The sequence below is a fragment of the Prosthecobacter sp. genome, from assembly GCF_044378005.1.
Classification (GTDB): domain Bacteria; phylum Verrucomicrobiota; class Verrucomicrobiia; order Verrucomicrobiales; family Verrucomicrobiaceae; genus Prosthecobacter.
In genome coordinates, this window is sequence record NZ_JBILYB010000047.1 from 1 (window position 1) to 41,885 (window position 41,885).

Below are 41,885 nucleotides of genomic sequence, written 5' to 3' on the forward strand. Positions count from 1 at the left end.
GCGGTCAAGCACCGCCTCGTCGAGAACGCCGCCGACTACCCCTGGTGCTCCGCCTCCTGGTTTGAAACCCACACCAGCCCCGCGCTCGTCCGCGCCATCACCCGCTTCAAGACCGACCAGCTCAAAGTCCCCGACGATTACGACCCCTCCCCCGACTGGTGAACTCGCGCTAGCGTCTTGGAGTGCGGTGGCCGTGACACCGCTTTCGAAAGCCCCCTCGTCTGCGTCTCTCCACCGCCACGACGAAAGCGGCGTGGCGCTTCGCTTCCCACCGCACTCCAAAACGCTTCGCGCCTCACGGAACCCCATTGAGTTGGAGTAAGCGTGACACTGATTTTGAGGTTCCCCAAACTCATGCAGCATTCGCCGACTGTCGGTGAGTGCTTATGAAGCCTCCCTCACCTCAGCCGAACTTTTGTTTCCCCATGCCGGAGCTTCTTTTCACACTCACCGACAGTTGGTGAGTTCCCATAGAGCCTCCTCGGCCTTTAAAAAGGTCTCTTCCCAACCCACAGCAGACTCCACTTCTGCTCGCCGACGATCGGCGAGTGCCAATCAAACCTCCCTCATCCTCGCAGGACTTCTGTTTTCACCCTCCCGAGATTCCCTTCCCTCATCCGGATTCCTTTATCAGCTCTTCTGACTCTCCATGAGGACTCACCGACCCTCGGTGATTGCCTCTTGAAAAGGTTTTCCCGTAAAAGTAATCTTCGTTCGTCCGTCTCCACCTGCCCCTGGGCCGCACGTGGAGACGAGAGCTGCCGGGGGAGACTCCCGCAGCTTCGCCAGAGTCTCGTGGCCCCCTTCCCCATCTAGCCATGGCTGCGAACCCGACTCCCACGAACGACCAGGAGCTCCTGGCCCGCTTCAGCGACCTCATTCCCGGCTGCCTCCAGATGGAGGTGGAGCTCGGCCTGAAGCAAAACACCGCCACCGTGATGCAGGCCGCCCTGGACCATGCCACACAGAGCTTGCTGGAGGCGGGTCAGGCCAAAGCCAACCTCAGCGCGCGCCGAAAGGAGTTCAGGCAGATCGACCGTGAGGGCGAACTCACCCTCGGCCGCTGTCGGCTCCGGCTCGCGGCCTTGTTTGGCCCCCGGTTCAGCACCCAGTGGGAGGCCGCCGGCTTCCCTGGATGCTCCACCCAGGTGCCCGAGGCTCTGGCCTCACGTCTCGCGCTGCTCAGCCGCCTCGATGGCTACTTCACCCACGATCCCACGAAGGAAAGCACCGACATGGGGGCCACCGCCGCCCTCTGCGCCGCCGCCCATGATCAGGTCCGCACCGCGCACCGAGCCGTCACCACCGCCAAGGCCGAAGTCACCCGCACCGCCAAAGCCAAGCGCGCCGCCCTGGCCCGCGTGAGGATGCGGATGCGCAGCCTCATCCGTGAGCTGAACCTCCTCATGCCGCCCGAAGATCCCCGCTGGCAGCTCTTCGGCCTGCACATCCCCGCCACCCCCGCCCAGCCACAGTCCGTGGACGAACTCACCGCCACCTCGCTCGGCGACGGAGAGGTCCACTTCACGTGGCCCCGCGCCCCGCATGCCACCCGCTACCGCCTCCAACTCCGCCTGCCCGGCAGCGATGATTTCGTCTCCGTGAAAACCGTCCGTAACCGCGAAACCACCCTCACCGGCCTCCAGCCCGGCCTCGTAATCGAAGCCCGCCTCATCGCCGCCAACTCGCGTGGTGAGACGAGCCCTAGCCCGGTCGTGCAGGTGGAGGTGGCGTGAGCAGAATAGGCGCGAAGAAGTCGCGCCAGCGTCCTGGAGTGCGGTGGCAAAACCCTGAAAGGGTGCCGACACCGCTTTCGACGGCACCCACGACGAACGAAAACCAGCAGACTCCCAAAAGCGGCGTCACAGCCGCACGCACTCCAAAACGCTCCGCGCCCTCCCAAGACTGGCGGCGTCGCGGTAGCGTCTTGGAGTGCGGTGGCAAAACCCTGAAAGGGTGCCGACACCGCTTTCGACGGCACCCACGACGAACGAGAACCAGCAGACTCCGAAAGCGGCGTCACAGCCACCACAGTCCATGTCCACCACGCGACTCCGGGCAGAGAAGGAACAAACCACTGAACACCAAAAATCCCCTCGCCACGCCATCGCACCGTCGCTAGTCTGCGGACGTGAGTTACCAGGTTTTCGCCCGCAAGTATCGCCCCAAGACATTCGCCGATGTGCTCGGCCAGGAGCACGTCGTCCGCACCCTTCGCAATGCCATCGCGCAGGACCGGCTGGCCCATGCTTATCTTTTCGTCGGTCCCCGTGGCACGGGGAAGACTTCCACGGCCCGCATCTTTGCCAAGGCGCTGAACTGCCCGAACGGACCCAGCATCGACTTCGATCCCGAGGACCCGCTCTGCAAAGAGATCGCCGAAGGCAACTGCCTGGACGTGATGGAAATCGACGGTGCCAGCAACAACGGCGTGGATCAGGTGCGCGACCTCCGCGAGAGCGTGAAGTATGCCCCCTCCCGCTGCCGGTATAAAATTTACTACATCGATGAGGTCCACATGCTCTCCACGGCGGCGTTTAACGCGCTGCTGAAGACCCTGGAAGAGCCGCCGCCGCATGTGAAGTTCATCTTTGCCACCACGGAGGCGAACAAGATCCTACCCACGATCATCAGCCGCTGCCAGCGCTTCGATCTGCGCCGCATCCCGCTAACGATCATCGCCAATCACCTGCTGCACATCGCGAAGGAAGAAGGCGTGGATCTTGATGAGAAGGCGGCCTATGCCATCGGCAAAGGCGCGGATGGCGGCATGCGCGATGCGCAGTCGATGATGGATCAGCTCGTGGCCTTCTGCGGCAATCACATCCGCGAACAAGATGTGCTGGAGATCTTTGGCTTCACCTCCGTGCAGACGGTGGCGCAGCTCGTGCAGAACATCTTGGAAAGCGATACCGTGGGTGCCCTGCAACTCGTTCATGACACCAGCGAGGCGGGCAAAGACCTCGGCAAGCTGCTGAGCGACCTCATTCAACATCTGCGCACGGTGCTCGTGAGTCAGGCCGACCCGGAAGCGGGGGCTGAGGACCTGGAGCCGGACATCGCCCAGATGGTGACGAATCAATGCCAGATGGCCTCGACGGAGCAACTCCTGCGTGTCGTCGATGGACTGGCCGAAGTGGATGCGCGGATGCGCTGGGCCACGAACAAGCGCCTGCATCTGGAGCTTGGAGTGATCCAGGCCGTGCAGCACTTCAATGAAGTCAGCCTAAGCGACGTCATCGAGGCGCTGGACAGCGGCAGCACGGAAGGTCTGCCGAAACCTGCGCCGCGTCCGGTCGTCACCGCCCGCGCCGCTGCGCCTGTGAAGGCTGCACCTTCGGTCGTGGCTGAGCCTGCGCCTGTTTACAATCGCGCCCCGGAACCCAAGGCCGAGCCTGCCCCCTGGGCCGAGGCTGAACCAACTCCCGAACCGCAACCAGCCCCTGCGCCTGTCGCTGCATCCGAGCCCAAACCAGAGCCAGCTCCCGTGGCAGCGCCTGCACCTGCGCCCGTTGCCGCCCCTGTCGCTGTCGCTCAGGCTAAACCAGAGCCTGCTGCCACGCCGGCTCCGGCTGCCGCCCCGTCGAACATCGACAAGGAACAGTTCTGGACCGACTTCACGGCCATCGTGCAGGAGCGCCGGGCGCTCGTGGTGAGCTGGGTGAAGCTCGGCACCGTCCTTTCCATCGCACGCGGCACGATCAAGGTCGGCTTCCCAACCACGGAAGAGCACGCGAAGGACAGCCTGAATCGCGACAACCAGAAGAAGTTCCTCGAAGGCATCGCCGAAGAAATCCTCGGCTCGCCGGTGAAGTTCGACTTCGTCATTGACGCCTCCCTGGCTCCGCCTCTGGCCAGCGAGATCGGCTTTGGCCTCTTCGATGAACCCGCTCCGAAGCCCACGCCTAGTCCCGAGCCCAAGCCGGAGCCCGCGAAGGCTGATAGCAAGCCTGCCGAAGCTGCTGCCGGTGGCGATGATTCGCCCTCTGATCTTCCTGTCGAAGTGCAGGCCGATCCGCTGATCATGGCCGCTGTGGAGAAGTTCCGGCTGAAGCTGGCTGCCCGGGGCTGAGGCCTGCGGTTGGTTTCAGCCGAGTTGAAGCCGGTGCGCTGAGGGTGAGACCGCCCGGCTTCGTTCCGCACTCAGAGTTCAGACCAAGTGCAGGCGGGTGAGATCCTGAGTGTCCACGAGACCGACCGGGCGGCGCTGATCGTCGAGGACGACGAGGTCGTCGATGCGCGCTTTTTCGAGGGTGGAGAGAACTTCGGCGGCGAGTTTGTCGGCCTGGATGCTGATCGGGTTCCGGGTCATGAAGTCAGACACGGGCAGGTCGGAGATGGCGTGGTTCTTTTGAAAGGCGCGGACGAAGTCGCCATGAGTGAACACTCCGGCGAGGGTGCCGTCCGGATTCACCACCACCGTGGCACCGGCGCGAGCCTGAGTCATGGCCTGGAGGGCAGCGCTGATCGTGCTTTCGGGCTGCACGCGGGCGAGTTGATCCCCGGAGCGCATGACATCGGAGACGCGGGTGAGCAGGGCGCGGCCCAGAGAGCCGCCGGGGTGCAGTTTGGCAAAGTCTTCAGGCTGGAAGCCTCGGGCCTCCAGCAGCACCATGGCCAGCGCATCCCCCATCACCAGCATGGCGGTGGTGCTGGAGGTGGGTGCCAGATTCAGGGGGCAAGCCTCCTGGTTCACCTGCACGTCCAACACGCAGTCCGCATGCCGGGCCAGGGTGGAGGTCAGGCCACCAGTGATGGCGATGATGGGCAGGCTGAGGCGCTTCAGATGAGGGAGGAGATCGATCAGTTCAGCGGTCTCCCCGCTGTAGCTCAGCAGGATGGCGATGTCTCCCGGATCAATCACCCCGAGATCCCCGTGCAGGGCGTCTCCCACGTCCAGGCAGACGGTGGTGGCCCCCGTGCTGTTCAGGGTGGCGGCCAGCTTCCGACCGATGTTGCCACTTTTCCCCACGCCGCAGACGATGATCTTCCCGCGTTTCTCGATGACCCCGAGCAGAGTCTCGATGGCGGTGGAGAAAGAATCCCCGATGCGCGTGTTCAATCGCTCCAGTTCTTCGATCTCCAGGCGGATGATGCGGCGGGCTTGGTCAGGGTAATTCATTCGGTCGGGCTCAAGGTAGGCACAAAGCCCCCGTGCGCAAAACTCAAAGAGCAGGCAAATGCGCGGGTCTGGGAAATTGAGGCAGGGCGGCTGCAATTCAGATGCGGCTGCCCCAGGCATCGAGACTTCAGGATCGTCGTGGCAGGCTTGTTGTGAAAAAAGTTTGAGGTGGGGTGTAACGTCGGGGGAAAAACCGGGACAGAAGGGGCAGCGCTCTCTCGTCATGACTCCTCGACTCCTCATTTTTGCCCTGCTGTGCCTGATGGCGGGCGGTTCGGTACAGGCCTTCCCACCGGCTCCTTATTACACGCTCTACGGCACCGTGCGGGATCAGGTGGGGCAGACGCTCACGGTGGAGGGGGCGGTCATTGTTCTGCTCAAAGGCGGCGTCGAGGTGGGGCGCACGCCAGTGAACTCGGTGCTGAGCCTGGACCAGAACTATGAGCTGAGTGTACGCATAGACCAGAACCGCAGCGGCACGACGCTCTACACCACGAACGCGGTGGCGGCGCAGGGGTTGTTCAGCCTGGTGGTGGAGATGAATGGCAGCCGCTTTTATCCCATCGAGGTTTCAGGGAACCTCACGGCGGGCAAAGGCGGCGAGCGCGTGCGGTTGGATCTGAATTTGGGCGAGGATCTGGATGGCGATGGCCTGCCAGATGTGTGGGAGCAGTGGATGCTTTATCAGGCGGGTTACTTCCCGGATGAAAACGGCCACTGGCCGATCAACCTGCTCGACCGGAATGGGGATTTTGATCGCGATGGTCTGAGCAACTGGGACGAGTATGTGGCGGGCACGTTTGCCGGCGATGCCACCAAGCGCTTCGAGCTTCAGATCAAAGAGAAGGCGGCGGCGAGCGTGCGCTTCGAGTTCTACGCCATCACCGGGAAGACCTACACCATCGAGCGCAGCACGGATGTGAAGACCTGGACGCGAGTTCCCTTCGCCATCGGCGCTCCGGCCGCAGGGGCGGAAGCCTACACGGCGGCGGAGCCATCGCCCAGGGCACTTATAAAAGCCTCACCGACACCGTCACACTCACCGTCCTGAACCCCCTGCCTGACAACTTCGGCACCTACGCCGCTTCAACGACCGCACCTACACCGTGCAGACCAGCCTCACGCTAATCACGCCTAGCTGGCTCCCTCTCACCACCTTCACCACCTTCACCACCAGCGACGCAGCCACCGTCCGTACCGTCACAGACACGAGCGCTACTGGGGCGAGGAAGTTTTACCGCGTGGACATCACGCGACCCTAATCGCAATGAGCTTCCATTAGGCGAGGATGTCTTTGATCACCTTCGCGCCTTCCACGCCGCTGAGCTTGGCATCGAGTCCCTGGAACTTGAAGCTGAAGGCGTCGTGCTGGATGCCGAGTTGGTGCAGCATCGTCGCGTGAATGTCGTGAACCGTGGTGATCTTCTCCACGGCGGCATAGCCGAGATCATCGGTCGCTCCGTGAACGATGCCTCCTTGGATGCCTGCGCCAGCCATCCACACAGACATGGCCTTGTTATGATGATCGCGTCCGCTGCCGCCTTGCGACATTGGCGTGCGGCCAAATTCGCCGGCCCAAACAATGAGCGTTTCCTCCAACATGCCGCGCTGTTTCAAATCGACGATCAACGCTTTGCAGGCGCGGTCGATCTCTTTGGCTTTCAGCGCCACCCCTTCCTTCACGCCGCCGTGATGGTCCCAGTCCTTGTGATAGAGCTGAATGAAGCGCGTGCCGCGTTCGGCGAGACGACGCGCGAGCAGGCAGTTCGAGGCAAAGGAGCCATCGCCAGGCTGGCAGCCGTAGAGTTCGAGTGTCTTCGCTCCTTCGGCGCTCACATCCATCAAGTCGGGCACACTGGCCTGCATCTGAAAGGCCATCTCATACTGCGCGATGCGCGTGGCGATTTCAGGATCATCGACGAGTGCATCGTGCTGTTTGTTGATCGCATTGATGGCCGCCACATCGGCTCCCTGTCGATCTCGTGTGACGCCGATGGGGTTCGTCAGATACAACACAGGATCACCCTTGGCACGAAGCTGCACGCCTTGATACTTCGAGGGCAAAAAGCCGCTGCTCCACTGCCGCGCGGCGATGGGCTGGTTCTGTCCACCCTGGCCCAGCGAGGTCAGAACGACGAAGCCGGGCAAGTCTCCGGCTTCGGTTCCAAGACCATACGTGATCCATGACCCCATGCTCGGGCGTCCGGCGATCTGTGAGCCGGTGTTCATGAACATGTGGGCGGGGTCGTGATTGATCGCATCTGTGGTCATGCTGCGGATCAGGCAGATGTCTTCGATCACGCTGCCGATCTCAGGGAAGAGCGAGCAGATCTCGACCTGGTTCTTGCCGAACTTGGTGAAGGTGTGCTGAGGTCCGAAGCAGGTGAGCGGCTTGCCCTGAAGCTGCGCGAGCTGCTGGCCTTTCGTGAAGGACTCCGGCATCGGCTTGCCATGCATCTCGGCGAGCTTTGGCTTGGGATCGAAGGTCTCCAGATGCGATGGGCCGCCGGCCATGGTGAGCCAGATCACACGCTTGGCCTTCTGCTTCAGAGGCAGAGCGCCGAGAATGCCCTGCATCGGTGCGGACGAGGCGGGTTTGAGCAGAGATGCAAGCGCCAGCGCTCCGAGTCCTTGAGAGGTTCTGCCAAGGAAGGCCCGGCGCTGGAGGGAATGAAAAGGGTGCATGATCGAAAGCGAAAGTGGGTGTCTGCCAAGACAACGAAAACGAGCGCGAGTTCCTGTCCGCCGGTCATGCAAAATGATGTTCCGCTGTCCGAGGTTGAGAATCTGCCACAGCCGCGCTAGTGGCAGGTTATATGGAAAGCGCAGCGACCCCGCCTTGGGAGGCAAAGAAGAAGACGGCTCCTCGTGCCGTATTGCGGAAGCTGCTGATCTGGAGTTTGGGGATCGGGCTGCTTGTGCTCGCAGGCTATGGTTTGAAGCCCAAACCGATTCCTGTGGAGACGGCGGAGGTGACTCGTGGTCCGCTGACGGTGCATGTGGTGGAGGAAGGCAAGACGCGCATCCGCAATCGCTACATCGTGGCTGCACCAGTGGCGGGAAACATGCGGCGGGTGACTTTGAAAGCCGGGGATGAAGTGAAGGCGGGCGAGACGCTGCTGACGGTCATCGAGCCAGGACTGGCGCCGCTGCTGGATGCCCGCACGCAGGCGCAGACAGAGGCACGAGTTCAGGGAGCCGAAGCGGCGCGCAGTCGCGCGGATGAATCGCTGCAAATGGCACGCACGGCGGCACAATTTGCCCAGGCGAATTGGGACCGCGTGAAGAAGAATATCGGCGAGGGCAGTATCTCGGTGACGGATCGTGATAATATCGAACTGGAGGCTCAGATGCGTGAGCGCGAGGTGCGGGCGAGCGAGTTCGCACTAAAGATCGCGGACTATGAACTGGCGCAGGCAAAGGCGGCGCTGCTGTCTTTGACCACGGCGGGCAGCGGCGCGGTGGTGGAGATCAAGGCCCCGGTGAGCGGGCGTGTTTTAAAAGTGCAGCAGGAGAGTGCGATGATGGTCACGCCGGGCACACCGATCCTGGAGATCGGTGATCCGGCGGATCTGGAGATCGAAGCGGAGATCCTCTCCCGCGATGCCGTGAGCATGAATCCGGGCGCTGAAGTGCTGGTGGATCAATGGGGCGGCGATGTACCGCTGAAAGCGCGTGTGCGGCGAGTGGAGCCTGCGGCCTTTACGAAAGTGTCAGCGCTCGGCGTGGAGGAGCAGCGCGTGATCGTGCTGAGTGATCTCGATCCCCTGCCCGCTTCAGCCAAGGTGCTCGGAGATCGCTATCGCGTGGAGGTGCGCGTGGCCGTGTGGCACGACAACGATGTTCTGCTGGCACCCAGCGGCAGCCTTTTCCGCGAAGGTGCTGAGTGGAAGTCCTTTGTGATGAAGGAGAACAAAGCCGTGAAAGTGACCGTGCAAATCGGCCACACGGACGGCAAAATGGCCGAGGTGCTGAGCGGCCTGGAAGTCGGAATGCCGCTGCTCATGCATCCACCAGATTCCGTGGTGGATGGCTCCGAGGTCGTGCGCCGCGTGGTGGAGTGATCAGAGGCCCTTCCTCACCATCTCCACGCCAGCGACCATGTTGGCTAGCTTCTGTTTCGCAGCCCAGCGGGCGGTTTGACTCAAACCACAGTCGGGGGCGAAGACGAGACGATTCGCCGGAGCATGATTGAGGCAGGCGCGCACCGCATCGGCGATGTTCTGCGGAGTCTCGATGTAGTAGCTCTTCACATCAATGATGCCCACGGCGACATCTGTTCGCCGGGCGATCTGGCCGATGATCTCAAGTTCGGCATACTCACGGTTCGCCATCTCGACGTGCACTTCATCGCAATGCAGATCGAAGAAGGCGGGGAATAGCGGCGCGTATTTGCGGTAGCCGACGGGGTGGCCTTTGAAATTGCCAAAGCACAGGTGCGTGCAGATGCGGGCCTTGCCGTAACCACTTTCGACGGTGCGGTTGAAGATGTCCACGAAGCGGCGTGTGTCCTCGCGGAAGCCGTAGCAGCTCATGCTCGGCTCATCGACGCATATCTCTTCCGCACCTGCGGCGACGAGATCGGCGATCTCCTTCCGCACGATGGGCAGCAGCGCCTCGGTGATGGCGTAGCGGTCCTTGTATTGTGCATTCGGCGCGAGGCGTCCGCTCAGCGTGTAGGGGCCGGGGACGCTGACTTTCAAACGCTTGCCTGTGTGCCCTGCGAGACGCTTCAGGCGCAGGTATTCCTCCACCGCACCCAAGCCACGAGGTGCACGCAGTTCCCCCACGATCTCGTGTTTGCCGCGCTGATCATGCGCTGGGGGACCAAAGCGACGCGGGCTGGCGGGCTCCAGGGCGATGCCTTCGATGAAGCCGTAGAAGGAGAGATTGAAATCGAAACGCGTCTGTTCCCCATCGGTGATGACATCGAGACCGGCGGCGATCTGATCCTGGATGGCGACCATGGCCGCGTCGTCCTGCATCTCGCTCAGATCTGCGCCGCCGAACTGATCAAGATGTCGTGCGGCAAACTCCAGCCAGCCAGGGAAAGGGTAACTGCCGATGACAGAGGTGCGGAGAGGTTGGGCGTCCATGAAGTCACGCTAACGGCTTTATGGAGCCAGCGTCAAACCCATGCCGCAAAGTGCAATTCTTGCGCGGGGATCGTCTAGCGCAGGCGAGTCAGCGCCGCTTCGGTGATCTCGTCCGGCGTGCCTTCGATGGATACTTGGATCAAATCGGGAGTCTCTTCCAGGATGGCGAACTGGCTATCGAGCAGACTGACTGGCATGTAATGGCCTTCGCGTGTCGACATGCGGCTGAAAATGAGTTCGTGAGTGCCATGCAAATGGACGAAGACCAGCGTGCTGGCGTCATCCCCGGCGCGGAGTTTTTCGCGATACACCGCTTTCAGTGCCGAGCAGGCCAGGACATACACGGGCGTCTTGCTACGCATCTCCTCGATCCGCGCCCGCAGCGTAGCATACCAAGGCCAGCGGTCTTCATCCGTGAGCGGGATACCTTGGTTCATTTTCGTCTTATTCGCCACCGAGTGAAAGTGGTCTGCGTCCTCAAACACTCCGCCAAGACGCTCTGCAATCTGCGTGCCGATCAGCGTTTTCCCACAACCACAGACTCCCATGACGATGATGGTTCGGGGAGGGAGAGAATAGGAAGGCGGCTGGGACATTCGTCTGACGCTACGCACAGCCGCGAGCTCGGCAAGGCGGCCCTGATGAACTCGGTTCATGAAAATGAACAGCCCCGGGAATGCGTGGGCTCATGGGAAGCTTTTCAATCCAAGTAAATCACATGGTCCGCAGATTCGATCCTTTGGAGTCATAGATAAGTTCGCCATCGGGACTCAGACTGATGTACTGACTGGCCCCTGCGAGCAAGTAGGGGCTCATGGCAGGAACTTTGATGATACGTCCGGCAAGCGGCCCTCGGCTGACGGTGACACCATCAGACAAACGTTTTAAGATCTCACTGACATCGGAAGCACCGGAGGTGATGGCGACACCAGCTGCATTGGCTGCCATGGCCAGGGAGCAGATCGTCTGAGCATTCCTTTGATGGGTGACCTCCTCGGTCGCTTGGGTGCTGCTGAAGGCAGGCAGTGCGAGGGTGACCAAGATGCCCAGAATGGAAATCACGATCAGCATCTCGAAGAGGCTGAAGCCCGTTCTGCGGCACTTGTGCATTTGAGTTTTAGTGTTCATGGCTTCAGAGTCGTTATTGATGCTCAATTATGACAATTATTATAATATTCGCAAGAGTATTTCTATAAATTTGATAACAACGCCAGCCAACATGGTTCACTTTTGAGAATGTTGTCCACCTTGACCATCAAATCCACGAATCACCTCGGCCCGCCATTTGCTGCCAAGCGCTTCGGTGTTGCTGCAAGGATCTGCTGTCATACCAAGCCCTGGGTTGCCCCTTCAGAGCCAGCATGATAATCTCGCCAGAATTTCTGAATTGCAGCGCATGTCGGTCCTCTCCCCCACAGTCCAGCGCGCCATCATTGCCGTGGCGCTGGGAGTCATGCCCCTCGGCGAGTTCCTGCTTCGCGCCCAGGAGGCACCTTTACCCTGGGCAGAACGGGAGACCCGGCTGGCGAATGAGTATCTCTCCCTCCTCGTGTCACAGCCGGAGTATGGACGGGTGGTCGATCTCGTCTGGGCGCTTTACGAAAGGCACGAGGCTACGGCCCTGCTGATCGAAAGCGTGACGGCGCAAGTCCAGCAGCAGCGGCATCCCTCCTTGGTGCTTGTTCTGGGGCATCTGCACCGGAAGTCGGGTGATTTAAAGAAGGCCGCGGGGACTTATGAGCAGGTCCTGGGAGCAGTAGCTCAGAAGCCCACAGCTCTGCAAGGGCTGGCCGACGTGGCTCAGGAACTCGGCGACTCGGCGAAGGCGTACCAATGGATGAGCCAGCTCAACGACCTGCTTCCCGACACCGATGCCCGCAAAGTCGATGTCCTGCTCAAGCTCGGCACACTGGCGCTCTCCGCGCAGAAAAATGAAGACGCCGTTCGTTCCTGGGAGCAGGCCGGGAAACTGCGCTCGGGTGACTTCGCCCATGTCCGGCAGGTCGCCGAACTCATCCTCCGTGCATGCTTCCCTGAGCGTGCAGCAGCCTTTTACATCCAGCTCGCCGATCAGAGCGATCCCCAGAAGCGGCTCGATGCCCTCTACGATCTCGCGCGCATCCACGAGCACGCGGACCAGTTTGAGAAAGCCGAGGCCGCGCTGAAAAAAGGCCAGGCATTGCTCGACTTCCGCGACTCGCGCTACACCGACTTCTTCCGCCGCCGCGTGCGCCTGAACGAACGCTTCGGCACGCTAGAGGACCTCCGCCAGCAGCTCACCAAAGCCGCTGACGCCAAGCCTGTGACCGAGCAGGCCTTGCGCGACCTCGCCCGTTTTCAGGAGATCACTGCCGACTCCGACGCGCATGTGGAGACGATGCGCCTGCTCGTCAAAACCGCGCCGCAGGTGGACGACTACCGCTGGGAGCTTGTGCGACTCCTGCTCGATCATGATGGCAATGCCGAGGCCGCAAAACTGCTCGACGAGCGTCTCAAGGGAGATGGCTCAGACCTCCCCGCCATCGTCTTCCTGCGCTGTGAGGCAGATCTTCGCAGTGGTCGGCAAAGTGAGGCCATTGCGCGGCTGCGAAAGCTTCTGGAGATTCAGAAAAACAGCGTCGAAGTGGAAAAGCAGGCGCTCGCCTTTGCCCAGCAGCGCACCTTGGATGAAGTCATCGAGTTCATCCTCAAGCAGCGCGTCGAGCGTGATCCAACGCGCGCTGAATCTGTGTTTGAGCTGGCGGCATTTCATCGTGCTCGCAAAGACATGGCGGCTGCAGACGCCCTGCTGCGCCGCTTCACCCAGTCAGCGCCGAACGACGAAGAACGCCAGCGCCGACTCAACGATGCGGCTTCTTTCATGGCTTCCGGCAGTGATCTCGACAGCGCCATCATCCTGGCCCGCGAGGCCGTGGGCAAAGCCAATGCCGGTCATGACGAATACCTCCGGCTCGCCGATCTCCTCACCGAGCATGGCGATACCGAAGAAGCGCTGACCTGGCTGGAGAAAGCCTGGGATTCGAGCAAGACGGAAGAGCAAGGCATCGACGTGGACGAGCGTCTTTACTCTCTGCTTCTCGGCGAAAAGAAAAAGGAAGCCGCCAAGCAGCGCGGCAGTGGTGGGGATTTCCAACTGCCCGAAGTCTTCACGGGGAAAGGCTTTGCCAGCAGTGCCGGCGTGACGACTGAAAAGCTGCCAGTATCTGAAGAGGTCAGTGCGATGGTTGAGCGCTTGATGGCAGCGAAGAAAGTCGATGCCGCGAATTCCATACTCCATCTCTTCCGCGCCGCATGGTGGGCCGTGAGGGCGGAGATGTTTGAGGAAGCCTACGCCGCCTTCCGCCTTTTGCAGATCGATCCCGCCACGAGCAAACCGCGGGAGCTTTCCATCGAGGCGGAGAAGCTTCTGCTGGAACTCACCCTGACGGATAAAAACTCCGCCTTGGCCATGCGAGTACTGCGTCGTCTCATCGGGCGCGACCATGGAAACAAAATCCGCTACACGCTGCGCCTCAGTGAACTGCTGCTGGAGGACGAGCAGACTGCATCCAGCGCCGTCAATGTCGGTCTCGCCGCAGAGCGCACGGGCTGGCGTCTCGCGGCAGATCCGCCAGCTCCTGGCCGTGCCGCCACGGTCTTGCTGGAGCGTGCGTATCGTGAGGCACCGGACTCGGAGCAACTGCTCAGCGCCCTGACTCAATGCTACACGCTGCAACGCCGGCCCGACGATGCTTTGAAGCTCTGGCAGCAGGCCATCGACCGCGCCACAGGTGGTGCTGCTGTGGCACTCATGCAGCGCTACGCGGAGATGCTGCTCCAGCGTGGCAAGCTTCCCGAGCATGTGCAGATCCAGCTCCGCATCGTCGAGCAGGAGACAGATGTGAAACGCCGCCGCGAGGCTTTTAAACGCTTCCTCGACCGTCTGCTCTGGGCCGGTGAATCAGGTGGCGAACTGCCAGCCGATCTTCTCAAAGACCGCCTCAAATTGTTGAAGGAAGCTCTGCTCACCTTGGTGAAAAAGCACCCCTTCGATGGCTTCTACCACGAGGCGCTTGCCAGCGTCTATGATCGCGAAGGCGATGCTCCGAAGGCCTTTGCGGCGATGAAGCAGGCCTACTACACCGCGCCGGACACACCCTTCTCCCTCGATCAACTTCGCGAGGCAGCGCTGCGCGTCTCGGATCTGAAGTCAGCGATCTATTTCCAAAAGCAGATCGCCGCCAGCGCCGGGCCTGGTGAAGCAGCGGCGGAGTCGCGTCGTCTCGTCGAAATGCTGGAGCAGACCTTCCAAATCGCCGAGGCAGACCGTGTCCGCCGTCGTTTGGAAAGCCGCTTCTCGCAGGATGCAGCGGCGCTGGATGGCCTCGCCGAGCACTATCGTGCCACCGGTCAGGATGAAGCTGAGCGTCGTGTCTATGAGCAGATCGCCCGCGTGCGCTCCTGGGATGCACGATCCCATCTTCGGCTCGCTTTGAAATGCCTGCGTCTGGCGGATGATGCCGCTGCGGAGAAGTATCTGCGCGAGATCCTCACCCGCACGGCAAGCCAGGCTTTCACACCACCAACGAGCGTTCCCCCCGAGCGCCTGCCCTTGCCATTGGCCGATCAAAGGAAGTCCGGGACGCCCGGTCCAGTGACGGAAATCCTCGCCGGACTGGACACGGTGCCCGCGCTGAAGAGCTCCGAGGTCACCGCGCTACGCACCTACCTGAGCCTTCCTCGGCCTGAATTCCTCGACCTTCCGAATGACGTGCCGTTGGTTCGGCTGCGGACCATCGAGGAACTCGCCAGAATGCAGCGAGGCGAAGGTTCGGCGCAGGCCTGGCTGAAGGAAGCCTCTGCTTTCAAATCACCCGTCGAGAAACTCTGGGCTCTCCACTACGCCGGGGAGGGGAAAGCATTCCGTGAGCAGCTCACCTCAGTGATGAAAGGCCGCTCCACACTCGAAGCCAGCTTCTGCCATCTCTGGCTCACCCTGCGTTCTGGCGGCATGAGCGAGGCCATGCGCTGGGCTACACAGACCGGTGCGGACACAGAGATCCTCGATCTTCGACAGCGCATGCTCCTCGGCGTCTCCGCCATCCTCGCGGACATCGACAGCTTCCGCTTTGCCAAAGGCGAACTCGCGCAGCTCGGTACCGTGCACAGCGTCTCCGTGCTCGATGTCATGCGCCGTCTTCAGGATCAGCAGCGCTACATCGAGGCCCTGGAACTCGGGGAGAGCGTCAGCCTTCACAACCCCGCTCTCGGCAGCGCCTTTGTCTTCTCCCTGGCCCGCATCGCCGAGGCGGCGGAGCGGTGGGATCTGGCGCGTGATTATCTCGGTCGTGTCGTGCGCGGCCCGGTGCAGCCGGAGGCGTATCGCGGCACCTATGACCCCTACCTCTTCAGCCTCAGCGCGGCGAATCGTCTCGCCATCAGCGCCGGAGAGCGCGAACAAAATGTGCGCTCCGCCTGGAATCATCTCCAGAGCACACCGAGTTCAGGCATGACCAGCCTGCGGAAGTCCGCCGTGGCGGGTCTCGCCGGGGCCCCGGACAAAGCGGCGGCGGAGATGGAGAACTTCATAACCGGCGATTTCCTCCCAGCACGGAATATGGGCGAGATACGCGGGATGCTCATGCCACAGGGCTCGCCGCGTTATGAAGAACCCATGCATCTGCGCAGCATGTGGGAGGAGACACGGGAGATTCAGGCGCGCTTCACCAATGAAGGCATGGGCCAGATGGTGCGGCAGGTGAATGACAAGCTCGCCGAGCGCTGGGGCGGTGTGGCGCTCAGTTCGCGCTCCGGACTTGAGTTTGGCGAGTGGCGTCTTGGTCATCTCATCCAAAAGATGCGTGAGGTCGATTACCCCACACGGCTGCGTTTGCTGCGTGAGCATCTGGCCAGCGTGGACATGCGCCAGGAGGTGTCTGTGGACACGCTGAGTGAACTCGGCGGCCGTCTGGAAGCTGCGGGCATGTCGCGTGAGGCCATCGAAGTCTATGCCACGCTTCCCGGCCGTGCTCCCGCGAATCCCGAGTATGCGCAGTGGCTCATCCGCGTGGCGGAGGCAGCGCTGGATACGAAGATCGGGCTGAAGTTCACCCTCCAGCTCCTCGAAGCCGACCCGCCCTACAAGCCGCCGCAGCCTGGCGATGAAGTGCTGCGTGAGAAGCACTCCCATTTCCTCGCCCTCGAGTATGACGTGGCCGAGCTGCATCGCCGTGGCTACCTGCCGACCGTGACCACCGTTCGTCAGGGCCGCATCCCTGAAGAAGTGCCCTACCTTCGCGAGCTGGCGCTGCTTTATGAAAAACTCGGCCAGGATACTCTCGCGCTCGCTGCGTGGAATCGGCTGCACGAAGCCTTCGTCGCAAACACGGAGAGCGGCATCATCCCCGATGCCGAGAGCTGCGTGCATCGGGCCCAGCTTTTGGTGAAGCAAAAGAAACCCACCGCTGCTCTCGAAGCATTGCGTCAGGTATCACTCGTGGAGAAGTCTGGCTCGCAGGGCCGGGAAGCACTGAAGCTGCGGGCTCAACTCGTCGCCGAAGCCGGTGGCTGGGAGGAGTTTCGCGAATTGATGACCATCGCCGTCGATCTCAAAGCCATTGATGCCATCACGCATCTCGCCGGACTTTGCCGCACGCATTCACGCAGCACCGAGGGACTGAACTTCCTCACCCAGGCCGAGCGCAGCGTGAAGGACGATGCCGAGCGCTTCCGCCTGCGGTTGGAGTTGCTACGCCTGCTCGCCGCAGATCCCACATGGTCGCCCGAGCGAGGCCGCGCGCAGGTCGCCGCTCTCTTCCGCGTGCGCAATCGCAGCCGCGAGGCCCTCCAGCAGCTCGCCGACTGGATGAGTATTGAAGCTGACGGCAAACATCGCGATGCTTGGCTGCCGATTCTGCGCGCTGAGACACGCGCTGGCACGGATCGTCCGCTTGCCGCACTCGCGCTCAGTGCCTTTGCCACTGGGACACCAGCTTCGTTTGCCGATGATCTCGCTCTCGGCTGGCAGAACGTCATCGACAGCGACCGTGTGTGCATCGAGCTCGCCGCGGAGATGCTATTAAAGAAGGAACGTCCGGGTCTCGCCTGGCAGGCCTGTCTCGTCATGCAGGATCTCCCCTCCATGCGGCTGGAGAGCCGAAAGCAGCCGCTCATGCTGCGCGTGGCCCATGCGCTGAAGGACCGAGTCATCGTGCAGGAGCTCTTCGCTGAGATCGTGCGGATGCCCGTGCCCGGCGGATCACAGACCGTCGTTTGGGCGGAGGTGCTGGAGGAATGCGGCGAGTCCGAGATGGCCCGCGAGCTGTATCAGACCGCGCTCGACCGGATTCAGTCCACGAACTCGATGCAGCCTGATCTCACCGCCGCCTGGGTCCGCTTCCTCCTTCAACGCCGCGAGTTCGAGGCTGCTGAGACCTGCCTGCTGCGCGATGTCTGGACGATGCCCAATGAAGCCGCCGCCGTACTCTTTGATCTCTACGCCGCCTGGGGTCGCCTCGCTGACATCCAGCAGGAGCTGCGCAAATTCCACCTCACCGGCGGTATCGAAAAAGAAGTCATCGTCCGCGCCGCACGCTCACTCGGACTCCCGGCACCGATCACATCGGTGCCGTAGACGAGAGGAGCGCCCGGCGCGGATAGTGAGGACTTCACGCGATGCGCGCCATGATCTTCTCGGTTCGGGTGACGACGCGCTGAGGATCATCGAGCAGGCCGGCGCTGAGCAGGGCGTTGTCGAGGATTTGCTCGCTGAGCAGGGTGGCGAGATCAGCATCGCTGCTGCGGAGGTTGTTCAGCTTCTTCACGAGGCCGTGACGGGGATTGATCTCCAGGATGACCTTCGGTGCGGTGACTTCGTCGGGCTTCATGGCCTTCATCATCTGGCGCATCTGCGGGGTCATCTCACCTTCCGGCGTGATGGCCAGAGCCGGTGCATTGACGAGGCGTTTGCTGGCGCGGACTTCCTCCACGCCTTCGGCCAGAGCTTCGTTCAGCCAGCCGGTGAAGGCGGTGGTTTCCTCTTCGCTGAGGGATTCACCTTCCTGCGCCACATCACCCAGATCGACATCTGGGCTGTTCACGGCCTGGAGCTTCTTGCCTTCAAACTCGGGCAGGCTGGAGATGACGTATTCGTCGATGGGTTCGTAGAGGAAGAGGACCTCGTAACCCTTCGACTTGAAGGCTTCGAGATACGGGCCGCCTTCGATGGCGCTGCGGCTCGGAGCGGTCTGGTAATAGATGGCCGTCTGCTCCTCCTTCATGCGCTTCACATAGTCGCCCAGGCCTACCTGCTCGCCCTTTTCAGTTAGGCTGGATTCATAACGCAGCAGCTTGGCGATGGTGTCGCGGTTCGCGTGATCGGTGGCGACGCCTTCTTTGATGAAGCGGCTGAACTTCGCGTAGAACTCCTGGAACTTCTTCGGGTCGTCCTGCGCTTCTTTGTCGAGGAACTTGAGCAGGCGCTTGCTGACGACTTCGCCGAGTTTGCGGACGAGGGCGCTGTCCTGCATGGACTCGCGGGAGATGTTCAGCGGCAGGTCTTCGCTATCGATCACGCCGCGCACGAAGCGCATCCAGTCTGGCAGGAGCTTCGGCGGATGCGGGTCGATGAGGACCTTTTTGCAGTAGAGGCCGACGCCGGGCTCCATCTGGCCCATGCCAAACATTTCCATGTTTTGTTCGGGCAGGAAAAGCAGCGCGTTGATGACGAGCGGGGCATCGGCCTGGAAGTGGAGGCGGTAGCTCGGCTTGTCGAAAGCCTTGGCGGTGAATTTGTAGAAGGCTTCGTATTCCTCCTCGGTGACGCTGTCTTTGCTCTTCAGCCAGATGGCCTCGACCGTGTTCACTCGCTCGCCATTCAGGGTGATGGGGAAGCCGACGAAGTTCGAGTATTTGCCGAGCACGCTCTTCACGGTCCACTCCTTGGCGAACTCCTTCGCGTCTTCCTTCAGCTTGATGACGATGCGGCAGCCGCGTGCCTGATCGGGGGCTTCATCGATGGTGTAGGTGCCTGCGCCGGTGCTAGTCCAGCAGAGGTGCTCGCCCTCGCCGCGCCAGGAGTGGGTATAGACCTGCACTTCATCCGCCACCATGAAGGCGGAGTAGAAGCCGACGCCAAACTGGCCGATGAGGGAGGCATCGCCGCCCTTGCCCGCGTTCTTCAAAGCAGCCGCGAAAGCCTTCGAGCCGGAGTGGGCGATGGTGCCGAGGTTCTCCACGAGTTCCTCGCGCGTCATGCCGATGCCGGTGTCCGAGATGGTGATGGTGCCGGCGGTTTCGTCGGAGCTGATGGTGATCTCCAGGGGCGCTTCGGACTGGAAGACTTCCTTCTCAGTCAGTTGCGTCAGGCGCATCTTTTCCAGGGAGTCGGCGGCGTTCGACACGAGCTCGCGGATGAAGATCTCGCGGTCAGTGTAGAGGCTGTGGATGACGATGTCCAAGACCTGCTTCACCTCGGCCTGGAACTCATGGGTGGTCGGTGTGCTCATAGTGTGTTTTTTTGGGTGGGGGGAAACGGGCGCGGAGAGTAGATGGATGCGCTCTGGGGTCAAGGGTGAGGGTAGGGCTGAAATCAGACCAGCTAGGCAGCTCGGCCTGCGCGATTGAGGTCGATTGCATGGCCGAACGTGCTCCGCCTGCCCAAAATCTGCTCAACCGGCCATCGTTTGGGCCTTGTTAAGGCGGGCTGGCATCCAGGGCGGCCCGAGAGCGGGGCCTTGGAAAGGATTTCTGTCCTGGTTGGCTTTCCAGCCAGACACTTCCATCCCCGGCCAAGTCAGGGAACCTGAGTGGTTCGCTGAAACGTGCCGCCTAAACAGTTCAGCGTAGAACATTCACCTTCACTTTCCGCACCTTTCCCATCGTGTTCCAGGTGGCGAATCCGAAGGGCAGGCAGTGATCAATGAAACCAGTCCGCAAGCCGACTTTGCGGCCTTTGATGCTCACATTCACCATGGGGCGATCATTGACCCAGGCGCGGATGTCCTCGGGGCGGACCTCGATCCGCACACGATACCACACGCCGTTCTCATAGCGCTGCTCGCCACGCGTGGAGTTTTCGTTCGCGTCTGAAAAGTCGATGCTGGAGATGCCGGTGACCGTGCCGCCCCAGCCACCGAGCACGAAGGTGGCATGAGCGTCATGGCTGGAGACGGGAAAGGTGCACATGGCGAAGATGTCATCTCCCTCCACGCGCGTCGCCTCATAGCTGATGGAGTAGCTCGTGCCCGGGAGGCCGAGCCCGGTCCAGTTCGGAAACTTGCAGCCCGTCATCGGCGCACCGATGGACATCGTGAGTTCTCCTTTCGCCACCGAGATCCTGCCCTCGTCGGGAATGCCTGCCTGCTGCCAGAGCGCGGCGTTTTTATCATCAAGCAAATCCCAACTCACCGGCACCACCGAAGTGGGGCGGCATGAGGCGAGCAGAAGAATGAATAGAGTGAAATGGCAGCGCATCGACACCCCGAGGCTGCCACAGCAACGAACTTCCACGAATATATTCTCGCATGATGGCTGCACATTCGGCAAAAGGTAGCACACACCATGCGCCGAAAGCCCTCTGACCACCGTGCCCTGCTAGCCTCCACGATCCTCCATCTGCGGAGCCGCAAAGCCGTCTCACGCACCGCACTGGCCAGAGCACTCAATGCCTCCGCGTCCACGCTCGGGCTCTATGTCGATCAATTGACCGCCATGGGCTACGTCCAGGAACTCGGCCTGGAGAAGGCGAATGTGGGCCGCCCACAGCGCGTGCTCGGGCTCGTGCCAGATGCTGGCTGGTTCGGCGGACTGGAGTTCAATGCGCACCGCGTGCAGGCCGTGAGCGTGGACTTTTCCGGCAAGCTGCTGGCTGCCGAGAGCCGCACTCTGCCCGATCAGCCTGACATGCCTGCGGTGCTGCGCACGCTGGTGGAGATGCTGGAAAAACTGGCCGCCGGGCGGAGCGAGCCGCTGCTCGGCATCGGCATCGGCGCACCCGGACTCGTGGACCGCAAGAAGGGGATGGCACGCTACTTCTCCTTTGTGAAGCACTGGAAGGATGTACCCATCGTTGATCTTTTCCGCCAACGTTTCCGTGTGCCAGCCACGCTCGAAAACAACCTCCGGGTCATCGCCCTGGCCGAGCGCTGGTTCGGTGATGGACGAGACCTTACCGACTACGTCGTGTTCGGCCCTCGCAGCGGCTTCGGCATGAGCATTATGCACAATGGCGAACTCCTGCGCGGAGCCCACGAAGTCGCTGGCGAGGTAGGGCTCTGGGCTTGGCCGCAGCCAGATGGCACCCAGGCCATGCATGATGTCCTCTCCGCCACATCTGTGTACCGCCGCTTCGCCAAGCTCGCTCCAGATGCTGCGCTGCCCGAGGATCTCCGCGCAGCGCTCGTGCAGGCCGCAACACCAGAGTCGGCTGAGTGGAAAGCCGTCGTGCTCGACTTCGCCCGCGTCGTCCGCAGCGTTCAGCTGCTTGTCGATCCCGAGAAGATCTTCCTCCACGGCCCGCTCACTTCATTGGGCGAGAACTTCTGCCAGGAGATCTCTGCTCTCGTCACCACGCTGCCGCCTCAACTCCCCGACATGAAAATCCAACTCGTGCCCTCCACGCTCGGCGACGACGCCGGTGCCCTCGGTGCCGCCAGTCTCGCGATGGAGGAGTGGGTGCCACCAGTCTGATCACCCGCGTGCAGCCCTCAGCGCCTGAGTAGTCCACACGACCGGGTAAAGCCGTTCGTGATACCACAGCCGGGCAAAGTACAGCCCGATGGGCGCGCATGGAAAGTGTGTGCCATCCTTCGTCGCTGACAAAAGCCAGTCCACAGCCAGCAGAGCGAACTTCCGAGTTCGCTCATCCCCGCCAAGCAATGCCCAAGCCGCCACCGCCGTCTCCTCAATGGTCACGGGTGAATTCACATCTCCGCCAAAACCACCGTCTGCATTTTGCTGACCGAGTAGATAGTCGCGCCCACGCTGAATGAGATCACCACATTGCTCCGCCAGCGCAGGTGTGCCCGAGAGATAGGTAACGACCATCGCCGTGCCATAGACTGGATTTTCCTCGTCCTTCGCGTGTTCATTGCCGAACCAAAGAGGAATCCATGAGCCATCGGCACGCTGCGTATTGCGCAGATAGTTTAAAGCACGTTGTGTCGCCGAAACGATGCGACTTTGCAGCGACTCCGGCAGCCAAAGCCACCACGCCAGCAGCGCATGAGCCGTCAGCTCCGGCGAGCTGCGATCAAACGGCAGCGTGCCCCAGCCGCGACAGAAGGTCGGCATGCCGCCGTCACGATTTTGCAGATCGAGCAGCCAGGTGATACCCGCTGCAATCCTCCCCATCTCCGAATCTCCTGTTCGAAGTGCAATGAGCGCCCCCGCCGTGTCATCCGCATCCGGCACACCACCAGGAAGATCTGTCCATGCCCAGCCGCCGGGCGCGGCATTGGTGAAAGGATGCACGTCCTGATATTGCTGCCCGAGCAGCCACTCGCGAGTCTCGGGCTCCAGTTCACCGAGCGCTTTTACTGAGAGCGTCGTGCCCCAGGTCGCCAGATTCGTGTCGATGGGCCAGCTTCCATCCGCGCGCATGGATCTCGTCAAAAAAGCCACCGCTCCCGGCACGCAGGGGTGATCTTTCTCTCCCGCTGCCGCCAGCGCCATCGTGACGAAGCTCGTCAGTGGCGTCGCCTCCAGATAACCACCGCTGCTCGGCTGGAGCGTCTTCAGCATCGGCGAGATGCGTTTCCACAAAACTCCGCGCAGCCAGCGCAGTGGATTCCACCACGCTGGCGGTGCATTTTTAAAGCGCGTGTAGCCTATGGCAATCAGCGCTGGCAACGCATAACTCACCACCGGCATCCCCACCGTCCCGAACCAATGACGAGGCAACGCCGCCAGCTCAAACGGCAGCGGCAGCACTCGCTTCCAGGCATTCGCCCCGAGCGTCCCGCCGATGCAGCACAACATCAGGATCGGCACTGAGAAGGTCTTGTCCTTCCCATACCGCGCGATCACCGCCCTCGCGATGTCACCCGGCTTCAGCGAGCCGACCTGCTTCACAATCCACGCTTCGGACGCGGGGCAGCGAGTCCCTACCAGGTGCAGCGCGCTCCAACACAGCAGCGTCGTCGAGAGGTTGCTCTTGCTGATCGTCGTATCACCCCAGCCACCGTCTGCATTTTGATTCGCCACCAGCCAGCGCGCGCCAGCTTCGATCAAAGCGGTGTGTTTCTCCGCATCCACCCCATGCAGCGCCACGATGGCTGTCGCCGTGCTCAGCGCACTGCTGGAAAGCTCCCCTACCCAGTGCCCCGCCGCATTCCGCATCGACAAAAGATGAGCACGGGTGTTGGCAAGGGCGGTTTCGATTCGGTCGGTCATGAGAGAGCGTGATGGTTACGAGCCTTGGCCGACGTTCAAGACACCTTCCCATGAGATTCCCGATCCTCGCCGCTCTTCTCTTCCCTGCCCTGCTCTCCGCTGATGACCTCCGCTGGTTCAAGGGCAACACGCACACGCATTCCCTCTGGAGTGATGGCAATGACTTCCCGGACATGATCTCGGCCTGGTATAAAGAGCAGGGGTATGATTTCCTCTGCCTGTCCGATCACAACACGCTCGCGGTCGGCGACAAGTGGGTCACGGAGGCCAGCATCGAGAAGAAGAAAATCGCTCTCGGGCCCAAGGTGCTCGATAAGTACAAGCAGAAGTTCGGCGCGGATTGGGTGGAGACACGGACGAACGCCAAAGGCGAACTCGAGGTGCGGCTGAAGACGCTGGAAGAGTATCGCGGAAAGCTCGAAGAGCCCGGCAAATACCTGCTCGTGCAGGCGGAGGAGGTCAGCGCTGGCTTTGGAAAAGCACCCATCCACATCAATGCGGTGAACCTCACCGAAGCCATCCAGCCGATGAAGGACGTGAAAACCATTCGCGAGACGATGCGGGTGAATCTCCAGATGATCGCCGAGCAGTCGGTGAAGACAGGCCGCCCCATCATCGCGCACATCAATCACCCGAACTTCCGCTGGGCTCTGACTGCCGATGACCTCGCCCATGTCATCGAGGACCGCTTTTTCGAGATCTACAACGGTCACCCCGGCATCTACTACGGCGGCGAGGCGACGCGCGTGGACTCCGAGCACGAGCGCATCTGGGACATCGCGAACACCATCCGCATCGCCGAGCTGAAGGCAGCCCCGCTCTTCGGTGTCGGCACCGATGACAGCCACAACTACCACGGCGGCGCGACCACGCCTGGACGCGGTTGGGTCATGGTCCGTGCGGCCAAACTCGACGCCAATGTCCTCGTCGAAGCCATGCAGCGCGGAGATTTCTACGCCTCCACGGGCGTCTCGCTCGATGACGTGTCTTTTGATAAAACCACCCGCACCCTGCGCCTGAAGATCCAGGGCAAAGCTGGTGTAAAATACCGCACCGAGTTCCGTGGCACGCTGAAAAACTACGACCGCGCCGTGAAGGAGGTCGATGCCCCCGCCGCCGACCCGCAGCCCAAGCGCCTCCAGCACGGGGCCGACATTGGCAAGCTCCTCGCCAGCAGCGACAGCCTGGAGCCCAGCTACACCCTGACCGGCGATGAACTCTACGTCCGCGCCATCGTCATCTCTGACCAGCCGATGGTGAATCCGCCGCAGCCTGATCATGTGCAGAAGGCGTGGACGCAGCCCGTGGGGTGGTGATTCCGGCTTTCAGAGCGGAGATGTAAAACGAACTTCCGAGTTCGTTCCCTGAGCTTGTTGCCAAACTGGAGACCTAGCTTGGAAGTTCGATCTCCTTTTTGAGCCTGCGTCGATGCTCCGCGCCCTGAATTTTAACATTTCCAAATATTTTAATTGCCCTCATTCCTATGAAAATTATAGTTAAAGACTACTTTCCACCCTCATGCGACTTCCAAACAGCCTCCGCCCAACTCATCGAGCAGCCCACGTGCTCGCCCTGTTTGCGGTTTTGACCGGAGCCTGCCTGACCGCCCAGGCCCAGATCTCCCCGACCGTCGATGAAGGCGCGAATGAACCCGGCCAGTTCACACAAAAGGAGGTCTCCAGCAGCTCGACGATCAAGCTGAATTTCCAAAACGTCCCCGTCCAGGCGATCATCCCTCTCTACACCCAGATCACCGGGAAAAAGATTATCCAGGACTCCGCTCTCCAGGGGGAGCCCCTGCGCATCGTGGCACCTGAGCCATTGCCCATCAAAGAGGCCATCGCCTACATCGAGGCCACTCTTTTGCTCAATGGCTACGCCATCATCCCCGTGGATGCGAAGACGGTGAAGCTCATCCACCACAGCGGCGGCAAGAACCCCGCGTCCCACGGCCTCAAGGTGTACACCGCCATCCACGACCTGCCGCAGACGGAGGAGATCTGCCACTTTGTCATGTCGCTGGAGCACATCTCGCCGGACGAGGCTTCGAAGGCCTTTCAGCAGGTGATCAAACTCAACTCCTTCGGCTCCATCACCCCAGCGACGAACTCCGCCGCGCTCATCATCACGGAAAATAGCGTCACCATCCGCAGCATCTACGAAATCGCCAAGGTCATCGACGTGCCGCCAGCGGAGATCGCCAACGAGATGATCCAGCTCGAGCGCAGTGACGCGGAAAGCATCGCTGAGATCATCAGCGAGATCTTCGAAGAGCGCGAAGAAGCGGCGCAAAATGCCGCCGCCACCAGCACGCCTTCTACCCCCGCAGTGCCAGCCGCTCCAAATCTCCCGCGCGCTGCCGCAACTACGGCACAGGCAGCCTTGAACTCGGCCAACACCAACCCCGCCGTCGCCAAGGTCAAAGTCATCCCGCATCGCCGGACCAACAGCCTGCTCGTCATCGCCCGGCCAGTGGACATCACCTACATTCGCGGTCTCGTCGAAAAGCTCGACCAACCGACCGACAGCGTCACCTTCCTGAAGAGAAAACTCAGCTATATCGACGTGGGCGACTTCCTCCCCGTGGCCTACAACGCGCTCGCGAAAGACACCGACATCCAGAACGACTCCGGCTCCGGCGGACTCGGTGGAGGCTCCAGCAGCAGCAGTCGCCGACGCCCCAGCGGCTCGTCCAACAGCCCCTCCACCGACGCCGCGAACCGCAATTCCGACAGCGGCTTTGGCAACAACAACGGCAGCGGAGCCTTCGGCTTCAACACCGGCAGCCAGGGCCAGGGGCAAGGCAACAACCGCGCCAACCGCAGCATGCTCGATGACCCCGACGCCGACTCCGCGCCTGAGTCGGTCATCGTCGGCAAGACACTCCTCATCGCCGATCCACAGTCGAACAGCCTCGTCGTGAATGGATCGCCCGAGCACATCGAAGTCATCGACAAGCTGATCGAGGAAATGGATATCTGCCCGCAGCAGGTCTATGTCAGCACCATCATCGGCCAGCTCAGTCTCGGCGGCGAATTCAACTACGGCTTCGACTTCCTCAACGCGCTCGATGACTTCACACTGCGCCAGAAGGATGTCACCACACCCGGCGGCACCGGCGTAGCAGGAGCACTCGACTTGCCATGGAATGGCGAGGGTCTGAGCACCGCTGCGATGAGCTTTTACGGTCAACTCGGAGCCCTGAGCCGCTACATCAAAGTGCTGGAAGGGAACAAGAACTTCAAAGTGCTCTCCAGCCCCAGCCTGCACATCATGAACAACGGCAAGGCCACCATCTCCAGCGGCCAGCGCATCGCCGTGCCGGTGAACATCCTTTCCAATGCCTCCGGAGTCGGCACTATCGCCGCCACCAGCGCCAGCATCGACTACCGCGATGTCGTTCTTAAGCTGGAGATCGTCCCGCTGATCAACTCCGACAAAGAAGTCACGCTCCGCATCGCTCAGATCAATGATAACATCGTGGGCGAGCAGATCATCTCGGGAAACACCGTGCCCACCATCGGCACGCAGGAGCTGATGACCACCGTCACCGTCAAAAATGGGGCCACCGTCGTGCTCGGCGGACTCGTTACCGAGCGCACCGGCAACAATGAACGCGGAGCTATCTTTCTCCGCCGAGTGCCCGTGCTGAAGCACCTCTTCGGCACCACCCAAAAGACCACCCAGCGGGATGAACTCCTCATCTTCATCCAGCCAAACATCGTCAACAATCGCGACCCCGCGAACAGCCCAAATCAGATCGAGTCCCGCCGCACCCAGATCATGGAGGAGACCATCCGCTTCGGCATGCCGATCGAGGAAATCCCTCGCGCCCTGCCTGCGAGCAAGTGAGAGAGTCGCGGAGCGCCCTGGAGTGAAGCGACTGCGATATCGCTTTCAGGCGGATGAGTTGGGGGTGCTAGATTGGGAACAAGGCGGTGCGCCGGAATCCGAATCTTTCGCATACATTCATCTCCGAAGCTCATCCCCCAATCTACAGGCTGCTAACCCTCTGGGTTGAACAGCGAACTGAGAATCAACGACTGCGGCGCGCAGCCGATGGAGCGCCGCCACCAAAACGACCCGAGGAAGAGGAGACGTGGCTCACGGTACTGCGTGAGCTGGAGGGAGCGGAAAAGCTGGCGACGCCAGGGTTTGAGCGCTCTGCACGGCCACTTGGACGGGGCTGTGATGGGGCACTGTAGCTACGGCTCGGCGATGGCGAAGGGGCGGAACGAACCGACGGACGGGAAAGAGTGCGTGGTGCGGAGATGCTGGGGCTGGTGGGCGGGCTGCTGAAGACGGAGCTGCCACGGAAGGTGGATGGGCGCGTGACCTGGGAAGCGTAGTGATGACTCGAAGACACGGGCTTGTGGTAGGAGTGGCTGCTGCTGTGATGATGGCCGCCGGAGTAATAACCGGGACTGTAGCAGTTGTTTCCATAACTGCGGCCGCCAAAGATAGAGAAACTCGTGGAGACCGGCGAATAGTAGGGGCTGTAGCCGGAATTGTAGCCGTAGCCGACATTGTAATAAGGGTCCGAATCGTAGTAGCTAACGCTGGAATAACTCGCTGCCGGATAACCCACACCTGCGACGGGGTAGCCGTAGGGGTCAACCACACAAGAGGAGAGGGCGAGACCGCAGACGGCGGCACAGGCTAGGAGGCGGAGTGAAGTTTTCATGGTTGCGTGTTGGGACTGCGTGTTGGCCCAAGGTATTCAGATTATTCTCCATCAAATCCTCGGAAGAACTTCAAGGCGGTCGCTGTGGTGACCCGGGCCACCTCCTCCGCACTCTGCCCACGCATGGCCGCCACAGCGCGGGCGGTGTCAGCGACATAGGCGGGCTCGCAGCGCTGACCGCGATGTGGCACGGGCGCGAGGTAGGGGGCATCCGTCTCCAGCATGTAGCTGCCATCCGGGACCTCGCGTGCGGTTTCACCGGCGGGGCCAGGGTTTTTAAAGGTGACGATGCCGGTGAAGGAGATGAGGTGCCCGGCCTCCAGCAACGGCTGCGCCTGCTCTAGCGTGCCGGTATAGCAGTGGAAGACGCCACGCAGCCGCCCGCTGTAGGGCATGACTTGGGCAACGAGATCGTCCCAGCTTTCGCGGTTGTGCAGCACGACGTTTAAACCGAGTTCGCAGGCGAGATCGAGCTGGAGTCTCAAACAATTTGCCTGATGAGCTTTCCAGCCTTCGAGATCAAAACCCTCGGGCGGTGCGTGGAAGTAATCGAGCCCGATTTCGCCGATGGCTGCCACCTTGGGATGCTGCGCGAGTTCGCGGAGTTCGGAGATCCAGTCCGAGCCGGAAACGCTGTCCACATCACAGGGATGGATGCCGACGGCGACGCGCACATCGGGCTCACGTTCGGCGATGGCGAGGCATTTGCGGGCATTCACCAGATCCGTGGCAGGAACGAGCATCCGCGTCACGCCAGCCGCGCGGGCACGGGCGAGGATGTCGGGAAGATCCGAGTCAAATTTGTGGCTGCCAAGATGCGTGTGCGTGTCGAAAAACATCTCTGGGATCAACCATCACAACGCATCGGCAACAACTGCAAAGATGCGCAGCTCACTCGACGGCGAGAAAGCGCACGCAGACACAGCCGCCGACCTTGATCTTCTTGCCTGTGAAGCTGAGTTTGCCGTTGTCCTGATCGACTTTAAACAGAGCAGCGGTGTTGCTGTTCTGGTGGGCGACGATCATCCACTTGCCGGTGGGATCGAGATTGAAATTGCGCGGGATCTCACCCTCGGCAGGCGCGTTTTGGATCAGGGTCAGTCTGCCCGTGGCAGGATCACAGGAGAAGACGGCAATGGTGTCGTGCGTGCGATTGGAGACATAGACGAATTTGCCATTCGGATGGGCGACGGTCTCCGCCGTGCTCAGGCCGGTCTTGCTGCGGTCAGCCTCGGGAAGGGTGGAGACGGTGGCGATCTCGGTGAGCGTGCCCTTTTCCGCGTCGTAGGCAAAGGAGGTGACGGTCATGAGGATCTCATTGTTCACGAAGGCATATTTGCCGCTCGGATGGAAAGCGAAGTGACGGGGGCCGCTGCCAGGAGCCACGGTGGCGTGGCCATGGGAGGTCATCTTGCCGGTGGCAGGGTCGAGTTTGTAGATGAGCACTTTGTCCAAACCGAGATCGCAGGCGAAGCCGAAGCGGTTGTCGGGGCTGGTGTTCAGACTGTGGGCATGAGGACCGGCCTGGCGCTTGAGATTCACGCTGCTGCCCTCGTGCTGAACGAAGGTCTGCGCCTCGCTGAGGCCACCTTTGTCCTGAATGGAATAACTGGCGACGCTACCACCGCCGTAATTGGCGACCATGGCCATCTTGCCTGTCTTATCGACGGAGATGTGGCAGGGACCGGCACCGACAGAGGAGACTTGATTGATGAACGTCAGTTTGCCATCTGGCTGCGAGATGCTGAAGGCACTGACGGCACCGCCCTTCTGGCCGGGCGTGCCCATCTCACCGACGGAGTAGAGGAATTTTTTCGAAGGATGGATGGCGAGGAAACTGGGGCTGCCTGTTTCTGCAGCCAGATCAGGTTCGCTGAGATCTCCGGTGGTGGTGTTGAACTTGGAGATGTGGATGCCTTTGCTGCCGGACTTGGCATTCGTGTAGCAGCCGAAATAAACATGGTAAGTGTCCCCGGCGATGGCGGAGGTGGTCAGAACGGCGGCGAGGAGGGTGGTGATGGCGCGACTCATGGGAAATACGATACTGACAGAGAACGCGAGCTGCGGTCAATACCTCACGCGGGTTCAGTCGAGTGATCCTGCCAGCCCACCGCTGCGCCGCCACTGAAAGGAGCCCCGAGCCGTGGTGTGGCATAAATCTGCGGGAGCAGGCGCTGGCGTGCGGCCTGAATGTCACGGCGGCGCATGAAGATACCCAGCAATCCGAACACGACGGCACCTGATGCTAGGGCAATGGCGAAGGCCTTTGCCAGACGAAAGAAGTCGTGCGTAAAAACTTGGGAGACCTTGGCTTCACGTGCCTGAATGGTGGTGAGGCCGCGCATCACGGCCAGCATTCCCTCACGCAGACGGTTTTCAGGAGTCTTGGATTTATCCGAGGTAATCTGGCGGAGAGACTCGCGCAGACGAAAGATTTCAGCGGTCGGGAGCCGCTCCCAAATTCGCGGAGAGATCGTCAGGGATTCCTTGTCCATAGATCGATCGTAGATGAGCAGAATGGCGTCTCCATCGCCACTCCAAGCACGGCGAAGGGCGATGGATGCCGCCCGGAGATCCTGCCCTTTCGGGAGAAAGGTGATGCCGACGAGCCAGGCATCCGCGCCGAACTCCTCGCGAAACTTTTTGATCTCACGCGCCAGTTGATCGCGCGCTCCAGGACTAAAGGCACGAGTGTCATCGAGGACACCATCTGCGGGCGCCTTCGCGCGTTCCTGAGCCGACAACGGCAGGCCGACGGCCAGCGTTAGGCAGAGAAATGCGAGGAAGCGAAGCATCGGGAAATCTGCCCTGTCTTTGGAGAAGAACAAGCTGGTGAAGAACTCACAACCATGAAAAAACCTGACCTCCCGACAGCGATATCGGGAGGTCAGGTCGAAAGTAGCGAACTACCAGCGGCAATTAGGCGCGCTGATAATACTGCTGATAAACGCTCTCGTTGAGCTTCAGCTTGGCACGAACGGCATCCAGGGCGCTGCTTTCAGCATTGACGTGATACTTCACATAATAACCGCTGGTGACGTGGCGGGGGCTGTATGGGAAGTCACGTTTGCCCATGCGGTCGATCTGTTCGAGCTTGGCGCCGGCCTTCTCGAAGTCTTTGCTGATGTTGGTGACGAGGGTTTCGACGGATTCATCCTTGCCTTTGAGGTCGAGAATGATGAGGGCTTCGTAGTTGTGTTTCATCTTGTAGCAGGTTGTTGGGGGATTTTTTAGAGAGACGAAGATTGGTTGAAGCGGTTCATGGCCGCACTCAGACCAGATTGCAAGGCGCTGATGACGGCATCTGCGGCATTCTCGATGACGATCCGCAGCGTGGCTGCTTCTTCATCACGAAATTTGCCGAGCACATGCCCGACGAGTCGATCCCCATTGGGGCGGCCCGATTCAGCCGCGATGCCTAACTTGAGGCGGGGAAAAGCATCCGTGCCGAGAGTGCTGATGAGGGACTTCATACCATTGTGACCGCCCGCACTGCCAGAAAGGCGAAGACGGAGACGCCCGAGCGACAAATCGACATCATCATAAACGGCGAGGGTTTCAGCAGGGCTGACTTTGTAAAACTGACCCACAGCACGGACGCTGCGCCCGGAGTCGTTCATAAACGTGGTCGGCTTGAGCAGGAAGCCATTGGCAAATTTAGCGACGAGGCCATGCCAGCTCTTTTCCTCCTTGAAGGAAATACCAAGTCTGCGTGCCAGCTCATCCACGACCATGAATCCGATGTTGTGACGGGTGTCTCGGTAATCGAGTCCTGGGTTGCCGAGTCCGACGATAAGCTTGGGAATCAAGCCGCCTGGGTCTCGCGTAGATGGATCATCAGCGGGCACCGCAGGCGGCAGGAATCAGACTTCGGAAAGGGGTTACTTCTTGGCTGGAGCAGCCTTGGCCGCAGGAGCTGCAGCTTTGGCACCGGCAGCGGGGGCGGCGGCTTTGGCACCGGCAGCAGGCTTGGCAGCAGCGGCGGCGGAAGGCTCAGGTTCGGCTTCCACTTTCGGCTCGACGCAGGAGACGATGACGATATCAGCGCCCAGCTTGGTGCGGACACCTTCAGGGAGCTTGAGTTCACCCACGTGAACGGACTCACCGAGATTGAGGTGGGAGACATCAATGGTGATGTGCTCAGGAAGATCTTTCGGCAGGCAGCGAACTTCGAGGCTGTGATGGATAGCCTCAATGAGGCCACCAAATTTCAAGCCTGGGGCTTCACCAACGGTTTCCACTGGCACTTCGGCATGGATTTCTTCGTCCATGGCGATTGCGTGGAAGTCCACATGGGTGATACCACCTTTGAGGTGATCGTGCTGCACTTCCTGCACGAGGGCGAGTTGCTCACCGCTGGAAAGCTTGAGGCTGACGAGGATGTTGTCCGAGGCGCTGTGTTGAAGGATCTTCGTGAAGGTCTTCGTGTCCACCTGTACATTCGCAGGAGGGGTTTTGCGGCCATAGACCACTGCTGGGGTGTTGCCTGATTTACGCAGGCGATTCACTGCAGCGGTGCCGATGACAGTACGAGGTTGGGCGATGAGGTCGAGGATTTTAGCCATGGTCAGAGAGTTCTCCTGAACAGTTTTAGGGGTGGAAAAAGGGGCGTGAGACTACACGCCGATGTTTAGATGTCAAAGAGAGATGTAACAGACTCGTTCCCGTGAATGCGGCGGATGGCCTGAGCGAGCAAGGGAGCAATATCGAGCGTGGTCACTTTTTCCCCATAGGCGAGGGGCACGGAGTTCGTGGCGAAGAGCTCGATGATGGGAGATTTGGCGATGCGACCACGACCTTTTTCACCCAGCACGGCATGAGAAACACCAGCGTAAATGTTTTTGGCACCATGCTTGAGCAGCAACTCGGAAGCGGCGGTGAGCGTGCCTGCGGTCTCGGTGAGGTCGTCCACGAGCAGGACGTTTTTTCCATTCACGTCTCCGATGACGTTCAGAGCTTCGACTTCATCGGCACTGACGCGATTCTTGGCGACGATGGCCATCGGTGCTTTCAATGCCTTGGCATAGGCGTGGGTCATCTTGATGCCACCGACATCAGGGGAGACGACGACAAGGTCCGTGATGTTACGCTCCTTGATGGCCTTCATGAGGACCGGGCCGGCATAGAGATGATCCACGGGGATGTCGAAGAAGCCCTGAATCTGCCCGGCGTGGAGATCCATAGTGAGGACGCGGTTCACACCGGAGGCGACGAGAAGATTCGCCACGAGCTTCGCCGTGATGGGCACGCGTGGGCGGTCTTTGCGATCCTGGCGGGCGTAGCCAAAGAACGGCAGCACGGCGGTGATTCGGTCGGCACTGGCACGGCGGACGGCATCCACCATGATGAGCAGTTCCATCAAATTTTGATTCGTGGGCGGGCAGGTAGGCTGCACGATGAAGATGTCACGACCGCGGATGTTTTCGCGGATCTGCACGAAGGTCTCGCCATCCGGGAAGGTGGTGAGCTGGGTATCGCAAAGGGGGAGGCCGAGATTTTGGCAGATGAGTTTGGCCAGCTCGGGATGCGCGCTGCCGCTGAGAACCTTCAGTGTGTCGTTCATGGGAGGGGCCGAGATTGGCGAGTCGGTCACATAAATCAACCCATGCTCTGCAAGTTGCAGCAAGCTGCCAGCTACGGCATGTCTGGCCCCCCCCCCCCCCCCATGCCTCTCTGCCTTGATTCCACCGACCCTGCGCCCGCTGAAAACGCGGCCCGCATGCCCGTGGTGACAGCAGGGAAATTTTTCCGCCAAGGGGATCAAAAAATCTTCCTGCGCGGCATCAGCTACGGTCCTTTTTGCCCGAATTCAGGCGGCGAGTCCTTCCCGGAGGATGGGCGACTCGTGGCGGATCTCGCTCACATCCAGCATCTCGGATTCGATAAGGTGCGGCTGTATCACCCTCCTTCGGAGCCATTTTTAAAAGAAGCCGCGAGGCTCGGATTGAAGCTGATCGTCGGCATCGCCTGGACGGATCATGTCGATTTCACACGCAGCAGCGCCTTGAAGCGGGAGGTTCTGAAAACGGTCCGTGCCGTGACCACGAGGTTGCGGGATCATCCCTGTGTCATCGCTTTCCTCGTCGGCAACGAGATCGAAAAGACCCTCGTTCGCTGGATGGGACCTCGCCGAGTGCAGTGCTTTCTGGAGCGACTCATCCACGCTGGGCGCACCTGCGCCCCGAACCAGCTTTTCAGCTACGCTACCTACCCGAGCACGGAGTATCTGATCCCTCGCAACGCCGACTTCCTCACGGTGAATGTGTATCTGGAGCAACGGGCGAATTTCGCTGCGTATCTCCAGCGGCTGCATCATCTGGCGGGAAACAAGCCGTTGCTCATCTCCGAGTTCGGCCTGGATTCCGCCACGCATGGCGAAGCTGCGCAGGCTGAGGTCTTCGCCTGGTTTGAGGAGGAGTGCCGCCGCGCAGCCGTGGCTGGCACGGTGTGGTTCAGCTACACGGATGAATGGTTCCGTGGTGGTGAAGCGGTGACGCGGTGGAAGTTTGGGATCGTGGATGGACACAGAGCTGAAAAGCAAAGTGCTAAGTGCTCAGTGCGCAGTTCTCAGTCCACTGAGCACTGCGCACTGAGCACTACTCACTCCCCCAAGATCTCCGTCATCGTCTGCACTTACAACGGCACCACCACTTTGCGCTCGTGCCTGGAGTCACTGCAAGGATTGCGTTACGCCAACTTCGAGGTGCTTTTGATCGACGATGGGTCCACCGAGGACATCGCCAGCATTGCAGCGGCTTTTCCGGCAGTTCGATACCTGCGGCAGGAGCACGCAGGACTGAGCGCAGCGCGCAATCTTGGCATGAAGCAGGCAGGTGGAGATATCCTCGCCTACACGGATGATGATTGCCTCGTCGATGAAGACTGGCTTGCGTACATCGCAGCCGGTTTCGATGATCCTCAATGGGTCGCCTGCGGTGGCCCGAACATCCCACCTGCGCCGCGCAATCAGGCGGAGGCCATCGTCGCTGCAGCACCTGGGGCTCCAGCACATGTGATGCTCAATGACGCCGAGGCAGAGCATCTCCCCGGCTGCAATCTCGCTATTCGCAAAGCCGCGCTGGAAGCCATCGGCGGCTTCCGCGAGGCCTACCGCACGGCGGGCGATGATGTGGATGTCTGCTGGCGGCTGCGCGAGGCGGGTGGGCGGCTGCGCTTCATGCCGGGAGCCATGGTCTGGCATCATCGTCGCCGCAGTTTCAGCGCCTATCTCCGGCAGCAGCGCGGTTACGGTCATGCCGAGGCTCTCCTCATGAAGGACCACCCGCAGCGTTTCGGTCCCATCGGCGGAGCACGCTGGCGCGGTGCCATTTATGGCGATGCCACCCCGGCACAGGATCTCGCTGAAGGCAGCATTTTCCACGGGCCGTTGGGACTCGGGCTGTTCCAAGGCATTTATCAACAGTCAAAACGTTGCCCTCTCGACTGGCTGAGCGGCGTGCTTTGGATCGCGCTCGCAGGCATCGCGCTTTTGCTCGGTTGGGGATGGTTGGCTCTCGCCTTTTTGATTCTTTCCATCATCGCCGCGCTCTGCCTTCGCAGCGCCCTGCCCTGCCCGCCACATGAGCTTTCCGTGTTTGGTCAGATTCAGCTTCTCGTGCTCTGCTGGCTGCATCCCATCGTCCGTGAAGGTGCGCGACTTCGCGGCATGATCTCACTTGGAGCTCGTCCGAGCTGGCAACCGACGTTGCGCGAGGTCTTCGAGCCAGCGAAACCGCGCCGCATCAGTCTGCCGCTGGGTGAATGGGCATTCTGGAGCGAAAGCGGTGCTGGCCGCGAAACCTTCCTCACACACTTGGCGGAAGTCCTTAAAGCCGCCGGCCACGAATCTGAAACCGACACCGGCTGGCGAAGACATGATTTGGAGACGCCCGTGCTGTCCCACCTGAGGTGCTCGGTGCTGACCGTCACGGAATACCACGCGGGGGGACGCACCCTGACTCGTGTCCGCTGTCGGATTCGGATGCGCGGATGGGAACTGGGCCTGCTCATGCTCCTCTTTGCGCTCCAAGGATTCGATATCTGGCAGGGCGAATGGGAGGAATCATTGATCCTTCTGGTCATCCTCTTCCTCACCGCCCGGCTGCGTTTCACGATGAAACGTTTCATCCTCCAAGCCGCCGGACAGAGCGGGATGAAACCCGCCTGAAACACAGACGTCTGCGGAGTTGCGTTTTTGCCTGTCGCTCGCCACGATGGCGGCCTTCTTTTCCAACCCACCTACACCCCTTATTTTATGAGTCAGAAAGTCGCCTTTGTCGGAGTCGGTCGCATGGGAGCCAACATGGCCCGCCGCTTGAAGGACTGCGGTTACACCGTCAGTGCTGTGTTTGATGTGAACCGCTCTGCCGCAGACAGTCTCGCCGCTGAACTCGGCTGCGCCGCACCCACCACGCTGGCCGAAGTCACCGCCGCTGCCGATGTGATCTTCACCGTGGTCACCAATGACGCCGCCATGCGCAGCATCTTCTTCAATGCAGGCGACAACCTCTTCACCGGCTCGGCAGGCAAGATCTTCATCAACTGCGCCACGCTCTCGCCAGCCATCCATCGCGAGCTTTACGAGGCCGCGAAAAAGGTCGGTGCGAGCAGCCTGGAAGCCTGCATGGCCTCCAGCATCAGCCACGCGCGTGAGGGTAAACTTTACCTCATGCTCGCTGGTGACGAAGCTGTGTATGAACAAGTGCGCGCGATGATCGAGCAGATGAGCGTGAATCGTCGTTTCGTTGGTGGTCCAGGCCGTGCGGCGGAGGTGAAAGCGCTGGTGAACATGGTCATGAACATCAACACCGCCGGCCTCGCCGAAGGTCTTGGACTCGCCGATGCCCTCGGGCACGACTTGAACATGATCCGCGAGGTCTTCTCCCAGACCGGAGCCAACAGCCGCGTGCTGGAAACCGATGGCGGCGACATGTGCGCCCGCGAGCATGACTGCTGGTTCTCCGCCGATCACGCCGCGAAGGACAGCGGCATCGCGCAGACCGTCGCCCGCCAGTTGGGCCTGACTTTGCCGCTGAATGATGCCACCACCGCGCAGTATGAAAAGATGGTGAAGCTCGGCTTCGGTGAACTCGACAAGTCCGGCATCGCCGAGCTGACCTTCAAGGGGCGGCACGCGTAACTGCTCTGGCATGAACGCCGACCTCTATCAAACCATCCTCGCCACCGGAGCCTGGGTCGATCTCTCGACTCGGGCCAAGTGGCGTCTCTCCGGCGCGGACCGTGTGCGTTACCTGAATGGTCAGGTGACGAACGACGTCCGCACCGCCCGTGCCGACTCCGCGCTCCACGCCTGCATCACCAATGTCAAAGGCCGCATCGAAGGCGATATCTACCTTCACACTGAGGGAGAAAGCCTCATCTTCGATGCTTCAGCCGACCTGCGCGAAACGCTCGGGATGCGCCTGGAGCGCTACATCATCGCTGATGATGCCGTCCTTGAAGACATCAGCGAGGAGTGGCAGCTCTGGCACTGGATCGGCGTAAAGGAGGGCTTTGAGCAAGAAGGAGCCCGTGTCATTAAAAGCTCCCGCTTTGGCATTCCTGGTTACGACCTCTGGCTCCCCGCCTCATCAGCTTTACCCTCCTCCGTCCTACCTCCGCTATCCACCAGAGACGCCGAGACCTTCCGCATCCTCCAGCGCATCCCGGCGTGGCCGAATGAACTGAACGCGGACACCTTCCCCCAGGAGGCCGGGTTGGAGAAAACCGCCATGAGTTACAGCAAAGGCTGCTACATCGGCCAGGAGATCCTCTCCCGCATCAAAACGACTGGCAAGATGCCTCGCGAACTCATCGCCTGGGAAACCGAAGACGACGCCGAGGTGACCGCCGGAAGTCACCTCCATCTCGGCGAGCGTGACATCGGCGTGATCACCAGCGTCGCACGCCAACCTGTCACAGGCCGCTGTGTCGGTCTCGCCTACATCCGCCAGGGATCAGCAGGAGCGGATTCCGTGTTGCTAGTCGGAGGTGAAATGTCTAGTATCGTCCCTCAACTCAAAATATCTGCCCATCTGAATCAATGAGCCTGCTGCGTTCCATTTTCTTCTTTGTCTGTGCCACCTCGTTGCTGAGTCTTACTTCCTGCGGATTGGGCGGGAGGGCTGATGCTGTGAACCCAACCGTGTCGGATTTGGATCGCCTCGATGTCCAGTGGGGCCTGGAACCACGCAAATCCAAAGGCGGACCACGCCGCGTTTATCAATACGTCGATACCGGAACTACGACATCTGCCGCTGCGCCAGCGCCTGCCGCCCAGGCACCAGCTCGGGAAAGCGTGAATGCCCTGCCTCCCTCAGTGGCTCCAGAACCCAGCGCCGCACCTGCGCCGAGCGTCCCCGCCACTCTTCGCTGAACCGAAGATCTGAATCCCACTCCGAACATCCGCTTTCTCCCGTTGTGAAACTGTCACTCTCCCGTTTCTCCATCCTGACGCTCGTATGGATGTCTGGCAGCCTCGGTGCCCAGGAACTCTCCCCCACCGTTCCGCCGCCTGCCACACCAGCAGCAGCACCTGCCCTGCCTGCCATCGAGCGAATCGCCGACGAAGCCCAGCGCAAGCTTTTTGAAGCCGCTGATCGTGCCGCTGGTCCAGGCAATGCCACGTCCAACCAGCCCCTGAACTTCCCCGGCGCTCCCCAGGTCAGCACCACGGGCAAGAAGACCACCTTCTCCGGCCCAAAGCTGGATGACCCCGCCGCCTGGACAAAAGACTCCTCGCACAAGCTCGCCGTCATGGAGATCAAGTTCGGTGGCACTCGTGAAACCGTCATGTTTGAGCTCTATCCACAGGACGCTCCCCAAACTGTCTCCAACTTTCTCGACAACGTCGAAACTGATGCCTACAAGGGCCTCGCCTTCCATCGTGCTGTCGAGGGATTCATCGTCCAGACCGGTGATCCTCTCACCTCCGATGAAGGTGCCCGAGATCGCTGGGGCACAGGTGGTGAAGGCAAAACCGTCCCGGCTGAGATCAAACGCCCCCACCGCAAAGGTGCCATCGCCATGGGCCGCAAGAGCGACAAGGTGAACCCATCCAAGCGCTCGAACGGTTACCAGTTCTACTTCGCTCTCGGTCACTACGGCTCGCTCGATGGCAAATACACCGTCTTCGGTCAGGTCGTCTCCGGTCTCGAAGTGCTGGAGCGCATTTCAAGGATGCCCGTGGACAGCAACGACTGCCCCATCGCCCGCATCGAGATCGACAGCATCAAGATCACCGACCACAAAGGCCCTCTCTATGTGTCGGAAACCTCCGGCGGCGATGACGACCAGCCTCGGTACACCAAACCTGCCTCCGCGCAGGGACCTGTGGGCCGCTTGCTCCGCCGCGTCTGGTGATCTCCTCAGCGCGCCGCGATGATCCATTCCACCGCCGTCATTCATCCCTCGGCCCAGATCGACCCCAGCGTCGAGATCGGCCCCTACGTCATCATTGACGGTCCGGCCAAAATCGGCGCAGGCTGCCGCATCGAGGCCCACGCGCAGATCGTCGGTCATGTCGAGATCGGCGAAGGCACCGTCATCGGACGCGCCGCCATCATCGGCGGCGAGCCGCAGGATCTCGGCTTCAAACCTGAGATCGAAAGCAGTGTCATCCTCGGCGCGAGCAACGTCATCCGCGAACACGTCACGATCCACCGTGGCAGCAAGCCCGGCAGCGCCACTCGCATGGGCGATGGCAATTTCCTCATGGCCGGGGCCCACCTCGCCCATGACGTACAGCTCGGGAACAAAAACATCCTCGCCAACGCCTGCCTGCTCGCCGGTCACATCCAGGTCGGAAACAACACCTTCATCGGCGGCGGTGCTGTCTTTCATCAGTTCATCCGCATCGGCGACTCCTGCGTCATTCAGGGCAATGGCGGCTTCGGCAAAGACATCCCCCACTTCTGCTCCGCCGTGCGCATCAATCGGCTCAGCGGCCTGAACGTCATCGGCCTCCGCCGGCAAGGCTTCAGCGCCGAACAGCGCGCTGCCATCAAGGAACTCTTCAAGCTCCTCTTCTGCTCCGGCAAAAACCTCTCCCAGGCCATCGCCATCGCTCGTGAACGCGAGTGGCAGGAGCCCGCCTCCCGCCTCCTCGACTTCGTCAGCGCGCCATCGAAACGCGGCATCTGCCCCAGGCGCAGCGAGGCCAGTGGCGACGAGTGATCTGGATCTGCGCATTCCATGCGAGTCAAAGGCCCGGTCCAGGAGCGACCGGGCTTTTGCATTGAGACGAGGAATGATTCCCGCAGGCCCCTTACGGCACGCAGACCATGACCGTCTATAAGCCGCTCACCCAGCTCGCCAAACGCGCCGCCGACCTCGCCTTCAAGCTCGCCAAACGCCAGCCCCTCATCGCCAAATAGGAGACCGACAACGGCAAAGTCGCCGTGCCAAGTGTGCTGCTGGACATCGCCGCCGTAACCAAAGACAACATCCGCGACACCGTCGTGAAGGATGGCTTCCGCAAAGAGGCAGAAGTATTCGGGAAGTGAGCCAGTCTAACTGAAGTCAGAGGTAGCACACCTTGACGGTGGCGGGCTGTCCACGGGGCGGCGCAGCCATGCCCTGCACTTGTTTTCACTTTACCGTAAATAATTCTGTAACGCCGCACCCCATTTCCGGTATAACCATCTGGACAGCGCACCCGTTGCCCCAAACAATGGGTGCTCCTGCCATCGTCAGAGAAAACGTCAAACTGAAGCCACCATGCCAGAGCCGTTACGATGGAATTCTGTAAATCCACAGACAGGCGAGCCCCTTACCTGGGACTCACCCCAAGCCGTATGGAACGGAAACTGGCCTGAACCCGCCAAACCTAAAGCGCCGAGGAAGCGCCATAAACCCAACATACAAACTCCAACGAACCTCCCCACCATGAGCGATTCATTCCAATACATCGTCCGCCCCACCTCCGTGGGCGACGCCACCACCACCCAGGCCGTCTATCGCGGCACCAAGACCAAGGACGACCTCGTCGCCGAGATCATCCTCCGCCTCGGCACCTCCACCCCGTCCATTGATGCCACCCTCTGCTGCTTCAGCGAGATCGTCATCGACTGGGCGACCCAGGGCTGGAAGATCGCCCCCTGTCATGACCTCATCGGTTACCGCCTCACCACCGGCGGCAGCACTCCCACAGGCGCACCCGAGGACTGGGACTTCGACAGCATGAACATCGACCTCAATTGCCATTGGGGACAGGCCGGAGAAGTCCGCAGCCGTGCCCTCTTCACCGCTGAGAAAGTCGGTGAACAGAGCCGCAGCGCCCCTGTATTCGTCGAGGTCTATGACAGTGAGACGAAGGAGGCGAACCACTACGAGCCAATGAAGGGCCTCTTCATGCGCTTCAGCAACAGCCGCTTCGAGTTCAATCCCGCCGCCGCATGTAAAGTCCGCTTCCGTAAAGCCGACGGCACCTTTGTGGATGCGGCGGGTTATCCTTACATCAAAGGCAAGACTGTCGTCTGCCTGCCGCGGGCGTGTCCGAAAGTTTGTGTTTCGGGTCTTTGGTTATGTTTTGGTCTGGGGTTGTTTTTTTGATTGAGCGCATGCGCTCAATCAAAAAAATCGCGACCCGAACTGGATCGCAAATTGGTTGGCT

The 41,885-nt window shown here is 60.9% G+C and carries 32 protein-coding genes; 16 read left to right on the forward strand and 16 right to left on the reverse strand.

Annotated features, from left to right (window positions below; translation table 11 throughout):
* The first annotated feature begins 818 nt into the window (after nucleotides 1-818).
* Together AC6FTP_RS11330 and dnaX are read left to right on the forward strand one after the other, a co-directional pair.
* On the forward strand, nucleotides 819-1,736 hold the full coding sequence (locus AC6FTP_RS11330) for a fibronectin type III domain-containing protein (RefSeq protein WP_497207029.1): 918 nt from the start codon (nucleotides 819-821) through the stop codon (nucleotides 1,734-1,736).
* 395 nt (nucleotides 1,737-2,131) lie between these two features.
* Nucleotides 2,132-4,072, forward strand: a complete 1,941-nt coding sequence (gene dnaX, locus AC6FTP_RS11335) for a DNA polymerase III subunit gamma/tau (protein WP_497207030.1) — start codon at nucleotides 2,132-2,134, stop codon at nucleotides 4,070-4,072.
* A 78-nt stretch (nucleotides 4,073-4,150) separates the two neighbouring features.
* Here the strand turns inward: dnaX and AC6FTP_RS11340 are convergent, their stop codons facing one another.
* Entirely contained in the window at nucleotides 4,151-5,122 is a 972-nt protein-coding gene (locus AC6FTP_RS11340; protein ID WP_497207031.1) for a KpsF/GutQ family sugar-phosphate isomerase, read from the reverse strand.
* A gap of 223 nt (nucleotides 5,123-5,345) precedes the next feature.
* Here AC6FTP_RS11340 and AC6FTP_RS11345 point away from each other — a divergent pair, with 223 nt between their 5' ends.
* Nucleotides 5,346-6,173, forward strand: coding sequence for a hypothetical protein (locus AC6FTP_RS11345; protein WP_497207032.1), 828 nt, complete (start codon nucleotides 5,346-5,348; stop codon nucleotides 6,171-6,173).
* 55 nt (nucleotides 6,174-6,228) lie between these two features.
* Nucleotides 6,229-6,384 (forward strand): hypothetical protein, encoded by a 156-nt coding sequence (locus tag AC6FTP_RS11350; RefSeq protein ID WP_497207033.1) that lies wholly within the window; start codon nucleotides 6,229-6,231, stop codon nucleotides 6,382-6,384.
* Nucleotides 6,385-6,400: 16 nt separating this feature from the next.
* On the opposite strand, the gene AC6FTP_RS11355 is transcribed toward AC6FTP_RS11350, so the two are convergent.
* Nucleotides 6,401-7,807 carry a DUF1501 domain-containing protein gene (locus AC6FTP_RS11355; protein WP_497207034.1) on the reverse strand — a complete coding sequence of 469 codons (1,407 nt, stop codon included), beginning with the start codon at nucleotides 7,805-7,807 and terminating at the stop codon, nucleotides 6,401-6,403.
* Nucleotides 7,808-7,938: 131 nt separating this feature from the next.
* Between AC6FTP_RS11355 and AC6FTP_RS11360 the strand changes: the two genes are divergently transcribed.
* Nucleotides 7,939-9,186 (forward strand): efflux RND transporter periplasmic adaptor subunit, encoded by a 1,248-nt coding sequence (locus AC6FTP_RS11360; RefSeq protein WP_497207035.1) that lies wholly within the window; start codon nucleotides 7,939-7,941, stop codon nucleotides 9,184-9,186.
* Here AC6FTP_RS11360 and AC6FTP_RS11365 read toward each other — a convergent pair whose 3' ends face one another.
* The 3 genes from AC6FTP_RS11365 to AC6FTP_RS11375 all read right to left on the reverse strand — a co-directional run bounded on the left by AC6FTP_RS11365 (nucleotide 9,187) and on the right by AC6FTP_RS11375 (nucleotide 11,346).
* Nucleotides 9,187-10,218, reverse strand: coding sequence for a methionine synthase (locus tag AC6FTP_RS11365; protein ID WP_497207036.1), 1,032 nt, complete (start codon nucleotides 10,216-10,218; stop codon nucleotides 9,187-9,189).
* A 74-nt stretch (nucleotides 10,219-10,292) separates the two neighbouring features.
* A complete protein-coding gene (locus tag AC6FTP_RS11370; protein WP_497207037.1) occupies nucleotides 10,293-10,814 on the reverse strand; it encodes a gluconokinase in 522 nt (173 codons plus the stop codon).
* A gap of 118 nt (nucleotides 10,815-10,932) precedes the next feature.
* On the reverse strand, nucleotides 10,933-11,346 hold the full coding sequence (locus tag AC6FTP_RS11375; RefSeq protein ID WP_497207038.1) for a type II secretion system protein: 414 nt from the start codon (nucleotides 11,344-11,346) through the stop codon (nucleotides 10,933-10,935).
* Between the two features lie 268 nt (nucleotides 11,347-11,614).
* On the opposite strand from AC6FTP_RS11375, the gene AC6FTP_RS11380 reads away from it, so the two are divergent.
* Complete coding sequence (locus AC6FTP_RS11380; RefSeq protein ID WP_497207039.1) at nucleotides 11,615-17,830, forward strand: tetratricopeptide repeat protein; 6,216 nt, start codon at nucleotides 11,615-11,617, stop codon at nucleotides 17,828-17,830.
* A 34-nt stretch (nucleotides 17,831-17,864) separates the two neighbouring features.
* On the opposite strand, the gene htpG is transcribed toward AC6FTP_RS11380, so the two are convergent.
* Both htpG and AC6FTP_RS11390 read right to left on the reverse strand, forming a co-directional pair.
* On the reverse strand, nucleotides 17,865-19,703 hold the full coding sequence (gene htpG, locus AC6FTP_RS11385) for a molecular chaperone HtpG (protein WP_497207040.1): 1,839 nt from the start codon (nucleotides 19,701-19,703) through the stop codon (nucleotides 17,865-17,867).
* A gap of 331 nt (nucleotides 19,704-20,034) precedes the next feature.
* Nucleotides 20,035-20,670, reverse strand: a complete 636-nt coding sequence (locus AC6FTP_RS11390; protein WP_497207041.1) for a LamG domain-containing protein — start codon at nucleotides 20,668-20,670, stop codon at nucleotides 20,035-20,037.
* Nucleotides 20,671-20,757: 87 nt separating this feature from the next.
* Here AC6FTP_RS11390 and AC6FTP_RS11395 point away from each other — a divergent pair, with 87 nt between their 5' ends.
* Nucleotides 20,758-21,885 (forward strand): ROK family protein, encoded by a 1,128-nt coding sequence (locus AC6FTP_RS11395; protein WP_497207042.1) that lies wholly within the window; start codon nucleotides 20,758-20,760, stop codon nucleotides 21,883-21,885.
* Here AC6FTP_RS11395 and AC6FTP_RS11400 read toward each other — a convergent pair whose 3' ends face one another.
* On the reverse strand, nucleotides 21,886-23,589 hold the full coding sequence (locus AC6FTP_RS11400; RefSeq protein ID WP_497207043.1) for a prenyltransferase/squalene oxidase repeat-containing protein: 1,704 nt from the start codon (nucleotides 23,587-23,589) through the stop codon (nucleotides 21,886-21,888).
* Nucleotides 23,590-23,639: 50 nt separating this feature from the next.
* On the opposite strand from AC6FTP_RS11400, the gene AC6FTP_RS11405 reads away from it, so the two are divergent.
* Both AC6FTP_RS11405 and AC6FTP_RS11410 read left to right on the forward strand, forming a co-directional pair.
* Entirely contained in the window at nucleotides 23,640-24,905 is a 1,266-nt protein-coding gene (locus AC6FTP_RS11405) for a PHP domain-containing protein (protein ID WP_497207044.1), read from the forward strand.
* Between the two features lie 202 nt (nucleotides 24,906-25,107).
* Nucleotides 25,108-27,441 (forward strand): secretin GspD/PilQ domain-containing protein, encoded by a 2,334-nt coding sequence (locus AC6FTP_RS11410; RefSeq protein ID WP_497207045.1) that lies wholly within the window; start codon nucleotides 25,108-25,110, stop codon nucleotides 27,439-27,441.
* A 184-nt stretch (nucleotides 27,442-27,625) separates the two neighbouring features.
* On the opposite strand, the gene AC6FTP_RS11415 is transcribed toward AC6FTP_RS11410, so the two are convergent.
* The 8 genes from AC6FTP_RS11415 to AC6FTP_RS11450 all read right to left on the reverse strand — a co-directional run bounded on the left by AC6FTP_RS11415 (nucleotide 27,626) and on the right by AC6FTP_RS11450 (nucleotide 33,836).
* Nucleotides 27,626-28,273, reverse strand: a complete 648-nt coding sequence (locus AC6FTP_RS11415) for a hypothetical protein (RefSeq protein WP_497207046.1) — start codon at nucleotides 28,271-28,273, stop codon at nucleotides 27,626-27,628.
* Nucleotides 28,274-28,314: 41 nt separating this feature from the next.
* Nucleotides 28,315-29,112 carry a TatD family hydrolase gene (locus tag AC6FTP_RS11420; RefSeq protein ID WP_497207047.1) on the reverse strand — a complete coding sequence of 266 codons (798 nt, stop codon included), beginning with the start codon at nucleotides 29,110-29,112 and terminating at the stop codon, nucleotides 28,315-28,317.
* A gap of 52 nt (nucleotides 29,113-29,164) precedes the next feature.
* Entirely contained in the window at nucleotides 29,165-30,304 is a 1,140-nt protein-coding gene (locus AC6FTP_RS11425) for a lactonase family protein (RefSeq protein ID WP_497207048.1), read from the reverse strand.
* A 44-nt stretch (nucleotides 30,305-30,348) separates the two neighbouring features.
* Nucleotides 30,349-31,068, reverse strand: coding sequence for a hypothetical protein (locus AC6FTP_RS11430; RefSeq protein WP_497207049.1), 720 nt, complete (start codon nucleotides 31,066-31,068; stop codon nucleotides 30,349-30,351).
* A gap of 124 nt (nucleotides 31,069-31,192) precedes the next feature.
* Nucleotides 31,193-31,477 (reverse strand): 30S ribosomal protein S6, encoded by a 285-nt coding sequence (gene rpsF, locus AC6FTP_RS11435; RefSeq protein WP_497203254.1) that lies wholly within the window; start codon nucleotides 31,475-31,477, stop codon nucleotides 31,193-31,195.
* A gap of 26 nt (nucleotides 31,478-31,503) precedes the next feature.
* On the reverse strand, nucleotides 31,504-32,082 hold the full coding sequence (pth, locus tag AC6FTP_RS11440) for an aminoacyl-tRNA hydrolase (protein WP_497207050.1): 579 nt from the start codon (nucleotides 32,080-32,082) through the stop codon (nucleotides 31,504-31,506).
* Between the two features lie 72 nt (nucleotides 32,083-32,154).
* Complete coding sequence (locus tag AC6FTP_RS11445; RefSeq protein WP_497207051.1) at nucleotides 32,155-32,838, reverse strand: 50S ribosomal protein L25; 684 nt, start codon at nucleotides 32,836-32,838, stop codon at nucleotides 32,155-32,157.
* A 65-nt stretch (nucleotides 32,839-32,903) separates the two neighbouring features.
* A complete protein-coding gene (locus tag AC6FTP_RS11450) occupies nucleotides 32,904-33,836 on the reverse strand; it encodes a ribose-phosphate diphosphokinase (RefSeq protein ID WP_497207052.1) in 933 nt (310 codons plus the stop codon).
* A 102-nt stretch (nucleotides 33,837-33,938) separates the two neighbouring features.
* On the opposite strand from AC6FTP_RS11450, the gene AC6FTP_RS11455 reads away from it, so the two are divergent.
* The 7 genes from AC6FTP_RS11455 to AC6FTP_RS11485 all read left to right on the forward strand — a co-directional run bounded on the left by AC6FTP_RS11455 (nucleotide 33,939) and on the right by AC6FTP_RS11485 (nucleotide 41,824).
* Nucleotides 33,939-36,440, forward strand: a complete 2,502-nt coding sequence (locus AC6FTP_RS11455) for a glycosyltransferase (RefSeq protein ID WP_497207053.1) — start codon at nucleotides 33,939-33,941, stop codon at nucleotides 36,438-36,440.
* 87 nt (nucleotides 36,441-36,527) lie between these two features.
* Nucleotides 36,528-37,412 carry an NAD(P)-dependent oxidoreductase gene (locus AC6FTP_RS11460; protein ID WP_497207054.1) on the forward strand — a complete coding sequence of 295 codons (885 nt, stop codon included), beginning with the start codon at nucleotides 36,528-36,530 and terminating at the stop codon, nucleotides 37,410-37,412.
* A gap of 10 nt (nucleotides 37,413-37,422) precedes the next feature.
* Nucleotides 37,423-38,319, forward strand: coding sequence for a CAF17-like 4Fe-4S cluster assembly/insertion protein YgfZ (gene ygfZ / locus AC6FTP_RS11465; protein ID WP_497207055.1), 897 nt, complete (start codon nucleotides 37,423-37,425; stop codon nucleotides 38,317-38,319).
* On the forward strand, nucleotides 38,316-38,648 hold the full coding sequence (locus tag AC6FTP_RS11470; RefSeq protein WP_497207056.1) for a hypothetical protein: 333 nt from the start codon (nucleotides 38,316-38,318) through the stop codon (nucleotides 38,646-38,648). The genes ygfZ and AC6FTP_RS11470 overlap by 4 nt, the downstream gene beginning before the upstream one ends.
* A gap of 44 nt (nucleotides 38,649-38,692) precedes the next feature.
* Entirely contained in the window at nucleotides 38,693-39,634 is a 942-nt protein-coding gene (locus AC6FTP_RS11475; RefSeq protein WP_497207057.1) for a peptidylprolyl isomerase, read from the forward strand.
* 18 nt (nucleotides 39,635-39,652) lie between these two features.
* Nucleotides 39,653-40,447, forward strand: coding sequence for an acyl-ACP--UDP-N-acetylglucosamine O-acyltransferase (gene lpxA / locus AC6FTP_RS11480; protein WP_497207058.1), 795 nt, complete (start codon nucleotides 39,653-39,655; stop codon nucleotides 40,445-40,447).
* Nucleotides 40,448-41,158: 711 nt separating this feature from the next.
* A complete protein-coding gene (locus AC6FTP_RS11485) occupies nucleotides 41,159-41,824 on the forward strand; it encodes a hypothetical protein (protein ID WP_497207059.1) in 666 nt (221 codons plus the stop codon).
* The last annotated feature ends 61 nt before the right edge of the window (nucleotides 41,825-41,885 follow it).

Coding starts and splice junctions, on each gene's coding strand:
- AC6FTP_RS11405 (WP_497207044.1), top strand. CDS start 23,640: ATGAGATTCCCGATCCTCGCCGCTCTTCTCTTCCCTGCCCTGCTCTCC.
- AC6FTP_RS11340 (WP_497207031.1), bottom strand. CDS start 5,122: ATGAATTACCCTGACCAAGCCCGCCGCATCATCCGCCTGGAGATCGAA.
- rpsF (WP_497203254.1), bottom strand. CDS start 31,477: ATGAAACACAACTACGAAGCCCTCATCATTCTCGACCTCAAAGGCAAG.
- AC6FTP_RS11460 (WP_497207054.1), top strand. CDS start 36,528: ATGAGTCAGAAAGTCGCCTTTGTCGGAGTCGGTCGCATGGGAGCCAAC.
- AC6FTP_RS11415 (WP_497207046.1), bottom strand. CDS start 28,273: ATGAAAACTTCACTCCGCCTCCTAGCCTGTGCCGCCGTCTGCGGTCTC.
- AC6FTP_RS11450 (WP_497207052.1), bottom strand. CDS start 33,836: ATGAACGACACACTGAAGGTTCTCAGCGGCAGCGCGCATCCCGAGCTG.
- lpxA (WP_497207058.1), top strand. CDS start 39,653: ATGATCCATTCCACCGCCGTCATTCATCCCTCGGCCCAGATCGACCCC.
- AC6FTP_RS11390 (WP_497207041.1), bottom strand. CDS start 20,670: ATGCGCTGCCATTTCACTCTATTCATTCTTCTGCTCGCCTCATGCCGC.
- AC6FTP_RS11370 (WP_497207037.1), bottom strand. CDS start 10,814: ATGTCCCAGCCGCCTTCCTATTCTCTCCCTCCCCGAACCATCATCGTC.
- AC6FTP_RS11410 (WP_497207045.1), top strand. CDS start 25,108: ATGCGACTTCCAAACAGCCTCCGCCCAACTCATCGAGCAGCCCACGTG.
- AC6FTP_RS11360 (WP_497207035.1), top strand. CDS start 7,939: ATGGAAAGCGCAGCGACCCCGCCTTGGGAGGCAAAGAAGAAGACGGCT.
- AC6FTP_RS11485 (WP_497207059.1), top strand. CDS start 41,159: ATGAGCGATTCATTCCAATACATCGTCCGCCCCACCTCCGTGGGCGAC.
- AC6FTP_RS11430 (WP_497207049.1), bottom strand. CDS start 31,068: ATGCTTCGCTTCCTCGCATTTCTCTGCCTAACGCTGGCCGTCGGCCTG.
- AC6FTP_RS11380 (WP_497207039.1), top strand. CDS start 11,615: ATGTCGGTCCTCTCCCCCACAGTCCAGCGCGCCATCATTGCCGTGGCG.
- htpG (WP_497207040.1), bottom strand. CDS start 19,703: ATGAGCACACCGACCACCCATGAGTTCCAGGCCGAGGTGAAGCAGGTC.
- AC6FTP_RS11375 (WP_497207038.1), bottom strand. CDS start 11,346: ATGAACACTAAAACTCAAATGCACAAGTGCCGCAGAACGGGCTTCAGC.
- AC6FTP_RS11455 (WP_497207053.1), top strand. CDS start 33,939: ATGCCTCTCTGCCTTGATTCCACCGACCCTGCGCCCGCTGAAAACGCG.
- AC6FTP_RS11330 (WP_497207029.1), top strand. CDS start 819: ATGGCTGCGAACCCGACTCCCACGAACGACCAGGAGCTCCTGGCCCGC.
- AC6FTP_RS11425 (WP_497207048.1), bottom strand. CDS start 30,304: ATGAGTCGCGCCATCACCACCCTCCTCGCCGCCGTTCTGACCACCTCC.
- AC6FTP_RS11355 (WP_497207034.1), bottom strand. CDS start 7,807: ATGCACCCTTTTCATTCCCTCCAGCGCCGGGCCTTCCTTGGCAGAACC.
- AC6FTP_RS11395 (WP_497207042.1), top strand. CDS start 20,758: ATGCGCCGAAAGCCCTCTGACCACCGTGCCCTGCTAGCCTCCACGATC.
- AC6FTP_RS11470 (WP_497207056.1), top strand. CDS start 38,316: ATGAGCCTGCTGCGTTCCATTTTCTTCTTTGTCTGTGCCACCTCGTTG.
- AC6FTP_RS11420 (WP_497207047.1), bottom strand. CDS start 29,112: ATGTTTTTCGACACGCACACGCATCTTGGCAGCCACAAATTTGACTCG.
- AC6FTP_RS11365 (WP_497207036.1), bottom strand. CDS start 10,218: ATGGACGCCCAACCTCTCCGCACCTCTGTCATCGGCAGTTACCCTTTC.
- ygfZ (WP_497207055.1), top strand. CDS start 37,423: ATGAACGCCGACCTCTATCAAACCATCCTCGCCACCGGAGCCTGGGTC.
- AC6FTP_RS11345 (WP_497207032.1), top strand. CDS start 5,346: ATGACTCCTCGACTCCTCATTTTTGCCCTGCTGTGCCTGATGGCGGGC.
- AC6FTP_RS11400 (WP_497207043.1), bottom strand. CDS start 23,589: ATGACCGACCGAATCGAAACCGCCCTTGCCAACACCCGTGCTCATCTT.
- AC6FTP_RS11445 (WP_497207051.1), bottom strand. CDS start 32,838: ATGGCTAAAATCCTCGACCTCATCGCCCAACCTCGTACTGTCATCGGC.